The 57,671-nt window shown below is 29.4% G+C and carries 50 protein-coding genes (2 of these 50 running past the window's edge); 32 read left to right on the forward strand and 18 right to left on the reverse strand.

The features are described from left to right. Nucleotides 1-1,758, forward strand: the 3' portion of a protein-coding gene (locus Q0958_RS07250; RefSeq protein WP_299121654.1) for an ABC transporter ATP-binding protein. 72 nt of this gene lie to the left of the window's left edge; only the last 1,758 of its 1,830 coding nucleotides appear in the window; its start codon lies beyond the left edge, outside the window; the stop codon is at nt 1,756-1,758. A 35-nt stretch (nt 1,759-1,793) separates the two neighbouring features. On the opposite strand, the gene Q0958_RS07255 is transcribed toward Q0958_RS07250, so the two are convergent. Both Q0958_RS07255 and Q0958_RS07260 read right to left on the reverse strand, forming a co-directional pair. Then, nucleotides 1,794-3,218 carry an HD domain-containing protein gene (locus tag Q0958_RS07255; RefSeq protein ID WP_299121656.1) on the reverse strand — a complete coding sequence of 475 codons (1,425 nt, stop codon included), beginning with the start codon at nt 3,216-3,218 and terminating at the stop codon, nt 1,794-1,796. A gap of 4 nt (nt 3,219-3,222) precedes the next feature. After that, the gene (locus Q0958_RS07260; protein ID WP_299121658.1) at nt 3,223-3,780 is read right to left on the reverse strand and encodes an L-threonylcarbamoyladenylate synthase; all 558 of its coding nucleotides are present in this window, start codon (nt 3,778-3,780) and stop codon (nt 3,223-3,225) included. 93 nt (nt 3,781-3,873) lie between these two features. Between Q0958_RS07260 and Q0958_RS07265 the strand changes: the two genes are divergently transcribed. Both Q0958_RS07265 and Q0958_RS07270 read left to right on the forward strand, forming a co-directional pair. Next, nucleotides 3,874-4,677, forward strand: a complete 804-nt coding sequence (locus tag Q0958_RS07265) for an alpha-1,2-fucosyltransferase (protein ID WP_299121659.1) — start codon at nt 3,874-3,876, stop codon at nt 4,675-4,677. After that, entirely contained in the window at nt 4,674-5,417 is a 744-nt protein-coding gene (locus tag Q0958_RS07270) for a glycosyltransferase family 25 protein (RefSeq protein WP_299121660.1), read from the forward strand. Before Q0958_RS07265 ends, Q0958_RS07270 begins: the two co-directional genes overlap by 4 nt. A 72-nt stretch (nt 5,418-5,489) precedes the next feature. Here Q0958_RS07270 and Q0958_RS07275 read toward each other — a convergent pair whose 3' ends face one another. Continuing rightward, on the reverse strand, nt 5,490-6,305 hold the full coding sequence (locus tag Q0958_RS07275; protein ID WP_150898534.1) for a 2,3,4,5-tetrahydropyridine-2,6-dicarboxylate N-succinyltransferase: 816 nt from the start codon (nt 6,303-6,305) through the stop codon (nt 5,490-5,492). A gap of 116 nt (nt 6,306-6,421) precedes the next feature. On the opposite strand from Q0958_RS07275, the gene ruvX reads away from it, so the two are divergent. The 9 genes from ruvX to Q0958_RS07320 all read left to right on the forward strand — a co-directional run bounded on the left by ruvX (nt 6,422) and on the right by Q0958_RS07320 (nt 13,058). Beyond that, entirely contained in the window at nt 6,422-6,832 is a 411-nt protein-coding gene (gene ruvX, locus Q0958_RS07280; RefSeq protein WP_299121661.1) for a Holliday junction resolvase RuvX, read from the forward strand. A gap of 54 nt (nt 6,833-6,886) precedes the next feature. Beyond that, complete coding sequence (def, locus tag Q0958_RS07285; protein ID WP_299121662.1) at nt 6,887-7,474, forward strand: peptide deformylase; 588 nt, start codon at nt 6,887-6,889, stop codon at nt 7,472-7,474. Nucleotides 7,475-7,500: 26 nt separating this feature from the next. Then, nucleotides 7,501-7,923 (forward strand): DUF5606 domain-containing protein, encoded by a 423-nt coding sequence (locus Q0958_RS07290; RefSeq protein WP_299121663.1) that lies wholly within the window; start codon nt 7,501-7,503, stop codon nt 7,921-7,923. Between the two features lie 3 nt (nt 7,924-7,926). Further along, nucleotides 7,927-8,706: a nucleoside triphosphate pyrophosphohydrolase gene (mazG, locus tag Q0958_RS07295; RefSeq protein ID WP_299121664.1), complete on the forward strand. Its 780-nt coding sequence runs from the start codon at nt 7,927-7,929 to the stop codon at nt 8,704-8,706. Between the two features lie 135 nt (nt 8,707-8,841). Further along, complete coding sequence (locus tag Q0958_RS07300) at nt 8,842-9,672, forward strand: M57 family metalloprotease (protein WP_299121665.1); 831 nt, start codon at nt 8,842-8,844, stop codon at nt 9,670-9,672. Nucleotides 9,673-9,764: 92 nt separating this feature from the next. Further along, complete coding sequence (locus tag Q0958_RS07305) at nt 9,765-10,490, forward strand: (S)-benzoin forming benzil reductase (RefSeq protein ID WP_299121667.1); 726 nt, start codon at nt 9,765-9,767, stop codon at nt 10,488-10,490. A 2-nt stretch (nt 10,491-10,492) separates the two neighbouring features. Next, nucleotides 10,493-10,915 carry a hypothetical protein gene (locus Q0958_RS07310; RefSeq protein ID WP_299121668.1) on the forward strand — a complete coding sequence of 141 codons (423 nt, stop codon included), beginning with the start codon at nt 10,493-10,495 and terminating at the stop codon, nt 10,913-10,915. 48 nt (nt 10,916-10,963) lie between these two features. Beyond that, a complete protein-coding gene (locus Q0958_RS07315) occupies nt 10,964-11,806 on the forward strand; it encodes an AraC family transcriptional regulator (RefSeq protein ID WP_299121669.1) in 843 nt (280 codons plus the stop codon). A 64-nt stretch (nt 11,807-11,870) separates the two neighbouring features. Further along, nucleotides 11,871-13,058: an alpha/beta hydrolase-fold protein gene (locus Q0958_RS07320; RefSeq protein WP_299121671.1), complete on the forward strand. Its 1,188-nt coding sequence runs from the start codon at nt 11,871-11,873 to the stop codon at nt 13,056-13,058. 71 nt (nt 13,059-13,129) lie between these two features. On the opposite strand, the gene Q0958_RS07325 is transcribed toward Q0958_RS07320, so the two are convergent. Together Q0958_RS07325 and Q0958_RS07330 are read right to left on the reverse strand one after the other, a co-directional pair. Then, nucleotides 13,130-15,646, reverse strand: a complete 2,517-nt coding sequence (locus Q0958_RS07325; protein ID WP_299121673.1) for a PIG-L family deacetylase — start codon at nt 15,644-15,646, stop codon at nt 13,130-13,132. Between the two features lie 78 nt (nt 15,647-15,724). Then, the gene (locus tag Q0958_RS07330) at nt 15,725-17,152 is read right to left on the reverse strand and encodes an AAA family ATPase (RefSeq protein ID WP_299121674.1); all 1,428 of its coding nucleotides are present in this window, start codon (nt 17,150-17,152) and stop codon (nt 15,725-15,727) included. Nucleotides 17,153-17,254: 102 nt separating this feature from the next. Here Q0958_RS07330 and Q0958_RS07335 point away from each other — a divergent pair, with 102 nt between their 5' ends. From Q0958_RS07335 to Q0958_RS07350, 4 genes are all read left to right on the forward strand, one after another. Beyond that, nucleotides 17,255-17,989 carry a hypothetical protein gene (locus tag Q0958_RS07335; protein ID WP_299121676.1) on the forward strand — a complete coding sequence of 245 codons (735 nt, stop codon included), beginning with the start codon at nt 17,255-17,257 and terminating at the stop codon, nt 17,987-17,989. Beyond that, on the forward strand, nt 17,973-18,794 hold the full coding sequence (locus Q0958_RS07340; RefSeq protein ID WP_299121678.1) for a DUF3822 family protein: 822 nt from the start codon (nt 17,973-17,975) through the stop codon (nt 18,792-18,794). The genes Q0958_RS07335 and Q0958_RS07340 overlap by 17 nt, the downstream gene beginning before the upstream one ends. Continuing rightward, complete coding sequence (locus Q0958_RS07345; protein ID WP_299121680.1) at nt 18,794-19,330, forward strand: RsmD family RNA methyltransferase; 537 nt, start codon at nt 18,794-18,796, stop codon at nt 19,328-19,330. The genes Q0958_RS07340 and Q0958_RS07345 overlap by 1 nt, the downstream gene beginning before the upstream one ends. 121 nt (nt 19,331-19,451) lie before the next feature. After that, on the forward strand, nt 19,452-19,730 hold the full coding sequence (locus tag Q0958_RS07350; protein WP_299121682.1) for an STAS domain-containing protein: 279 nt from the start codon (nt 19,452-19,454) through the stop codon (nt 19,728-19,730). 36 nt (nt 19,731-19,766) lie between these two features. On the opposite strand, the gene Q0958_RS07355 is transcribed toward Q0958_RS07350, so the two are convergent. Next, nucleotides 19,767-21,386 carry an ATP-binding cassette domain-containing protein gene (locus Q0958_RS07355; RefSeq protein ID WP_299121684.1) on the reverse strand — a complete coding sequence of 540 codons (1,620 nt, stop codon included), beginning with the start codon at nt 21,384-21,386 and terminating at the stop codon, nt 19,767-19,769. Nucleotides 21,387-21,568: 182 nt separating this feature from the next. Between Q0958_RS07355 and Q0958_RS07360 the strand changes: the two genes are divergently transcribed. After that, entirely contained in the window at nt 21,569-22,924 is a 1,356-nt protein-coding gene (locus Q0958_RS07360) for a hypothetical protein (protein WP_299121686.1), read from the forward strand. A gap of 119 nt (nt 22,925-23,043) precedes the next feature. Next, entirely contained in the window at nt 23,044-24,849 is a 1,806-nt protein-coding gene (locus Q0958_RS07365; protein WP_299121688.1) for a DEAD/DEAH box helicase, read from the forward strand. 86 nt (nt 24,850-24,935) lie between these two features. Here the strand turns inward: Q0958_RS07365 and Q0958_RS07370 are convergent, their stop codons facing one another. The 6 genes from Q0958_RS07370 to Q0958_RS07395 form a co-directional block, all read right to left on the reverse strand. Next, nucleotides 24,936-25,769, reverse strand: coding sequence for a prohibitin family protein (locus Q0958_RS07370; RefSeq protein WP_272149362.1), 834 nt, complete (start codon nt 25,767-25,769; stop codon nt 24,936-24,938). Between the two features lie 32 nt (nt 25,770-25,801). Then, nucleotides 25,802-27,769 carry a heavy metal translocating P-type ATPase gene (locus Q0958_RS07375; protein ID WP_299121690.1) on the reverse strand — a complete coding sequence of 656 codons (1,968 nt, stop codon included), beginning with the start codon at nt 27,767-27,769 and terminating at the stop codon, nt 25,802-25,804. A 92-nt stretch (nt 27,770-27,861) separates the two neighbouring features. Then, entirely contained in the window at nt 27,862-29,049 is a 1,188-nt protein-coding gene (locus Q0958_RS07380) for an efflux RND transporter periplasmic adaptor subunit (protein ID WP_299121692.1), read from the reverse strand. A 50-nt stretch (nt 29,050-29,099) separates the two neighbouring features. Further along, a complete protein-coding gene (locus Q0958_RS07385; RefSeq protein ID WP_299121694.1) occupies nt 29,100-33,413 on the reverse strand; it encodes a CusA/CzcA family heavy metal efflux RND transporter in 4,314 nt (1,437 codons plus the stop codon). Between the two features lie 122 nt (nt 33,414-33,535). Then, nucleotides 33,536-33,856: a hypothetical protein gene (locus Q0958_RS07390; protein WP_299121696.1), complete on the reverse strand. Its 321-nt coding sequence runs from the start codon at nt 33,854-33,856 to the stop codon at nt 33,536-33,538. Between the two features lie 156 nt (nt 33,857-34,012). Beyond that, nucleotides 34,013-36,403: a TonB-dependent receptor gene (locus Q0958_RS07395; RefSeq protein WP_299121698.1), complete on the reverse strand. Its 2,391-nt coding sequence runs from the start codon at nt 36,401-36,403 to the stop codon at nt 34,013-34,015. 141 nt (nt 36,404-36,544) lie between these two features. On the opposite strand from Q0958_RS07395, the gene Q0958_RS07400 reads away from it, so the two are divergent. Both Q0958_RS07400 and Q0958_RS07405 read left to right on the forward strand, forming a co-directional pair. Next, entirely contained in the window at nt 36,545-38,245 is a 1,701-nt protein-coding gene (locus tag Q0958_RS07400; protein WP_299121700.1) for a sensor histidine kinase, read from the forward strand. Between the two features lie 3 nt (nt 38,246-38,248). Beyond that, nucleotides 38,249-38,947 (forward strand): response regulator transcription factor, encoded by a 699-nt coding sequence (locus tag Q0958_RS07405; RefSeq protein WP_299121702.1) that lies wholly within the window; start codon nt 38,249-38,251, stop codon nt 38,945-38,947. Nucleotides 38,948-38,962: 15 nt separating this feature from the next. Here Q0958_RS07405 and Q0958_RS07410 read toward each other — a convergent pair whose 3' ends face one another. Together Q0958_RS07410 and Q0958_RS07415 are read right to left on the reverse strand one after the other, a co-directional pair. After that, nucleotides 38,963-39,352, reverse strand: a complete 390-nt coding sequence (locus tag Q0958_RS07410) for a hotdog domain-containing protein (protein ID WP_150898508.1) — start codon at nt 39,350-39,352, stop codon at nt 38,963-38,965. A gap of 65 nt (nt 39,353-39,417) precedes the next feature. After that, nucleotides 39,418-41,346, reverse strand: coding sequence for a VWA domain-containing protein (locus Q0958_RS07415; protein ID WP_299121705.1), 1,929 nt, complete (start codon nt 41,344-41,346; stop codon nt 39,418-39,420). Nucleotides 41,347-41,566: 220 nt separating this feature from the next. Between Q0958_RS07415 and Q0958_RS07420 the strand changes: the two genes are divergently transcribed. Continuing rightward, nucleotides 41,567-41,911 carry a hypothetical protein gene (locus tag Q0958_RS07420; RefSeq protein ID WP_299121707.1) on the forward strand — a complete coding sequence of 115 codons (345 nt, stop codon included), beginning with the start codon at nt 41,567-41,569 and terminating at the stop codon, nt 41,909-41,911. Here the strand turns inward: Q0958_RS07420 and Q0958_RS07425 are convergent. Further along, on the reverse strand, nt 41,883-42,293 hold the full coding sequence (locus Q0958_RS07425) for a group III truncated hemoglobin (protein WP_150898506.1): 411 nt from the start codon (nt 42,291-42,293) through the stop codon (nt 41,883-41,885). The genes Q0958_RS07420 and Q0958_RS07425 overlap by 29 nt on opposite strands. 69 nt (nt 42,294-42,362) lie before the next feature. On the opposite strand from Q0958_RS07425, the gene Q0958_RS07430 reads away from it, so the two are divergent. The 8 genes from Q0958_RS07430 to Q0958_RS07465 all read left to right on the forward strand — a co-directional run bounded on the left by Q0958_RS07430 (nt 42,363) and on the right by Q0958_RS07465 (nt 49,637). Next, nucleotides 42,363-42,959, forward strand: coding sequence for a Crp/Fnr family transcriptional regulator (locus Q0958_RS07430; RefSeq protein ID WP_150898505.1), 597 nt, complete (start codon nt 42,363-42,365; stop codon nt 42,957-42,959). 72 nt (nt 42,960-43,031) lie between these two features. Further along, nucleotides 43,032-44,375, forward strand: a complete 1,344-nt coding sequence (gene purB, locus Q0958_RS07435) for an adenylosuccinate lyase (RefSeq protein WP_235275227.1) — start codon at nt 43,032-43,034, stop codon at nt 44,373-44,375. A gap of 4 nt (nt 44,376-44,379) precedes the next feature. Then, nucleotides 44,380-44,952, forward strand: a complete 573-nt coding sequence (locus Q0958_RS07440) for an adenylate kinase (protein ID WP_299121712.1) — start codon at nt 44,380-44,382, stop codon at nt 44,950-44,952. 2 nt (nt 44,953-44,954) lie between these two features. Continuing rightward, nucleotides 44,955-45,410 carry a hypothetical protein gene (locus tag Q0958_RS07445; RefSeq protein ID WP_235275225.1) on the forward strand — a complete coding sequence of 152 codons (456 nt, stop codon included), beginning with the start codon at nt 44,955-44,957 and terminating at the stop codon, nt 45,408-45,410. Nucleotides 45,411-45,413: 3 nt separating this feature from the next. Continuing rightward, entirely contained in the window at nt 45,414-46,190 is a 777-nt protein-coding gene (locus tag Q0958_RS07450) for a TerC family protein (protein WP_235275224.1), read from the forward strand. Nucleotides 46,191-46,327: 137 nt separating this feature from the next. Next, entirely contained in the window at nt 46,328-46,612 is a 285-nt protein-coding gene (locus Q0958_RS07455; RefSeq protein WP_299121717.1) for a hypothetical protein, read from the forward strand. 35 nt (nt 46,613-46,647) lie between these two features. After that, nucleotides 46,648-49,059, forward strand: coding sequence for a TonB-dependent receptor (locus Q0958_RS07460; protein WP_299121718.1), 2,412 nt, complete (start codon nt 46,648-46,650; stop codon nt 49,057-49,059). Nucleotides 49,060-49,070: 11 nt separating this feature from the next. Continuing rightward, nucleotides 49,071-49,637 carry a type 1 periplasmic binding fold superfamily protein gene (locus Q0958_RS07465; RefSeq protein WP_299121720.1) on the forward strand — a complete coding sequence of 189 codons (567 nt, stop codon included), beginning with the start codon at nt 49,071-49,073 and terminating at the stop codon, nt 49,635-49,637. A 139-nt stretch (nt 49,638-49,776) separates the two neighbouring features. Here Q0958_RS07465 and msrA read toward each other — a convergent pair whose 3' ends face one another. After that, entirely contained in the window at nt 49,777-50,433 is a 657-nt protein-coding gene (gene msrA, locus Q0958_RS07470; RefSeq protein ID WP_299121723.1) for a peptide-methionine (S)-S-oxide reductase MsrA, read from the reverse strand. Nucleotides 50,434-50,576: 143 nt separating this feature from the next. Between msrA and dnaX the strand changes: the two genes are divergently transcribed. Then, a complete protein-coding gene (gene dnaX, locus Q0958_RS07475) occupies nt 50,577-52,277 on the forward strand; it encodes a DNA polymerase III subunit gamma/tau (RefSeq protein ID WP_150898497.1) in 1,701 nt (566 codons plus the stop codon). On the opposite strand, the gene Q0958_RS07480 is transcribed toward dnaX, so the two are convergent. Continuing rightward, complete coding sequence (locus Q0958_RS07480; protein WP_299121728.1) at nt 52,266-54,083, reverse strand: sodium:proton antiporter; 1,818 nt, start codon at nt 54,081-54,083, stop codon at nt 52,266-52,268. The genes dnaX and Q0958_RS07480 overlap by 12 nt on opposite strands. A gap of 80 nt (nt 54,084-54,163) precedes the next feature. On the opposite strand from Q0958_RS07480, the gene Q0958_RS07485 reads away from it, so the two are divergent. Both Q0958_RS07485 and Q0958_RS07490 read left to right on the forward strand, forming a co-directional pair. Then, nucleotides 54,164-54,991 (forward strand): universal stress protein, encoded by an 828-nt coding sequence (locus tag Q0958_RS07485; protein WP_299121729.1) that lies wholly within the window; start codon nt 54,164-54,166, stop codon nt 54,989-54,991. Beyond that, nucleotides 54,992-57,220: a SulP family inorganic anion transporter gene (locus Q0958_RS07490; protein WP_299121730.1), complete on the forward strand. Its 2,229-nt coding sequence runs from the start codon at nt 54,992-54,994 to the stop codon at nt 57,218-57,220. It begins immediately after the preceding gene. On the opposite strand, the gene pbpC is transcribed toward Q0958_RS07490, so the two are convergent. Then, nucleotides 57,204-57,671 carry the end of a penicillin-binding protein 1C gene (gene pbpC / locus Q0958_RS07495; protein WP_299121732.1) on the reverse strand. 1,881 nt of this gene lie beyond the right edge of the window, so 468 of the gene's 2,349 nt are visible here — the last part of the coding sequence; its start codon lies beyond the right edge, outside the window; it ends in the stop codon at nt 57,204-57,206. The two genes, Q0958_RS07490 and pbpC, sit on opposite strands and share 17 nt — an antisense overlap.

Here is a 57,671-nt window from a genome sequence, read left to right on the forward strand (position 1 = left end):
AATATTTTTTACGCGCTTTTTAATGTACTTTCTGTGTTAGCATTTATTCCTGTATTGAATATTCTTTTTGGCAAAGAAGAAAAGGTTAATATAAAACCTGAATATGAAGGAATAACTCATCTTGGTAGTTATGCTGAAAGTAGTTTTAATTACTTTATTTCTCAAAAAATAATTAATGATGGTGAGATTAATGTTTTATTTTTTATATGCATGTTATCACTCTCGCTTTTCTTTCTAAAAAACTTTTTTAGGTATTTAGCATCCTATTCGATAACATTTTTAAGAACCGGTGTAGTTAAAGATTTACGAGATAAATTATATAATAAACTTGTAGAGCTTCCTATATCATATTTTACAGAGAAAAGAAAAGGTGATATTATTGCCAGAATGACTTCTGATGTTCAAGAAATAGAAATTTCAATGCTTACATCTATTGAAGCAATTGTAAGAGAACCTCTTACTGTTATCATTGCTATTTCAATAATGATTTCAATGAGTGTTAAATTAACTTTATTTGTTTTTATTTTACTTCCAGTTTCTGGATTTATAATCTCTTCTATTAGTAAAAAACTAAAAGCTAGTTCTTTAAAAGCTCAAAAAGAAACAGGTACGTTTTTATCATTTATAGAAGAAACATTAACAGGGTTAAGGGTTATTAAAGGTTTTAATGCAGAAAATGTAATTCGAAATAAGTTCTTTGATTCTACTCAGAGATTTAGAAAATTAATGACTAGTGTTTTTCATAGACAAACATTAGCTTCACCAATGAGTGAATTTTTAGGTTCTGCAACTATTATAGCCATTTTGTGGTATGGAGGAAGTGAAGTTATAAACAAAACTAGCGATTTAGAACCTAGTAAGTTTTTAGCTTATATCCTTTTATTTTATACTGTTTTAAATCCTATAAAATTGATTACAACGGCATATTACAACATCCAAAAAGGAGAAGCTTCAGCGGAGAGAATTATGCATATTTTAAATACAGAAAACAATATAAAAGATAAAAAGAATGCTATTATAAAGGAAAACTTCGAAAATGAAATTTCATTTAATAACATTTCTTTTAAGTATAAAGACGAATATGTTTTAAGAGACTTTTCGCTAACAATTCCTAAAGGAGAAACAGTTGCCTTAGTTGGACAATCTGGAAGTGGAAAATCTACATTAGCAAACTTAATTACTCGTTTTTATGATGTAAACAAAGGAGATATTACTATTGATGGAGAGAACATCAAGGATATTTCTAAAAAATCTTTAAGAGATTTAATGGGTATTGTAACGCAAGATTCTATTCTTTTTAACGATACTATTGCTAATAACTTAAAATTAGGAAACGAAAATGCCTCTGAAAAAGAAATTAGAGAAGCTTCTGATATTGCCAATGCTTATGAGTTTATAAAAGATTTACCTGAGCAATTTGAAACCAATATTGGTGATAGCGGTAATATGCTTTCAGGTGGTCAAAAACAACGTTTATCTATAGCTAGGGCGGTTTTAAAGAACCCACCTATCATGGTATTAGATGAAGCTACATCTGCTTTAGATACAGAATCCGAACAATTAGTTCAAGCTGCTTTAGAAAAGATGATGGAAAACAGAACTTCTTTAGTTATTGCCCATAGATTATCAACTATACAAAAAGCCGATAACATTGTCGTTTTAAGAAAAGGACAAATTGTTGAACAAGGAAAACATGAAGAATTACTAAACAAAAAAGGTGAATACTTTAAACTTGTTTCAATGCAATCATTATCATAAATAAAAAAAGAGAAGTTTTAAAACTTCTCTTTTTTTTATATCTTTAATTCTAATCCTAACTTCTTACCTTTTTCTATCATAAATTCATATGACGCTTCATGTTCATTAGGGATTTTACCATCTAAAATAGCTTCTTTTATAGCTTCTTTTATTTGTCCTATTTCTCTACATGGAGTTAAATCGAAAGCTTTCATTATTTCTTCTCCAGTAATAGGTGGTTGGAAATTACGAATTCTATCACGTTCTTCAACTTCTTTTATTTTGATACGAACTAATTCAAAATTCTTATGATAACGTTTAAACTTCTTAGGGTTTTTAGTAGTAATATCTGCCTCACATAAAGTCATTAACGAATCTACGTCGTCACCTGCATCAAAAACTAAACGACGCACAGCAGAATCTGTTACTTCACTAGCTAAAACAATAGGTCGAGAACTTAATAACACCATCTTTTGAACAAACTTCATTTTGTTATTCAATGGCATTTTTAAACGTTTAAAAAGTTTATAAACCATTTTAGAACCTACAAATTCATGCGCATGAAATGTCCATCCTTGTTTTTTGTGGTAACGTTTAGTTGGAGCTTTTCCTATATCGTGCAACAAAGCTGCCCAACGTAACCAAACATCATCTGTATTCTCAGAAATATTATCAACAACCTCTAATGAATGATAAAAATTATCTTTATGCTTTTGACCTTCAATCTCCTCTACTCCTTTTAAAGCAACCAATTCAGGCATTATTTTCTGCAATAAATTTGTTTTTTCTAAAAGCAAGAAACCAATAGAAGGTTTTGGTGATTCTAATATTTTGTTTAACTCTACAACTATTCGTTCTCTTGTAATAATATCAATTCGAGAAGCATTTTTTGTTATGGCATCCAATGATCTTTTTTCAATCGTAAAATTTAATTGCGTTGCAAAACGAATTGCTCGCATCATACGTAAAGGATCGTCAGAATATGTAATATCTGGATCTAAAGGAGTTCTTATAATTTTTGATTCTAAATCAGTAATACCTGCAAAAGGGTCTAATAATAAACCAAAAGAATCTTTATTTAAACTTAAAGCTAATGCATTTATGGTAAAGTCTCTTCTATTTTGATCATCTTGAAGCGTTCCTGCTTCAACTTCAGGATTTCTACTATCTTCTTTGTAAGATTCTTTCCTAGCTCCAACAAATTCTATTTCAGTGTCTTTATAACGTAACATTGCTGTTCCATACGTTTTAAAAACTTGTACTTTAGGCGTATTAGGTAATAAAGAAGCTACTTTTTTTGCTAACTCAATTCCGCTTCCTACAGTAACAACATCTATATCTTTAGCATCTCCTCTTTTTAAAATAAAATCGCGAACAAAACCTCCAATTACATAACTTTTTAATTGTAGTTCTTCAGTTGCTTTTGATATATATTGAAATATTTCAGCAGTAATTGCTTCTTTATAATATTGCTGTTGCATGTATTTACTCTCTTATCACAATCACAGAACCATTATCAATTCTTAAGATTGTTGATGATTTTTGGGTTATTTTTTCTCTGTGCAAATCTACCACATAATCTACACTATTTAAAATAGCATTGCTTATTTCTGAAAATGATTTAGCTGTTGGTTCACCACTAATATTAGCAGAAGTTGATACAATTGGCTTCCCAAACTTTTTAATTAACTGCTTACAAAATTCATCATCTGGTATACGAATTGCAACAGTATTATCAGAAGCGATTGTATTCTTTGCTAACCCTTTAGGATTGTTATATATGATTGTAGTTGGTTTTTTATTTTCCTTTAAAATCTTTAAAGCATCATCAGGAATTTCATCAATATATTGCTGCAGCATTTCAATAGAGTCTACTAAAATGATTAAACTTTTTGATTCTTCTCTATTTTTAATTTCAAAAATTCGTTTTACTGATTCTGTATCTGTTGCATCACAACCTATTCCCCAAACAGTATCTGTAGGGTATAAAATGATTCCGCTTTTTTTTAAAAAACTTTCTGTTCTGTTTATTTCTTCCAACATCTTTCTGTTATCTTTTGACTCTGTTTTTATAACAATTTAAGTACATTTGTTCGAGAATACAAAATTACAATTCTCTTTACATAAAAACTAAATATGGTAATTATAAGAATAGTTGGTGGTCTTGGAAACCAAATGTTTCAATATGCATATGCAAAGGCCCTTCAACTCTCAGGCTATGATGTAAAAATTGATATTACAAAATTCAAAAAATATAAACTCCATGGAGGATATCAATTAGATAAATATAAAATTGATTTAGACTCTGCTAGTTCATTTGCTATCAACTTAGGAAAATTAGGCTTAAAAAAATCTTTAAAAGAAAAAAGTCTTCTTTTTAATCAAGATTTTAAATCGATAAAGGGAAATGAGTATGTTAAAGGATATTTTCAAACTGAAAAATATTTTTCAGAAATTAGAGATACTTTACTAGAACAATTCACTATTAATATTGATTTAGCTACTTCTACCAAAGATTATAGTAAGCAAATAAAAGAGGCTAAAATTAGCTGTTCTTTACATATAAGAAGAGGTGATTATATTTCTGACCAAAAAGCTAATAGCGTTCATGGTACCTGTAGTTTAGAGTATTACAAAGAAGCTATTGAACTATTAAATAAAAAATATGGTGAGGTGAAATTCTTTATTTTCTCTGACGATATTGAATGGGTAAAAAGTAATTTACCTGTTGAAAATGCCGTATATGTAGATCATAAAACAATACCTCATGAAGACATTTATTTAATGAGTTTATGCAATCATAATATTACTGCTAATAGTACTTTTTCTTGGTGGGGAGCTTGGCTTAACAAAAACGAAAATAAAACAGTCATAGCTCCTAAACAGTGGTATATAGACAAAGAAAATGAAATAGTACCTCAAAACTGGGTTAGAATATGAAATCATACAAAGTATACTATATAAATTTAGATAAGAGCGTTCAGAGAAGGGACTTTATGGAAGATCAGTTTAAAAAACTGAATGTTCCATTAGAAAGAATGCCAGCTGTATACGGAAAAGAATTACCAAGTGATTTTTTAAGAAAGTCTAAAAAACAACATAACATACTTACACATTACCCTTATTTAAACGATGGGGAAATTGGTTTAACAATGACCTATTTCAAACTTTGGGAAATTATTCAAAATCAAGAAGAAGATTATGCGATTGTTTTAGAAGATGACGCATTACTTACGGATGATTTTTTTACTGATCTACCTAATATACTAAATGATATCACTACAGAAGATTTTGTTGATATTTCAGGAAGAAAAGGTTTTTATACCTTAAGTCAAACAGATTATACTACAAAGTTCTTAGTTCCACCATTGCAAACTACAGGGCAAATAATAGGTAAAGAAGCCGCTAAAAAACTGTCTACTAATTTAGGAGTCTATTATTCTCCTATTGATGTTATTAAACAAGATGTTTTCAAACATAAGACACCTGTTCTAGTAACTCGAAAAGAGTATGTAAAAAGTAATGATTTTAATATTGGAGGTACAACAATACAGCAAAAAAAGATGCCTTTATATAAAAAAGTGATTAGAGAAGTTCTTAGACCTTTATGGCAACTTATAGCATTACTTACCTATAAAACATACAGATTTATTAGAAATTATAGTTTTTATAAAAAATAAATCTAAAGCTTATAAAATAAAAAAACACCAAATTTCATTTGGTGTTTTTTTATACTAAATATATTGTTCGCTCTATACGGCTACATCATATTCTCTTAAAGCATCATTTAAAGAGGTCTTCTTATTGGTACTCTCTTTACGCTTTCCAATAATTAAAGCACAAGGAACTTGGTATTCACCAGCAGCAAATTTCTTAGTATAACTACCTGGAATCACAACGGAACGAGCAGGTACTACCCCTTTCATTTCTACTGGTTCATCACCTGTTACATCTATAATTTTAGTACTCATAGTTAATACTACATTAGCACCTAAAACAGCTTCCTTCTCTACTCTAACACCTTCAACAACAATACAACGAGACCCAATAAAGGCACCATCTTCAATAATTACAGGAGCAGCTTGTAAAGGCTCTAATACACCTCCAATACCAACACCTCCTGATAAATGAACATTTTTACCTATTTGAGCACATGAACCAACAGTAGCCCAAGTATCAACCATAGTTCCTTCATCTACATAAGCACCAATATTTACATAACTAGGCATTAAAATAGTTCCTGCCGAAATATAAGCTCCATGACGTGCTACAGCATTTGGTACAACACGAATTCCTTTTGCTTCGTAATTTCTTTTTAATGGAATTTTATCGTGATATTCAAAAATACCAGCCTCTAAAGTTTCCATTTTTTGAATTGGGAAATATAACACTACTGCCTTTTTTACCCATTCATTAACCTGCCAACCATTTTCAGTAGGCTCAGCAACTCGCAACTCACCAGCATCTAATAAATCAACTACTTTTCTAATTGCGTTAATCGTGTTTTCTTCTTTTAATAAATCACGATTATCCCATGCTTTTTCTATAATAGATTGTAATTCTGTCATTTTTAAAATTTTCTACAAATATAAAATCTCCGTTTCAATGTAACGCGAATATACATTTTTTAAACAGATGTTTACGCATTGTTTAAAATGCGTATTTTTGCCAAAAACAAATATATTTGGGACGAATTTTAGCCATAGATTTCGGTAAAAAAAGAACAGGAATTGCTGTTACCGATGAACTACAAATTATCGCTTCTGGTTTAACCACTGTTAACACCAATGAATTAATTACTTTCTTAATTGACTATACTAAAAAAGAAAATGTAGAATTGTTTGTTATTGGTAAGCCTAAGCAGATGAATAATACAGATAGTCAAAGTGAAGAATTAATTCTTCCTTTCTTGGAAAAACTAAAAAAATCAATCCCAACAATCCCTTTAAAAAGAGTTGATGAGCGTTTTACTTCTAAAATGGCTTTTCAAACTATGATTGATAGCGGTTTAAAAAAGAAACAACGTCAAAATAAGGCCTTAGTAGACGAAATAAGTGCTACAATCATTTTACAATCGTATTTATACAACAAATAGTTTTCTACCCAAACCATTCTTTGTATTTTTGCACTCTTAAAAATTAAAAAATACATGATTTTACCCATTGTTGCTTACGGAGATCCCGTATTACGTAAAGTAGGAAAAGAAATCGATAAAGATTATCCTCAATTAGAAAAATTGATTTCTGATATGAGAGAAACTATGTATAATGCACAAGGTGTAGGTCTTGCTGCTCCTCAAATAGGAAAAGCAATTCGTCTTTTTTTAATCGATGCATCTCCTTTTGCGGAAGATGAGGAATTAGAAGAAGAAGATAGAAATGTATTAAAAGACTTTAATCGTGTTTTTATTAATGCTAAAATCATCAAAGAAGAAGGTGATGAATGGGCATTTAATGAAGGTTGTTTAAGTATTCCTGATGTTAGAGAAGATGTTTTTCGTCAAGAAACCATTACTATTGAATATCAAGATGAAAACTTTGAAAAGCATACTGAAACTTTAAGTGGTTTAGCTGCACGTGTTTTTCAACATGAATACGATCATATTGAAGGAGTTTTATTTACCGATAAACTTTCTTCATTGAAAAAACGATTAATTAAAAAGAAATTAGAAAATATATCAAAAGGAAAGATTAACGCTGGATATAGAATGCGTTTTCCTAATGCGAAAAGAAGATAGTCTTATAAGACTTAAAATATTTTAATATGGAATTTAACAAAATTATTGCCGTTACTGGTAAACCAGGATTATTTGAAATTTTATCACAAACTAAAACAGGAGTTATCGTAAAATCTATCGTTGATGGTAAGCGTTTTCCTATTACAGCTACACATAATGTAAGCTTATTAGAGAATATTGCTATTTACACATACGAAGAGGAAGTTCCTTTAGCTAAAATTTTCAAGAATATTGCTGATAAAGAAGATAACAAAGAAGCTATTTCTCATAAAGAAAGCGCTGCTAAGTTAACAGCTTACTTTTCTGAAATTTTACCTGATTTTGATGAGGAACGTGTATATGCTTCTAACATTAAAAAAGTAATTCAATGGTACAACACTTTAGCTAAAGCTAACTTTGACTTTAGTACTTTAGCTATTGAGGCTGTAACTACAGAGGAAGAAGAATAAATCATGAATAATCGTAAGGCTCAATTAGACGCATTCAATCGTTTGTTAGATATTATGGATGATCTTCGAGAGAAGTGTCCATGGGATAAAAAACAAACCTTAGAAAGTTTACGTCACTTAACAATTGAAGAAACTTACGAATTGGCTGATGCCATTTTAGACAATGATTTAAACGAAATAAAAAAAGAATTAGGCGATGTGCTTCTGCACATCGTCTTTTATGCTAAAATAGGAAGCGAAAAACAAGCTTTCGACATCGCTGATGTTGCCAACTCTATCTCTGATAAATTAATTAGTCGTCACCCTCATATATATGGTGATACTAAAGTTGAAAACGAAGAAGATGTAAAAAAGAACTGGGAAGCATTAAAACTTAAAGAAGGTAAAAACTCCGTTTTAGAAGGTGTCCCTAAAAGTTTACCTGCTGTTGTAAAAGCCAACAGAATTCAAGAAAAAGTTGCTGGGGTAGGTTTCGATTGGGAAGAACCACATCAAGTATGGGAAAAAGTTCAAGAGGAAATTTCTGAGCTTAACGATGAAATTAAAAATGGTAACCAAGAGAACATAGAAAAAGAGTTTGGAGATGTACTCTTCTCTATGATTAACTACGCAAGATTTATTAATGTAAACCCTGAAAACGCTTTAGAAAAAACAAATAAGAAGTTTATCAATCGTTTTCAATATTTAGAAAAAGCAGCAAAAAAAGAAGGAAAGAAAATTTCCGAAATGACTTTAGCTGAAATGGATGTTTTTTGGAATGCTTCAAAAAAACATTTCAAATAACACTTTAAAACTCTCGAATATTTTATTGTAAGAATTTCGTAGGAAAATCACCTTTTTTGAACAAGGGTTGTAAATCCAATTATTATATTTAGTATATTTATTATCAAGCGATTACAAAAACTTAATATAATAATTATGAGAAAAATGCCCCCCGGCCTTCTATCATTAATTGCCGCTATGGTATTAATGGTAAGTTGTAACGAAAACGAGTTACAAAACGTACAAGAAACACAGACCATTTCAGAAGAAGTACTTCAAAAATTAAAAGACTTTAACATCAATACTCACGATGTTCAACTAGTTAAACGACATTTACCAGATGGAACAACAGTAGACAGTTACCTTGTTGAAGGAGATATTCATTTGAGTTACGAACAAATTATGAAATTTGATAAAATAACTAACCTTTTAGGTAGGAATTATCGCACCAATAATTTAGTAACACCTGGTACTACCATTGATATAATGGGATATACGGCTAATAACAGCTTAGGATTATCTAGTAGTGAACAAACCGCACTAACTATGGCTGTTCAAAACTATAATGAACTCAATTTAAGTATTACTTTCAATTTAACCTTTGGAACAAATTTCAGTAACAAAGACATGGTCGTATATGTAGATCCTTTTGTTAGTGGTTCTGGTGGTTCTGCAGGATTTCCTTCAAATGGCAATCCAAATAAATGGATAGAAATACATGGATTATCAAATTTAAATTTAGACATTATAGAACATGTTATTACTCATGAAATAGGACATTCTATCGGGTTTAGACATACAGATTGGCAAACAAGACAAAGTTGTGGACAAAACATCAATGAAGGCGATGGTGGCGTAGGTGCTATCCCTATACCAGGAACAACCCCAGGTTATGATCCAACTTCTTTAATGTTAGCCTGCTTTAATTCTGGTGTAACAGGAGAATTTAACAGTAATGATATTATAGCATTAAACTACTTGTATTAGTTTAAATTCATAACATCAAACAATAAAAGCTTTCAAATATTTGAAAGCTTTTATTGTTTTGAATTGGTATTATAATCCTGTATTTTTACTTTATGGATATAATTATTATTACGGGAGGAAGTAAAGGCATTGGTAAAGCCTTAGTTGAGAAATACGCTTCTAAAAACTATAAAGTATATACACTTTCTAGAAGTATAAATAACTTAAAAAATTGCACTGAAATCTCTGTTGATTTATCAAATAATAAGGCCGCACAAGAGGCTTTTTCAACATTATTAGAAGAATTAAAGAATATCAATATTACATCTATTACACTTATTAATAATGCAGGAAGATTAGGTGTGATTTCAAATTTAGAAAATATTGCTGTAGATGATATTTCTAAAAGCATTCAACTAAACACCACTACTCCACTCATTTTGTCAAGTTTATTTATTAAAAATCTTGAAAACTTAAATTGCAAAAAACAAATTATTAACATTTCATCTGGAGCAGCTATGAAACCTTATGAAGGCTGGAGTGTATACTGTACATCAAAAGCAGCAATTGATATGATGACAAAAGCAATTGCTGCTGAACAAAATGAGTTAGAAAATGGAGTAAAATGCGTTGCTATATATCCTGGTGTAGTTGACACCAATATGCAAACTACTATTAGAAGCACCGATAAAAAAGACTTTAAAAACCTACAGCGTTTTATTGATTTAAAAGAAAATAACGAGCTTTATACTCCAGAATATGTTGCCGAGTCTATTTATTCTATAGACACCTTAAATAAGCTTAAAAATGGTGATATTATAGATATTAGGAATTTTTAATGATGAATATTTTTTTTTATAAAAAGCTATTCATTAAATCTATCAAAGTTTTCATCGTTTTATTTAGCTTGATACTATGTTTCTTTTTTATTTCAAATAGCTACGTATTCCCATGGGAAAAGCAAAACATCATTGAAACAACACTTGAATGGGGTGGTTTAAATAAATTACCTAATGAAATTAAAAATCTAACAATAGAAAAAAGAGGAAATCCATTTACTCGTCAATTTATAATTGAGTTTGAAGTTAATAATCCTAATGTAATAGATTTATGGATAAAACAATCTAAAAGACTTAAGGATAATTTTCCTAAGGTAAAAAGTAATATAAAAATCTATGAAGTTTATCCAGGAGAGCAAAAATCTTCTGGTGGTACTGTAGAAATTCAAGGAAAGAAAGTCAGAATTAACATGAGTTGGAGCTAACACCTTCCCTTTTTATTTTTTAAAGGCTACAATTATTAAAATTGCAATATGGAAAAAGAAAGTTTTATCACTCAAAAACCCAAGAATTCTCTTTTACATTCAACTATTTCCTATTATTATTTCCACAACTCATTAGTTGATACTCTTCATAAAAAGTTTATTTATTATCCAAATACCAAAAATGCGCTTACTATTTATAAAAACTCAAAAGTTTCGTATAGTAAAAACAACTCTATAAGCACTCCAAAAAACAATTTTTATAGTATTCTATACTCTGGCATACAAAAACAATTTAGAACAGCAGAAATCATTGCTCCTTTTAATAAAATTGGTATTGTATTTCAAGAGTTAGGTATTAATCATTTTATAAATATCCCTCTTTCAGAAATTACAAATAATCCTATAGACAAATCATTTAACTATTTTGGTGATGAATTTATTCAACTATGCAATTCTATTTATTCTGAGAAAAATATAAATCAAAAAGTAAATTTATTAGATGCTTTTTTTATTAAAAAACATCATCCTTTTACTGAAGAAAAGCTAGAGCATTCTATAAACTTAATAACTAATTCAGAAAAAAAAGTTACAATTAAAGAGCATGCTAAAAAGTGTGGAGTAAGTGAGAAGACTCTTTCAAGACTTTATAAAAAACATCTGTGCTGTACTCCTAAAGAATACACTAATATTGTTCAGTTTAGGAAAGCCTTAAATGACTATCTTTTGTTAAATAAAAAATCTTCGCTAACAGAGCTAGCTATTGACAATAAATATTATGATCAGTCACAATTTATTAATCATTTTAAAAAATTAACCGGATTAAACCCTAAAACATTTTTTAAAAACATACAACACTTAGGTTATGAAGACACTTTTTGGAACTTCAAATAGCTTGTGTCCATTTTCGCCAATTTTACTTTTCTATAATTACTTTTTTTTGTTGAAAAAATAAAACATGAAGTACATTATATCGTTCATTTTCTGCTCTGCAATGAACTTTTTAGTTTATTCTCAATCACCTATGAATACTGTTTTTAGCATCCAATCTGAAGCATTCAAAGAAATTCGTGAATTCAAAGTTCACCTTCCCAAAAAAATGAAAACCAACGAACATCTTCCCGTTATTTTTATTTTTGATGCACAATGGAATCCATACTACAAGTTACTTACTTCTACTATAGATTATTTAACTGAAATTAAAGAGTTCCCTAGAAGTATTATTGTTGGAATTAAAAATAAAAAAAGACAATATGAATTAACACCAGCTCCTGTTAATGAAGATTGGAAAATTCCTAGTTTAGGAGGAGCTAAATTTCTTGAAAAGCATCTTACTAACGAGGTTATACCTTTTTTGAAAACAAAATACAATATTGCAGATTTTAGAATAGGAATAGGGCACTCGCTTGGAGGCACTTTTGTTTTAAATAGTTTAACTGACAATCCTAAGTTATTTAACGCTTATATAGCAATTAGTCCTAACCTTCAATTAGATGATGAAGAAGTTGTTTTAAAACTTCAACGTAATATTACTAAAATTAAAAAACTGAATAGCTATTTTTATGTTACTATGGGAACTTCAGGAAATACTGATATTCAATTTTTACCTCCAGTAAAAAAATTAGATTCTGTATTAAAATTTCATAAAAGCAAAAACTTAGATTGGAATTTTAAAATTTTAAAAAACTACAATCACGCTACTACTCCTTTGGAAAGTACTCATTTAGCTTTACAAGATTTATCTAAGAGATGGAAAATATCTCCTAAACAAAGAGAAGAGATTATAAACAGTAAAAACGTGTTACAAAATTTTATGCTTTTTTATGAGAAACTTTCTAATTGGACTGGATATACTGTTATTCCACAAAAACATGATTATTATAATTTTATTGCCGCTTTAGAAAAAAATAAAAAGCATAAGGACATTATAAAACTAGCTAAAAATGCTATAGAAAATTATCCAACTGAATCGAGATACTACAATATTATTGCTGAAAACTTAATTTTAATAAATAAGAAAGCAACGGCAAGAAAGTACTTAGAGCAAGCTATTAAAGTTTTAGAAGATGAATATTTTGAATATAATAACGATAAAGAATACTTTAAAAAACTATATGCAAAAAACCTACATAAACTTAATAACTAAACTTTTGTTAATCATATTAAATAAAAAAGCTTGCCTAAGGCAAGCTTTTTTATTTAAACGAATAATATAATTTACATTTTTATAGTTTCTTTTTTACTTTCTTCTTTACCAACCGATAACATATTTGCAAATAATTTATAAGCCCCAGAAACTCCTGCTGGTAGCTCTCTAAAGAAACTTAAACCAGTGTACATATAATTTCCTTTACCATATTTAGCTATTAATAAACTTCCTGTTTTGGTTGATTCTCCTTTATCACTCATAGATAATATAGGTGTAAATTCTTTACCCCATTGGTTTGGAAAATACAAACCTCTTTCTTGTACCCAACCATTAAAGTCTGATTCAGAAACTTTATTTGGATAATTTAATATTGAATGATTTTTAGCTAACATCGTAACTTTAGCATGCTCATCAGTAACTCTATCTCTCGATAATTTTAGTTCAAAAGGAGCTTTTACATCTACTCTCCTACTAGTATTATACTGAACAATCATGTTACCACCATTCTTAACATAATCAAGTAAATACTTTTGTTTGAATTGTAATTCAGGTAATACATTATAAGCACGTATTCCTACTACTACAGCATCAAATTCTTCTAAATTCTTATCGTTAATATCTTTTGGATTAATCTCTATAACATCATAACCAATTTGACGTAAGCTTTCAGGAACAGCATCACCAGAACCTTGAATATAAGCAATCCTCTTTCCTTGTTTTTTAATATTTAAACGCACCATTTTTGCTTCTGAAGGCAATAAAACTGATTGTTTTGGTATATGCTCATAATTAATTTCAACCAATTCCTTATCAAAAGATTCTCCATCTACTTTCGCAACTGCTTTTAAAACTACTTCCGATTGTGCATTTGGCGGTGTTACTTTAAAATCAACTACTTGCACATCTCCTTTTTGCTCTATATCAAAAGGAATTTCATTAGGCGACACTTTCCATCCATTTGGTACTTGTAAAGAAACAGTTCCTTTTACATTCTTAGCTCCAGAACGCACTTCTAATGATACTTTTTGTGAATGTTCTTCTGAAAAGATTACTACTTTGTTTTTTAACTTAGTAGTTACTTTAGGAAGTATCTCAAATGGTTCATAAATTTCACCTTTATCTCTTTGAGAATATCTGTGTACAACTGGAATTGTAAATGATATTTCCTTATCCTCAATTAATAAATTATATTGTACTTGAATTGGTCTCTTTGTTTCAGGATTTCCTATAACTTTTTTATTAGCAACTTTGTACATTCCTAAATCCCAAGGAGTACTTAACCAATAAGGAGATGAATAATCTAAAGCTCCAATAGTAATGTTTTCCTTGAAGTTTTTCTTTGAATTAGGAGCTAAGTCTAATCCTTTTTTAATTTCATTACCACCTGGTAAAACTTTTATTGATGCTAATTCCATAGAAATTTCACTTCTATTTAGTACTTCAAAATTTACGTTTACCACACTATTAGGAGTTGTACTAGAACTATTTGCTGAAGCTTCTAAATATAATCCTGCACAAGCTTTGATTATATCTTTAAGCTCTTTACTTTTTATTTTTTTCCAATGTTCATCTTTTAAGTTTTGAACTAACCCATATGCTTTTAATAAAGCTGGTAGATGTTTAGAAGGATTAACAAAATCAAAATTTTCTTCAACCTTATATAAAATGTCTCCAATATCTCCTCCTCCTTCTACTCTATTCCAAGTAGTATTGATTCCTGAGAAAATATCTTTTTTATCTTTAGGAAAATCCCCTTTTAAAAATTCAACATATTCAGTTTGAGAACCACGAGTTGTTAAACGTCCAAATCCTTGACATAAATGCTGACTACTAGCGATAGAAGCTAACTCATTATTAGATAAACCTTTTAAAGGATAATAAGTTCCTATATCAAAGCTTAACATTTTACTTTTATCAGCTTTTGCAAATTTCTCTCTACTTCCATAAAACCACCAAGAAGTATTGAAAAATAATCGCTTAGGTTGCCAAACACTTGTGTTTTTTAATTGGTTGGGATATTTCGTTTTATCATTAGCTAAATCAAATGCTTCTACACTTAGCATCGCTGAAGATGTATGATGACCATGTGTTGTACCTGGAGTTCTATGATTGAAACGATTGATAATTACATCTGGTTTAAATGTACGAATAGCCCAAACTACATCGGCTAAAACTTTGTCTTTATCCCAAATTTCTAAGGTTTCATCTGGATGTTTAGAATATCCAAAATCGTTAGCTCTTGAAAAGCGTTGTTCTCCTCCATCTACACTTCTTGCTGCTAATAATTCCTGAGTTCTTATTACACCTAACAACTCTCTTATTTCAGGGCCTATTAAGTTTTGACCTCCATCTCCTCGTGTTAACGATAAATACGCCGTTCTGGCTTTTTCATGATTTGCTAAATAAGCTATTAAACGAGTATTCTCATCATCAGGATGTGCTGCTACATATAATGCAGAACCTAAAAAATTAAGTTTCTGTATTTTTTCATAAATCTGATTTGATGATAGTTTTTGAGGTTTTTGTGCTAATATTGACAGGGATATCAATAAAAAAGAAAAACAAAAAAGTGTTTTTTTGTACATTTTTAACGTTTTGATTGGCTAACAAATGTAACTTTTTTAGTTTGAGATTCTATCAAATTAACAAAACGCTAACATTTTTTAACTCAAAAAATACTCATCCTTAAAACCTATCAGGTATAATTTTTTTTGAGCTCTCGTAACTGCTGTATATAACCACCTTAAGTATTCGACACTTGGTCCATCTGGTAAATAAGGTTGTTCAATAAAAACAGTATTCCATTGCCCTCCTTGTGATTTATGACAAGTCATAGCGTATGAAAACTTAACTTGTAAAGCATTAAAATACTTGTTCTTTTTTACTCCCATGAACTGCTTGTATTTTGATTTTTCATGAGCAAAATCCTCTTTTACAGCTTCATATAATTTATTAGACTCTTCATATGTTAATGAAGGACTCTCACTCGAAAGTGTATCTAAAAGTAATACTGTATCAAAAGGTTTCATATCAGGATAATCAATCATACGAATCTCAACTTCAGCAAATTTAAACCCGTATAATTCCTTTATAGAATTTATACGCATTACTTCACAAATATCTCCATTGGCTATAAATCCAGCAGCAGAAGAATCTTTTAACCAGTAATAATTATTCTTTACTACCATGACATAATCTCCAGTAGAAATTTCATTCTCTTGTCCTCTAATTCTGGTTCTTATTTGTTCATTATACTGATTAGCTCTTTTATTAGATCGAACTATAATGGCGGTATCTTCAACCCCTAAATCACCATCGTAGGCCATAGTTATAGCATCTTGGATATCATAACTATCTTCTAAACGAATAATATCAGCGAAGTTTAAATCAAACTTAAAATGAGTTGCATCGTTTTGTACTAACAAACGTAAATCAGTAGCATTTGCTAAAATCCCAGAATCCTCTTGTTGCCTAACTACTTCATCTAATTCAATCTCCGTTACGTCTTTACTATATTGAAACGAAAGATTATCTGCTTCTAAAGCCGGGCTCATTGTTAATTTTACAGGAGGCAACTGTGCGGTATCTCCTATAAAAACTATTTTACAGTTTTTGCCCGAATATACATATGATATTAAATCATCCAATAAAGAACCATTTTCAAACAACTTAGCATTTTGTCTATCGTCAGAAATCATAGAAGCTTCATCTATTATGAATATAGTATTAGAATGCTTATTGGGTTGCATAACAAAACTTACACCTCCATTACTCTGCTTTTTTGGAAAATATATTTTTTTATGAATTGTAAACGCCTGTCTTTTAGAATAACCAGCAATTACTTTTGCAGCACGTCCAGTTGGTGCCAATAGCACTGCTTTTTTTCCTGCTTTCCACAAATTATGAACTACAGTACTAATAATTGTTGTTTTTCCTGTTCCTGCATATCCTTTTAGTAAAAAAAGGGCGCGATTATTGTTGTCAAAAATAAAATGCGTTAACGTATCTAATAATTCCGTTTGTTTTTGAGTAGGCTCGTACGGAAATTTTTGTAATATTTCTTTATAAAAATTGGGTGCTGATTCTATCATATTTCAAATAATCGTCAAAGATAAATGTATTTATAGATAATTATTTTCATGATTGAAAAAAAATTGTAGATTTGCGTATATCATATATTAAAAACAAAAAAAATGAATTTATTATTAATGATTTTGGCAGCTGTTGTGGTTGCAATTCTTTTAGCTTTTCTTGTTGTTAAGTTTGTACCACTGAAAATGAGATGGTTAGTTTCTATATTACTATCAGCTGCTGCTGGTTTTTTAGTATATTTAATTTATGGAGGTATTATGGAACCTATTAATTTTGCGAAAGACAAAAAGGTGAAATATGCTAAAGTTATTGAGAATTTAAAGTTAATTCGTGACGCAGAAGTAAAATATAAAGAAGTTCACAAAGTTTATACTGATAGTAAAGATTCTTTAATCAACTTTATAGAAAACGGAAAATTAGCTTTAACTGAAACTAAAAATGTTGAAGAAAAAGTAGACCGTGGAGGAGGAATTTTTATTACTATTTCAAAAAAGCAAATTGATACTATTGGTTACGAACCTGTAGCAAAATACTTTGAAGGTAAAGATTACAAAGGAATGTTTAAAGTTCCTGGTACTGATAAAGAATTTCAGATAGCTATTGGTAAAGTAGAAAAAGTAGCTGGTTTATTAGTTCCTGTATTTGAGGCTAAAGCAGACAAAGCTTCTATCTTAAAAGGAATGAGTCCTTCATTAGTAAAGCAAGAATTAGAAGCTATAGAAACTGACCAAATTAAAGGTGAATTTGTTTCTGTTGGATCTTTAGATGAAGTAACTACTGGTGGTAACTGGCCTCCTTACTACGATAAAGCTGAAGCACTTGCAAAAAAAGAGTAAAAAAATAAGCGCCTTAGCGCAGTATAAAAATCTATCCATCCAATTTAGTTTGGATGGATTTTCTTTTTGTATCTCTAATTCAGAGACAAAAGACCCTATTGTTTTTACACAATATATCTTTGACTCCCCATTAGCTTCTCCTGAAGTTTTATTGAATGAAGTCATAAACATATTTGCTACTGATAAAGATTTACAGCAAGATTTCACCTCTATCTTTGCTATACATCAAAATAATTTATCTACACTTGTGCCTGATAAATATTTCAATAAAAACAATTTAGATTCTTATCTGAAATACACTGTAAAAACACTTTCTACAGATTTAATCACATATGATTCTTTAGACAAAATGGATGCTCATACTGTCTATATTCCTTATGTGAATATTAATAATTATCTATTTCAAAATTTTGGAGAGTTTGAATTCAAGCATCACTCTACTGTATTAATTAATAAACTTTTAAAACAAGTAGATAATAATTTAAAAGATTCTTTTTACGTGCACGTATCAGTTAATCAATTAGATATTGTAGTTTTTGAAAAGAATTCTTTGAAGCTTTATAATTCATTTTCTTTTCAAACAAAAGAAGACTTTATCTATTATATATTGTTTACTGCTGAACAATTAGGAATGGATTCTAATGTATTTGAATTAAGTTTTATAGGTGATATTGAAAAAGAATCAGAATTATATGATATTACTTATAATTATGTTCGTAATATTAAATTTATTAGTTCAAAATCAGGATTTTTTACCAGCAGTACCGATTTTTTAACACACACTAATTTTATTCTAGTATCCTAATGCGAATTATTTCAGGAAAATATAAAAGCAAGCGAATTTCTGCTCCTAAAAACTTACCTGTTCGTCCTACGACCGACATGGCTAAAGAATCTTTATTTAACATCTTAAATAATTTATATTATTTTGAAAATATTTCTGTAATAGACCTATTTGCTGGTACTGGAAATATTAGTTATGAATTTGCTTCTCGAGGAACTGAAACAATTTATGCTGTAGATGCTAACTATGGATGTATAAAATTTATAAATCAAACTTCTAAAGAACTTGATTTAAACATAAACACCTATAAAAGCGATGTTTATAAATTCTTAGAAAAAACACCTTTAAAGTCAGATGTAATTTTTGCAGATCCTCCATACGACTTTGAAGCTTCTCAGTTTTTAAAAATAGCTGATTTAGTTTTCGAAAAAGAGCTTTTAAATGAAGATGGAATTTTAATTATTGAACATTCTAAGCATACAGATTTAACAGAACATCCAAAACATAGTTATGACAAGCGTTATGGAGGAAATGTTTTTAGCTTTTTTGAGCTATAAAAGTTTGTTTAACTGTAAAAACTTACCAATTAACTTAGGATAACTTCCTTTTATCGAAAAAGATAAGAATTAAAGTATTAATAACCTTAACTTAAATCTCACATAACATTAAACTTATAATATGGGATTTAAAATTACACATTCTGACGGGCATTTGCATTTAAACGGGGAGTTAAATCTAAATAATCTCTCTTTTGTTAAGGAAAATGTGAATTCTTATTTTAAAAAAAATGAATCGATTGTTTTAGACATCGACAATGTAACAGCAATTGACCCTCACGGTATAGATTACATTATTAAATTATATCAAAGAGCTAAGGCTTTAGAAAAGAAATTTCTTTTTTACGGAAAAGGTTCTAGAGATATTATCGACGAATTACAATATAGAAACATTGAATAAAAATAAAAAAGAGAGCTAAAAAGCTCTCTTTTATCTTTATGAATACATTTTGTTTCTTAATTCTTTCACTTTAGGATCTTCTAAATAATCATCGAAAGTAGAATATTTATCAATAACTCCTTTAGGTGTAATTTCAATAATTCTATTAGCTACTGTTTGAGCAAACTCGTGGTCATGTGTTGAAAACAAGACAGTTCCTTTAAAGTTGATTAATGAATTATTTAATGCTTGAATCGACTCTAAATCTAAGTGGTTTGTAGGCTCATCTAACATTACAATATTAGCACGAGTCATCATCATACGAGATAACATACAACGTACTTTTTCTCCTCCTGATAACACATTACTCTTTTTTAACGCTTCTTCTCCAGAGAAAATCATTTTCCCTAAGAAACCTCTTAAAAACACTTCTTCTCTCTCCTCTTCTGTTTTGGCATATTGACGTAACCAATCTACTAAATTCAATTCTCCATTTTGAAAGAAGCTAGAATTATCTGCTGGTAAATATGATTGCGTTGTAGTAACACCCCAAGAATATTTTCCTGAATCCGCTTCTTCATTTCCAGAAATAATTTGATAAAAAGCTGTTACCGCTTTTGAATTTCTAGAAATAATAGCAACTTTATCACCTCTATTTAGGTTGATATCTACATTTGCAAATAAATCTTCTCCTTCAAAAGACTTAGATAGTCCTTCAATATTTAAAATTTGATCTCCTGCTTCTCTATCTCTATCAAAGATAATTGCTGGATAACGACGTGAAGAAGGTTTAATTTCATCTACATTTAACTTCTCTATCATTTTTTTACGAGAAGTTGCCTGTTTAGATTTAGCTACATTGGCAGAAAAACGACGAATAAATTCTTCTAATTCTTTCTTTTTATCTTCTGCTTTTTTGTTTTGTTGTGCTCTTTGTTTAGCTGCTAACTGAGAAGATTCATACCAGAATGTATAATTTCCAGAAAAGTGATTAATCTTTCCAAAATCTATATCAGAAATATGTGTACATACTGCATCTAAGAAGTGACGGTCGTGCGATACAACAATTACAGTATTTTCATAATTTGCTAAGAAGTTTTCTAACCAAGCAATAGTTTCGAAATCTAAATCATTGGTAGGCTCATCCATAATTAGTACATCAGGATTTCCAAACAATGCTTGCGCTAATAGCACACGTACTTTTTTCTTAGAATCTAAATCTGCTAATAGTGTATAATGATCTTCTTCTTTTATACCTAAGTTAGATAGCATTGTTGCTGCTGAAGAATCTGCATTCCATCCATCCATTTCTTCAAAACGAACTTGTAATTCTCCAATTTTCTCTGCATTTTCATCAGAATAATCAGCATATAAAGCATCTATTTCAGACTTAATCTTATATAATTCCTTATTTCCTTTTAAAACAGCTTCTAAAGCAGTAAACTCATCAAAAGCATAATGGTCTTGAGTTAAAACTGACATTCTTTTCCCTGGCTCTAAATGAACATTACCAGAAGTTGCTTCTTGTTTTCCTGATAAAATCTTTAAAAAAGTAGACTTTCCTGCTCCATTTGCTCCGATAATTCCGTAGCAATTTCCTTGAGTAAATTTAGTATTTACTTCATCAAATAAAACACGTTTACCAAACTGAACTGATAAATTAGAAACTGTTAACATTTATATTTTTTTAAATTTCCGTGCAAAAGTAAAAAATATACCAACCAAAAAAGAATTTGCAAGGAAATATTTAACATCTTACTTTTGATGCTTTTAATTCTTTTAACAACGAATTAACAGCTTGATTATATAGAGATGTCTATTTTTGAACACTGTATCTTTATCAAGATTATAACAAAAACATGACTAGAAATTTTATATACATAATATTAATCATATTTATAGGATGTAAAGATTCAAAAACCCCTAAATCAACATATTTTGGTGGTAAAATCATTAATCCTAAGTGTAGTTATGTTACCCTTTCTGATAATTACAACTTTAACGATACTATCTATTTAAAGAAAGATAATAGTTTTATTGGTGCTTATAAAAACTTAAAAGAGGGCTTATATATATTCAATCATGGACCAGAACACCAATACATTTATTTAGAACCAAAAGATAGTTTACTTTTCCGATTAAATACATGGGATTTTGATGAATCATTAGTTTTCAGTGGTGAAAATGCTGAACGTAATAATATACTTATTGAGTCTTTTTTACAAACAGAACAAGAAGACAAATATATTTCTAAGTATTATAAACTACCACAAGAAGAATTTTTAAGGAAAATCGATTCTCTTAAAGAGATTAGACAAAGAATTATTGATGATTATAAAAGTAAAAACAATAACATCTCTGAAAAGTTTATAGAAATATTGAATATTGCTTTACTATATCCTATATATAACTATAAAGAAAAATACGCTATTCATAATTTTGCAAAAGAAGCTCCTGAGAAATTAGTTGATTCTTATTTTAATCATCGTAATAATATAAGTACTAAAAAAGATTCTTTAATTTTTTATGGACCATATTACAGGTTTATAAAAGATAAGTTATACAATGATGTTCATCTTAAAAAGTTAAATTCTAATCCTGAGAATTTTACTAGCGATTTATTAAAAAATATTGATTCCGAGATTTCTTCCGAAGAAATAAAAAACAAACTATTATACAATACAATGGTTCGTCATTTCTTCAAAGATCCTAAAAATAAGAATGAAGCCTTTTTTACTTTCTTTAAGTTAAATACAGATATTGACCAGAAAAAGAATATTCAACGCTTAAAAAACGATCTTAAAGTATTAAAAAATGGGGAAAATATTCCTTCATTTGATTTAATAGATGCTAAAGGAGAAATGAAAAGTTTTTCAAAAATAATAAAAGGAAAAAGTACAGTTTTATTATTTAAAAACTATAAATATGCTTCTGATGAGTGGGTATCTTCTCGTATTAATTATTTAATTAAAAACAATCCTGATGTAAACTTTGTAGTTGTTAATCTATGTAGTGACTTTAAAAGATATACTAAAAATGTAGATTTTAAATACCAATATACTTTACCAGCTAAGAGCTCTGTTTGTAATTTTTCTTCAAGTAAATTCCCTCGTATGTTACTAATTGATAAGAATGGTATCATCGTAAATGGATATACAAGTTTATCTGCAAAAGATATCAACCTACAAGTCAACAACTTACAAAAAACAAAATAACGCTCTATAATTCATTTATTTAGTGTACTTTTGCGCCGTCCAAAATCTCACTAAGAGATATTTTATATTAATATTAGAATTCGCGGAGGGGCATCTGTGAGTTCTCTAAAAACCACAGTATGTCAAAATTTTTAGATTTAGGTTTGAAAGAACCTATCAATAAAGCTTTAATGGATTTAGGTTACGAAAATCCAACCGTAATTCAAGAAAAAGCAATTCCGCAAATCATTTCTTCAAAAGAAGATTTAAAAGCATTTGCACAAACAGGTACAGGAAAAACTGCTGCTTTTAGCTTACCTATTATAGAGCTAGCTGATCAAACAAGTTTAAATACTCAGGCAATTATTCTGTCTCCTACTCGTGAATTAGCTGTTCAAATAGGTAGAAACATTGAAGAATTCTCAAAATACTTACCTAACTTAAAAGTAGCTACTGTTTATGGTGGTGCTAACATTGAGGAACAAATAAGAAAACTTAAGCGAGGAGTTCAAATTGTAGTTGGAACTCCAGGAAGAACTGTTGACCTTATTAAAAGAAGAGCTTTAAAGCTTGGAAACGTTCAGTGGCTAGTATTAGATGAGGCAGACGAAATGTTAAACATGGGTTTCAAAGATGAGTTAGATCAAATCCTTGAAGCTACACCTGAAACTAAACAAACATTATTATTTTCTGCTACTTTTCCAAGAGAAGTAGAAGCAATAGCTCGTAATTATATGTCAAACCCTGCTGAAATTACTTCAGGGCAAAAGAATCAAGGTTCTGACAATGTAAGTCACGAATACTATTTAGTAAATGAAAGAACACGTTACCCTGCTTTAAAGAGAGTAGCTGATTTAAATCCTAATATTTACGCAATTGTATTTTGTAGAACTCGTAGAGAAACACAAGAAGTTGCAAACAATTTAATACGCGATGGTTATAATGCCGATGCTTTGCATGGTGATTTATCACAAGGACAGCGTGATGGAGTAATGGATAAATTCCGTAAAAAGACTATTCAAATATTAGTTGCTACTGATGTTGCTGCTCGTGGTTTAGATGTAAATAACTTAACACACGTTATCAATCACAAATTACCAGATCAGATAGAAAATTATAATCACCGTAGTGGTAGAACTGGTAGAGCTGGTAATAAAGGAGTTTCTATTGCTTTAGTTACAAGAAAAGAACAAGGTAGGTTACGTCCTATTGAGCGTATTCTTAAAAAGAAGTTTGTTCATACACCTGTTCCTTCTGGAAAAGAAATATGTCAAAACCAATTATTTCATTTAATTGATAAGGTTCATAATACTGAAGTAAATACTGAACAAATCAATAACTTTTTACCTAGTATTTATGAGAAGTTAGAAGATTTATCTCGTGAAGAGCTAATTCAGAAATTTGTTTCTTTAGAGTTTAATACCTTCTTATCATACTACGAAAATGCTCCGGATTTAAATGATTTATCTTCAAGAGATAACTCTAGAGGAAGATCTACTAATGAGAACATGACTCGTTTCTTTATTAATTTAGGTAGAAAAGACAAATTAAATCCAGCTAAATTAATAGGTTTAATCAATGATCAGAATATTACTGATAAAATTGAAATTGGGGCTATTGATATTCTAGATACCTTCTCTTTCTTCGAAATTGATAAGAACTTTGAAAAGGAAACTTTAGATACTTTTAGTACTAATAATCCTGATTTTAACGGTAGAACTGTTAATATTGAAATTACTAAATCTGATCGTGGTGGAGGTAGAAAACCTCGTAGAAACGGAGGTGGTAAATTTAGCGGAAAAAGAAGAAGTAGTGACAACAGAGACAGAGATAACAACAAAGGGGGATTTGGTAGAAGACGTAATAACGATAGTTCTAACAATTCTTCTAGAAGAAGTAATAATAAAGCTTCTGCTGGATTTGGAAGAAAGCGTAGAAGAGATTAATTCCATATCATATATACATAAAAAAAACAGCTCAAATGAGCTGTTTTTTTTATGTATAATTATAGTTTTTTTAGTTCCAAAAACTACTATTGATTACCCAATATTATAGGCATTCCGCTTTTACCAGATCCTATTAATACCACTTTACTATTAGGTGATTCTGATAATTTTAAAGTAGCTTCTATTCCTTTTTCTTGTAATATTTTATCTGTTAACGAAGCACTTAAAATTTTGTTCGCAATTGCTTTACCTTCTGCATCAATCTTTTGTCTTTCAGCTTCTTTCTTTGCCTTTGCTAATCTAAATTCATATTCTAAAGATTCTTGCTCTTGCTTTAACTTTGTCTCAATTGCTGTTCTAATTGTAGTTGGTAATTTTACATCTTCAACTAAAACTCTTTTTACGATTAAGAACTGATCTTTTAAAACTGTTTTTACTTCATCTAAAATTTCTTGTTCAATTACATCTCTTTTACTTGAATATAATTGTTCAGGAGTATAACGCCCAACAACACTTCTTGCTGCTGCATTAATTGCTGGGTCTAACAATTCACGCTCGTAATCTTCTCCCTTTGTTTTAATTAACATTCCTAAGTTATTAAACTCTGGTTCATACCATATTGTTCCATTAACTTTTACTTCTAATCCATTTACAGAAAGCACATTCATTTCGTCTGATACTGATTGTTGACGTACTTTTCTTATAATCATCTTATTCCAAGGAGCTACAATATGAAATCCTTCTCCATATGTTTTCTCTGTATTAATACCATCTCCTAATGTTTCAAATATAACTCCTCCCTCTCCAGGTCCTATTGTTACTGTTGATTTAGAAAATATAATAATTACTACAACGGCTATTATACCCAGTAAAAAAAGCCCTTTAGGTAATTGTAAATCTAATTGTTGTCTATTATTCATGTCTGTTTTTTATTTATATCAAAAATACTGAATTAATTTTCTTTATATCGTAACAATCGTAATGCATTAAATACAACCAATAAAGTTGATCCTTCATGAATTAGTACAGCTGGACCAATTTTAGCAAATCCAAATAAGGTAGCAGGTATTAATACAGCAACAATACTCAAGCTAATCCATAAATTTTGTTTAATTATTGCTTTTGATTTTCTACTTAAACCTATTACAAATGGCAAATTTTCTATTTTATCGCTCATTAAAGCTACATCTGCTGTTTCTAAAGCAACATCACTACCTGCAGCCCCCATAGCTATTCCTACAGTACTATTCGCCATTGCAGGAGCATCATTAACACCATCGCCAACCATTGCTACTTTACTATCTATTAATTTTAATTCTTCAATTGCTTTTACTTTATCTTCTGGTAATAGATTTCCTTTTGCTTCTGTTAAACCAATCTGATTAGCTATTGAATCTCCTACATTTTGATGATCTCCTGTTAACATCACCATTTTTTTTATTCCTATTTCTTTTAAACGTTTTAATGTATTACTTGCTAAGCCTCTAGGTACATCCATAACACTCAATAATCCTATTAACTTAGTATTAAACGCAACTAACATTACCGTTTGTCCATTTCCTAGTAAATCATTCATTTGTTTATTTACTTTTTCTGAAATAGCAATATTTTTATCAATCATTAACTTTTCATTACCTATAAACACCTTTTTCTCTTTATAGTTTGCTGAAATTCCTTTTCCTTGTATTGCTTTTATCTTAGATGCTTCATTTGAATTTTTAATAAAAAACTGCTCTTCTATATCTTTTGAAATTGCTTTTGCTAATGGATGATTACTCAAACTCTCAACAGATAAAACAATATCTAAAAATTCTTTTTCATCAAAATTATTTAAAGGAATAGCATTGGTTAATTTTGGTTTCCCTTCAGTTAAGGTTCCAGTTTTATCAAACGCTATTGTTGTTAAACTTCCTAAATCCTCTAACGCTCTTCCTCCTTTAATTAAAACTCCTTTTTTGGCTGCTCTAGCAACGCCACTTAATACTGCACTTGGTGTAGAAATTGCTAATGCACATGGACTTGCAGCAACTAACACTGTAATTGCTCTATAAATACTTTCATCAAACGTTTCATCTAGTATTAGATATGCAAAACACAAAGAAATAACTAAAACTACTACTAATGGTACAAACCATTTTTCAAATTTTTTAGTAAGTAATTGTGTAGGTGACTTTTGAGTTTCCACCTCACTTACCATTTTTACTAATCGAGATATAGTACTATCTACACTTAATTTTAGTACTTTAACCTCTAGTATGCTATCTCCATTTATTGTTCCTGTATAAACTATATTTTTAGCATCTAAATTATTAAATTCTATAATTGAATTAGAATCTAAAATTGCTTCTTTATCTACAGGCATACTTTCTCCTGTTATAGAAGCTTGGTTTATACTACTACTTCCTTTTACAATAACTCCATCTGCTGCTATTTTAGAATTAGGTTTAACTACAATTATATCGTTAACTTTTAACTCTTCAACTCCTATTTCGATAATTGAATTGTTTCTTTTTACTAAGGCTAGTTTAGGTGATAATTCACCCAATGCTTCTATAGATTTTTTAGCTTTATTCATTGCATAATTTTCTAATGCGTGTCCTATACTAAATAGAAATAGTAATAAAGCTCCTTCTTCCCATTTACCTATGTAAGCTGCTCCAACAGCAGCTATAAGCATTAAAAAATCAATTTCAAATCGGCCTTTTTTAATTTTTTCTATTGCTTCTTTAGTTGTAAACCAACCTCCTAAAACAAAAGCACTTATAAAACTACCTAAAGCGTAATGTACTGGTAAATTAATTGCATTTTCAATAACTAAACCTGTAAAAAAGAATACACCGCTTAAAATTGCAAAATAAAGTTCTGTTTTTTCTCCAAATATACCACTGTGTTTATGGTCATGATTATGATTTTCAGACATATTTTATATTTTCTTAATTGACCTCTTTTTTAATAAAAAGATGCATTATGAGGTATCTTAAATTTTTAAACCTAAGTTACCTCATTTTTTATTTAGTGTGCATGTCCATCCATTCCTCCTGCTTGTTGCAACAGTTTCCCTTTTAAGAAATGAGCTCCTTTCGTGACTACTTTTATATTATAATTGTTATTCTGAATCATTTTTATCTCTGTAAAACCGTTATCTGTATTACCTAGCGTAACTTCTAATGGTACAAATTCCTCATTACTTTTAGCCATGAAAATAAAACTTTCTCCTTCATTATCTATAATAGCTTTTTCTGGAACTGCAAATACTTCATTACCATCCAATAAAACTTGTGCATTGATAAACATTCCAGATTTTAAACGGTTTTGTTCGTCTTCAAAATGCCCATGAACATTTACTGTTTTAGTCTTATCATCTACTTTTTGGCTTATTAACTTTATATATCCTTCATATGAAACATCTAATCCTGAAGGTGTAAAAATAAAAGTGTCTCCTTTTTTTACTTTTATAATATCAGTTCCAAAAACATTCAATTCAGCGTGCATATGATCGTTATCTATAATCTCCATCATTTCACTATTCGCTGCTAAAAACATTCCTTTATTTAAATTATTTTCAACAATATACCCCTCTATTGGAGCCTTTACATAAACATATTGTTGAATTCCATTTTTTGCTACAGTTTGCGGCAATAATCCAGCCATTTTTAATTGAGAAGCATAACTACTAGCTAAACTCTTTGCCGAACGGTAAATTCCTTCTGTTATTTGAAATGATTTCTTAGAAGTTATATCGTTTTCTAATAACATTTTTTTACGCTCATAATCAGCTTTGGCTACATTTAATTTATTAATTGCTTCTAAGTATGCATATTGTAAATTGATAAAATTTGGATGCTGTAATACTGCTATCGTTTGCCCTTTATGGACTCTATCTCCAGGCAACAAATCTGTTTTAAATACAAAAGCTTCCATAGGTGCATATACAGTTGCTTTACTTTGAGGAGGCACTTCTATTGTCCCCGTTACTTCTATGCGATCTCTAATTTGCTTTTTACCAATACTTTCAACCTTAATTTTTGCTGTTTCAAATTGCGCTTTTGTTAAATGTATCTCGTTTTCATTATGATTGTCCTTCACTGAAGAAGATTTTGTTTCTTTATTTTTATCTTCTTTAGCATGATCATGTCCTGAATGATCTTCTTTACAACTAATGGTTATTATTGTAATTAATATTAAAATGATTTTTTTCATATTATAATGTCTTTTAACTCTATAATTCTTAAGAGTTTATATATTATTTCTTATTCTTTAATGTAAAACTCGTATGCTATTACGGTTTGATTGTAATTATTTATAAGTAATAAATAATTCTGCATTACTTGAAAATAGGCATTAAAACTCTGGTTATATTGATAAGCATCAATTTCTCCAGACTTGTATGCTATTTCTAATTTTTCAATAAATTTTTCTGCTTGTTTTTTTGTTTCTTCAATACTTAAAAGTTCGCTTTCTAAATACTTTATTTGTTTTTGTAAACTTTTAAAATTGTTTTTAATTGCTATTTTTTTCGATTCATTTTCAAAAGCTATCTCTTCTTTAAGAATCTTTTGCTTTTTAATTTTTGCTTTATTTGACCAAAATGACAATGGAATATTAACTCCTACATTAAAACCTGTATACCCATTATTATTTCCAGTTTTTCTATTGATAACTCCCGCTTTTAACTCTGGAAAATAAATAGCTTTTGCTGTAGAAATACTTCTCTCTGCTACTTTGTTACTTTTTTCTAACGCCTGTAAAAATGTATCTGAAAGTGTATCTTTCTGAATTGAAATCTCTTTTTTCTTTGGAAATTTAGTCGCTGGAACTATTGCTGATGTCAATTGTAATAATTCTTTTAACTGATTCTCTACCAATAAAAAATCTTTATAAACTTTATTCTTTTGAGATTGTACTCCTAAAGATTGAATTGTTGTTAAATCATTTTCTAAACCACCTATTTCTCCTGATTTATGTAACTTTTTGGCTATACTCTTTATTTGGTTAGTATTGTCTTGTTGATTCTCCATTAGAGAAATCAATCCAAATAAATAATGCCATTCTTGGTATAGCTTTTTTACCCTTGTTATCGTTTCTTTTTTAGAAACTTCTCTTAAAGATTTTGCTAAATCAAGTTTTGATTTAGCTAATTTTCTTTTTTGAATATGTGATAATATTGAGCCGAAATTTTGATTTATAGCCCACTCCTGCTCTGTTAAACCTGGTGCTATTCCTACGTCTTGATATTGTACAGATGTTGGGTTTAAAGCAATAGCTCCAGAAATTGCTGCTTTATTTTTATCTACATTTAAATTTGCTTTCTTCAATAAAACATCTTTTTTCAAAACCATGTTTATAGCTTCATTCTCTGTTAACTTTTGAGGAATTTCTTGAGCTGTTATTATCGATACACTAAATAATAAAATAAGAACTGTAACTGCTTTATTTAATACTACCTTTTTAACTTTTACTGTTTCAAATATCATATATAAAACAGGTAATATTAATAGGGTTAATAAAGTTGCTGATATTAAGCCACCAATTACAACAGTAGCTAATGGTTTTTGAACTTCTGCTCCTGCCGATGAAGAAATTGCCATTGGTAAAAAACCAAGAGAGGCTACTGCTGCTGTCATTATTACTGGCCTTAACCGAATAGAGGTTCCCTTTTTAACTATTTCTTTTAAATCGGTTAGACCATCTTTCTTTAAACGATTAAACTCAGCTATTAACACAATACCATTTAATACGGCTACACCAAATAAAGCGATAAAACCTATCCCTGCTGATATTGAAAATGGCATATCTCGTAACCATAAAGCAAAAATTCCTCCAATTGCCGACATAGGAATTGCCGTATAAATTAAAATACTTTGTTTAATTGATTTAAATGTTATGTATAATAATAGAAATATTAGTAATAAGGCTACTGGTACTGCTATTCCTAAACGAGCACGAGCCTCTTCTAAATTTTTAAAAGTACCCCCATACGTAATATAATAACCTGGATCAAACTGAATTTTACTATTTACTTTCTGTTTTAACTCTGCAACAATACTTGCTACATCACGTCCCCTAACGTTAAATCCTACTGTTATTCTACGTTTTGCATCATCTCGTTGTATCTGATTTGGACCTGTTTCAAAATTAATTGTTGCTACATTGGATAATGGTATTTGAACTCCATTAGGTGTAGTTATATACAATTTTCGAATATCTTCGATATTATCTCTATTCTCTTTTGCTAATCGAACTACCAAGTCAAAACGTTTCTCCCCTTCATATACATACCCTGCATTTTGCCCAGCAAATGCTGCATTAATAGCCGTATTTACATCAGAGATATTCAAACCATAATAAGCTAATTGACTACGATTATAATCTATAACTATTTGTTTTAAACCAGTTACTTTTTCAACATACAAATCTTCTGCTCCTGCTACTTCAGGAATAATACTATTTAGTTTATTGGCATATTTTACTAACTTATTTAAATCTTCACCATAAATCTTTAATACTACATCTTGTCTTGCCCCAGTCATTAACTCATTAAAACGCATTTGTATAGGTTGCTGGAATCCATAGGAAACTCCTAACATATTATCTTCTAATACCTTTTGCATTTTATTAGTTAATTCATTTTTTGTATTAGCCTTTGTCCACTTATCTTTATCTTTTAAAATAATTATGATATCGGAAGCTTCAATAGGCATAGGATCAGTAGGAATTTCTGATGAACCAATTCTACTTACAATTTGTTCTATTTCATCCGGAAATTCTTTTAATAACAGCTCTGATGATTTATTAGACACATCAATAGTATAAGACAATGAACTTCCTGTAGATACTACTGTTTGCACCGCTAAATCTCCTTCATCTAATGAAGGGATAAATTCAGACCCCATTCTTGAAAATGTAAACAAACTCAATCCGAAAATAGCTACTGCTATAATGATTACTTTTTTCTGATTATTTAGTACTAACTCTAACAAAGGTGAATATGCTCTTTGTATTGACTCTATTATTTTATCAGAAATATTTTTCTTGTTATTAATTGTCTTTTTTAAGATCAATGCACTCATCATAGGTACATAGGTTAAAGACAAAATAAAAGCTCCTAGTATTGCAAAACTTACTGTCATAGCCATTGGCTTAAACATCTTACCTTCAATACCAACCAATGCTAAAATTGGCAAATACACTATTAAAATAATAATTTCTCCAAAGGCTGCACTAGTTCTAATTTTTGAAGCAGAATTATATACTTCTTCATCCATTTGCTCTTGCGAAAGCTTTTCTCCTGACTTTTTTAATCCTAAATAGTGCAAAGTAGCTTCTACAATAATTACAGAGCCATCTACAATAATTCCAAAATCAATAGCACCTAAACTCATTAAGTTTCCTGAAACTCCAAAAACATTCATTAAGCTAATTGCAAACAACATTGCCAATGGTATTACTGAGGCTACAATAAGCCCTGCACGCAAATTCCCTAATAATAACACAAGGATAAATATGACTATCAATGCTCCTTCAATAAGATTTGTTGCAACAGTACTAATTGCTTTATCAACTAGTTTTGTTCTATCTAAAAATGGTTTAATTGCTACACCTTCTGGCAAACTGTTTTCTATCTGAACAATTCGTTCTTTTACATCTTTGATTACTTTTGAGGAGTTTGCTCCTTTTAACATCATTACTATTGCCCCTACGACTTCTCCATCTGCATTTCTAGTCATTGCTCCATAGCGTACCGCATGCCCTAACTGTACTTTACCTATATCTTTTATTAAAATAGGTGTTCCATTTTCAGCATTTTTTACAACTATACTTTTTATATCTTCTGGTTTATTAATTAAACCTTCACTCCTAATAAAATATGCTTTCGGGTTTTTATCTATATAAGCTCCTCCTGTATTTTGATTGTTTTTCGCTAATGCTTCATAAACTTCACTAATACTTACATTCAAGGCTTGTAATCGTTCTGGTTGAATTGCAACTTCATATTGCTTTAAAAAGCCTCCAAAACTACTCACGTCTGCTACGCCTTCTATTCCTAGTAATTGACGTCGAACTATCCAATCCTGAATAGAACGCAGTTCCATTGCTGAATACTGCTTTTCGAATCCTTTTTTGGCATATAATGTATATTGATATATTTCTCCTAAACCTGTAGTTACTGGTGCCATTTCTGGAGTTCCTACTCCATCTGGTATTTGATTTTTTGCTTCAACAAGTCGTTCACTTATTTGTTGACGTGCCCAATAGATATCTACGTTATCTTTGAATACTACAGTTACTACACTTAGACCAAATCGAGAAAAAGACCTTACTTCTTCTATATTTGGAATACTCGACATGGTTAACTCTATTGGAAAAGTTACTAAACGCTCTATATCTTGAGCCGATTGTGATGGTGCTGAAGTAATTATTTGCACCTGATTATTAGTAATGTCTGGTACTGCATCTATTGGTAATTGTTTTAATGAATATATTCCCCAACCAATTAATGCAAATACCAAAGCGCCAATAATCAATTTATTTTTAATTGAAAATTTTATGATATTATCTAACATTTTTCATTTGTTTAATTCTATTTTAATACGATATGTTCCCGATTTATCTATAAATCCGGTATAGCAGATTTTAACTCTTGTAAATACAAGAATTATAAACTGTTAAACTTTAAAATGTTGAATTAAACCCTAGGAGGTTGGAAAAGTTCATCTAAATAATTAGATGCTTTTAAATGTTTGCTAAAAAGTATTTTCTTTTTTGCTTGAAGTGGTTTTACAAATAAATAATTAAATTCTTTTGTAATAATAGCATTAGATATTCCTAATAAAATACAGTGATGATGATGTTCTTTATTTCTTTCTTCTTCTGTGTCGTTTTCATGGTGAGAATCGTGATGTGCACTATCCATAGCTCCAATATGACTTTCTGTAACATCTTCATCAAAAATAATAGCATCTGTATGTGCTTGTACTGATGGTACAAACAATATTAAGATTAACATTATGATACTAATATTTTTCAAGCTGAATCTTTTAGACTAAAAACAAAATTATAAAAAAATATAATAATTCCTTTCTAAAAAGCTATTTAAGTTCTTTTCTAACTAATAGAAAAACCTGCTTTCTTTAAAAAGAATGTAGGTTTTTCACTAATAATATTAATATCTATTACTTCTTTTAGCACTTCTATTTCTATCAGAAGGTTTTTGATTGAATTTATACACAAAACTCAATGAAAATCGTTGAGCATTCCTACTTCTATCTTGGTAAATTGAAAAATTATTACCTATGATTTCTTCTCTAGACCTTCTTGTATCTAAAGCATTATAAACATTAAAAATTAAACTTCCTTTATTATTGAATATACTTTTTTGTAAACCAAAATTTAAATTTGTTATAGGTTTTGATTTAGTTTGTGCGTTACGTTCTTCTCCTTGATGAAAAACTCGTGTTTGTAACCTTAATGTTTTAAATGGTCTTAAATTCATTGTCAAATTGGTAAACCATGTATTACTAGAAAAATCAGCTACTTGATTATTTAATATACCTTTTTGTTGAAATCTATAAGCATTAAAATCTCCTGAAAAGCGTAACCATTTTAATGGATTATAAGAAGCTGACAACTCTACTCCATAACGTTTTTCATTATCTAAATTTACTGGTGACTGAATAAAAACACCTTCATTATTTTGTACTGTTTCGTATTGAAATGCATTATTGGTATCTGAATAATAAACAGAAGGATTCAACTGGAATTTATTTCCTCTATACATTATCGAAAGTTCTATTGCATCTGTAAATGATGGCCTTAACGCTGGATTTCCTGTAAACCTAGAAGTAAAATCTTTTAATTGAAAAAATGGATTTAATTGCCATAATGATGGACGTCCAATTCTTTTACTATAATTGATTTGTCCACTTAAGTTTTCTTTAAATTCATAACCTAAAGTAGCTGATGGAAATAAGTTTGTATATGTATCTTTTAAATTTAACGTAACATCTGAGGCGTCAATATCAATTTTAGTGTTTTCTATTCTCAACCCTAACTGATAATTTATTTTTCCTTTTTTTGAATTTATTTGCGCGTAGCTAGACAATATTTTTTCTTTATAATCTAATTGATTATTAATGTTATCTATTATTTCAAATTGACCATTGATTAATTCTTCAGCTAAAAACTCATTTGTAATAGTTCTATTCTCAAACTTCGCTCCTATTTCTAAATTTGTTTGCTCACTTAATGGTGTTGTAAAATCTGATTGAATTACAATATCATCTGTACTTCCCTTTCCTTTAGTTTGTATTGTTGTTTGAGCAATAGTAGTTGTAGGAAATTTTTCATCTGTTTGTAAATGCCAATCTTTTTCACTATTCCAAAAATCATATTGAAAATCGATTGTTAGTTTTTGTCCTTTTTTAGCAAAGTTTTTTGTGTAATTTGCTTCTAATTGATTGTAATCTCTTTCTTCTACAGAGTTACCAATAGTTTGTAAGGATTGTGCTAAAACTCCAGAGTTAGAAAAATCAAAGAATAAGTTAGTTACATCAGTATCTTTAGTTTCGTTTCTATAATAAGCTATGGTAACTGTATTTTTATCATTTATATAATAGTCGGTACCAAAATAAAACAACTGTCCATCATCATGCCTATCTTCATCTTCACTTTGATTTAAAAAAGTAGTTACATTATTATCTGTAGTAGTTTGTTTCTTAAAATACTCTCCTTCATAATCAGTATATCTAATTCCTAAATTTGTAAAAAAATTGAATTTATCCGCTTTATAATTTAAATTCCCTATTGCTCTATAATCATCTGGAATCCCAGCAACTAAACGTACTTGACCATTTAATCCTGATTTTCTATTCTTTTTAAGTATAATATTAATAATTCCTGCTGAACCTGATGCATCATATTTTGCTGATGGATTGGTAATTACTTCTATACTTTCTATAACATCTGCTGACAATTGCTCCAATGCTTGCGATTGCGATAAAGCTGAACGTCTTCCATTAATCATTACCTGTACATTCGCATTTCCTCTTAAACTTACTGTTCCAGTTGGACTTACATTTACTGAAGGTACATTACTTAATACATCAGAGGCAGACCCACTTTGCGAGGTAATATCTTTTCCTACTCTAAATACTTTTTTACCTAATTTTAACGACACTTCTGATGTTTCCGCTTTAACTACTACTTCATCAAGTGTTTTAGTATCTTCTTTAATTGTAATACTTCCTAAGTTAACTATACTTTGCTCTTTTGTTATTTTTACTTTTCTCTCAACAGTTACAAAACCTATGTATTCAATTTCTAAATTATAATCACCAACCTTTACTTTAGAGAACGTAAATTCCCCTTTATCATTGGTTACAACTCCTTCTATTAAATTATTAGTAGCATCTTTAAGTACAACTGTTGCATACGGTAACGTTTCATTTGAAGCATCTATAACTTTTCCTAAAATTTTTCTATTGCTAGATTGTTTTTGAGCTACTACTGAAATACTAAAAAGTAAACAGAAGAATAGATTCATAAGTGGTTTCATATTTTGTGAGTTTTAATTTTCATCAAAAATGAATAGAAAATTCTCCCTTTTCATTTAAAACTATGTGAACTGCTCTAACAATTTGCAAACTGCTCTAAAAACACTTTTATTTCGTTTACTTTTACCTTACAATTAATATTCATGAAAAAACTATTCTATCTCATCCTTTTGTTATCTAGTATCTCTTGTAAATATGAATTCAAAAGATATAAGCATAGAGACAAGATGTATAAAATTCAAAGAAGTTTTTTATTCAAAACTGGAGACAATCCGTTATGGGCTACAAAAGATTTTGATGATAGTAATTGGAATATTGAAAATAAAGTTCCTGAAGGAGATGATATTTTTTGGACTAGAAAAATAATTAATATAACAGAAGTTCCTGATTCTCTACAATTAATAGGTATAAATATCAATGCTTTTGGAGCATATGAAGTGTTTTGGGATGGTGTTTTAATAGGTAGAAATGGAGAACCTGGAAATGAATTAAACAATGAAAAAACAGGAAGAACGACAGATAAATATCTAATTCCAAACAACTTACTTGAATTAGGAAACCACACTTTAGCCTTACGAATGTCGCAACTTTACGAAAAAGGAGCTCCTCGTGGAATTTATATATACATAAAAGATTATAACGAACTAGTTACCGATAAGTTAAAAGATACTATTTATATCAATATTTTGGCTGGAGCATTTTTACTGGCCACTATTTACTATTTCTTTTTATACATAAGTGATAGGAAGCAATACACAATGTTGTTATTTAGTATTTCTAGCTTTTTATTTTTCTTACTAATTATACTAGAATATATTAAGTTTTACATTCCAATACACTATTCACATTTTGTTTTACGTTTAGAAGCTATTGGTTATTTAACTTTATTCATATCCTTTATAGTTCCTTATTATTTTTCTGTACAGTTCACTTTTCCTTTCCGAAAATGGTTTTTCTTAGCATATAGTATTTTTCTAATATGGATTCATCAGTATTACTCACATTCATATGATCATACAGCTTTATTTTTAGCTCAGATGATGTGGCTCTCTTCTACTCTAATTATCTGTTACGCTATATACAAAAAACAGAAAGCCGCTATTGTTGTTTTGTTTGGTTTATTATTGAGTTTTACTGTATATAAAATATCCATTTTCGATGTAAGCTTATTTGTAAGTTTTGCTATTATTTCTTTATGTATGTTTTATATATTATCAATAAAACTAAAAGAGCAAAGACTCGCTTTTGAACATACAATAGCAGAATCTACCAGATTAAAATATGAATTATTAAAAAAGAAAATACAGCCTCATTTTTTAATGAATACCTTAACTTCTTTAATCGATTGGGTTGAAGAAGCTCCTGATAAAGGCGTTGAATTTATTGAAGCTTTAGCAGGCGAGTTTGATTTATTAAATCAAGTAGAAAATGAAACTTTAATTCCAATTTCTCAAGAAATAAAGCTATGTAAAAGTCATTTGAATATTATGAGGTATAGGAAAGAAATAGAATACCTTTGGGAAGATGAAGGTGTTTTAAATGATGATTCTCAAACCATTCCTCCTGCTATTATTCATACTTTACTTGAAAATAGTATTACACATTGCTTACCTCTTAAAAACAACTCAATGCGTTTTAAATTGGTCGTAGAAACAAGTGATAATAAACAAAAATATACCTTTCTAACCTATGCTAAAGTTAGAAGCTCTCAAAAAGATAGATCAGACGGAACTGGTTTTAAATATATCAAAGCACGTTTAACCGAAAGTTATAAAAATAATTGGAGCTTTAGTTCTGAGCCTACTGAAAATGGATGGAAAAATGTAATAACGATTATAAAATAGCTTATGAAAATTTTAATTATTGAAGATGAAGCTCGTATTGCTAAAAGAGTGGAACGTATGACCAAAGAGTTCTTTTTAAATACACTTCAAGAATTAACTTGTATACATTCCTTAACAGAAGGCATAGAACATATTCAAAACAATCAATTAGACTTATTATTACTTGATTTAAACCTGAACGGTGAAAGTGGTTTTGACGTACTAAAAAATAGTGTTTCAGAATCTTTTCATACCATTATTATTTCAGCCAATAAACATCAGGCACTAACCGCTTTTGAATATGGGGTTTTAGATTTTGTTCCTAAACCTTTTAATAAAGCAAGGTTAGAACAAGCTTTTAATAGAATTATACGAAAAGAAGAAGTAACTACAGAAAATCTTCAATATTTAGCTATTAAAAAACGTACTGGAGTGCAATTAATAGATATTAAAAATGTACGATATATCAAAGGTGCAGGCGTGTATACCGAAGTGTTTTTATCAAACAATCAGAAAGAATTACACGACAAATCTTTAGAAAAACTTTCTCAATTATTACCAGAATCTTTTCAACGTATTCATAAATCATATCTAGTAAAAATTACTGAAATCAAAGAAATTATTGTACAAACTGGTAGTAAATATTCTGTTGAATTAAATAACGGCGAAATTCTCCCCGTTGGTAGAACTAAGTATAAAGAATTGAAAAAACTATTTTTATAAAAAAAGGTTGAAAATTTATTTTTTCAACCTGTCTTTAGTGTATTCTATTTTTGTTTTTCCGTGGGCTATTGGACTTCCATCTTCATCTAAACTAACCATAACTATTTTATCAATAGCAATAATAGTTTTATGAGTAATCTTATTACGTACTTCACAATTTAAAGTAATTGATGATCTTCCAAATTTTACAACTTCAATACCAATTTCTATTATATCTCCTTTTTTAGCTGAGCTTACAAAATCTATTTCAGACATAAACTTTGTTACTGTTTTAGGAATTTCTAATTGAATAATAGCATATAAAGCTACTTCCTCGTCAATCCATTGTAACAATCGCCCTCCAAATAAAGTTCCATTTGGATTTAAATCTTCTGGTTTTACCCATTTTCTAGTGTGAAATCTCATATATTTTATTTTACTACAAATTTCAATATTTAGGTCTTGTTAACCTATCAAACATCATTTGTTTTTTATATTTTACCATAGTATTTTCTAATAAACCACTCTATAGATAAGAGTCCAATAATTAAAAACAACGTCCATTTCCAATTAATTAAATTTTCTTTATTACTAATTGATTTTTGGGTTGTATAATAAGATTTATTAAGGGATAAATCTTCTAGTAAATTATCAACTGAGTTTGTATAAAACAACTTTCCTTTTGTTTTTAAAGCTAATGAATTAAGCTTTTTATAATTAGCATTTGTAAACTGTTCTTCTATTTGATAATCGGTTATTTTAAATTTTCCATAACTATTTATATTTTGATTTTTTACCGACACTCTATAACTATAATCACCAGAAGTTAAGCCTTCAACCGATACCTGAAATGAATTATTTACAAGTGAAAATGGTAAAGTTTTTTTCTCTTTACTCTCTGTATTTGTAATTGTTAGCTGTAGTTCTGCTCTATTATCAAATTGGTAATTTTTATCTACATAAAAAGCTGTGATGCTAATTGGTACATTGGCCGCATATAAACGTTCTGCACTAACTTCTAATCTTTTTCTTTTTTTATTAGACGCTAAATATTGAGTTAAGCTACCTATAAATGTATCGAACGTTTCAAAAGATTGTTCTTTTAAAAAACTTGCTGCTCTCCATTTCCAAATTCCTTCTCCAAATAAAACTGCATACTTTTTTTCATTATTCTCAATGGTAGTTAACAAAGGCTGTTGCGTTTCTACTCCAGCAAATTTTTGATACAATAAACTTTGCGATTTGCTATCTAAGGTAACTTCACCAAACTTGTCTCTAAGCGGAGGAAACTCGTTAAAACCAATGTCTTTTTGTAAAAAAGTTAAAAAACCATCATTATAAATAGCTGCATATTCTTCTACTTGATTGATCGCTTGCTTTCGAACACCTAATTTTAAAGAATTTAGAAAGTTCCAATCTGTCTTAGTTCCTGAGATTACTAAATAATTTGAAGAAACTTTTTCAAAAAACTTTTTAAAATAACTATTGGGCTGATACAATACATAAAACTGATATTCTGAAAAATTAATATTCCTATCGTTAATTAAAGCTATATCTGCCTTACGTTGTTTATTACTTTCTATTGACTTTTTAAGAGCTCCTAAATCAGGATGTAAAAAAGAGCTTACTATCAACACCTTTGTTTGTTCATCAAGTACTTCTACCGAAAAGTTTTTATAGTTATTCTTTGTATTTTTTTCATTCTCAATTTTACTAATCGAAGCTGAGTAGTATTGTAAACCTTTTTCTCCTGATAACAAATTAATCGAAACTGTTTGCGATGGATTTGATGGAGAAAACTGTAGTTTTTTTGAAAAAATTCTTTTCCCTTTATGCGATATTGTAAAAGTAGAGTTTACTTGCTCTTTTCCTTGATAATACAAAAGAGTTTCTACAGGAAATTTATTTTTTATATAACTGTATTTATTTACATTCAATTGTGAAATTTGTATATCTTGATATGTAGTAGTATCACCAACAACTATAGGATATACACTTTTGTTTATATTTAAATATTCATAATCATTTCCTTTTGTTTGATTACCATCACTAATTAAAATAGTAGCGCTATTTGCTTCTTTATTTAATTCACTAATTGATATTATTGCTTGTGAAATGTCTGTTTGAGTTTCTGAAAAAGATAAACTATCTAATGCTTTTATATTTTTTCCATAAGTAAACAATTGTACATCAAACTTATCTTGTATTTTTTTATTGTTTTCAATTTCTTGTACAATGCCTGCTATCTCTTTTTCCTGCTTAAAATGTTTAACAGACAAAGAATTATCAACTAAAACAGCTAAAACTGGTTTGTTATTTTCAGTTTCAACCATTTCAATTTTAGGATTGATTAATAGTAGTAACAGTAAAAACAAACTCAATGCTTTTAAAAAGAATAAAAAAACATGGATTTTAGGCATTTTTTTAGCTTTATAAAAATATTGAAAGAAAGCAATTGCAACGCTTACTAAAACTGCTAATACTATATAAAAAAGAGTCAATGATTCCACAAAAGATATTTTAATCTGTGAATATAAAAATATCTATTCAATTAAATTAATCTAATAAGTTTTCATTTATGATTTCGGTCATAAATTAATTAGTCTATGGGTAATAATTTTGTAGTAAATATTATTAGGCATGAGTACAACAAAACAATTAACTGTAAGTAATTTAAATACTAAGACTTTAAATTTCAACCCAATAAAAACAATAAATCAAAAGATAGCAGAAGAAAAAAAGAATGCTATTGGTATATCTGTTATTTTAATAATGATAGGTACTATGATTGCTTCTTTTTCTGCGGCCTTGGCTGTGCATGGAGAAGTAAATCTGTTCCCATTAATATTTACCTGTGTGTCGGCTATGGGAGCAAATGCCTTAGCTATAAGTCAACGACCATTTAAAGTTGTTGCTTGGGGATTTATAATTAATATTTTAGGAAATATTTTATTAATTATTTACCAGCTTGCGCTTTTGGCTTAGCATCAAACATTTTAAAAAAGAGCATGGAAGCTATATTTCGTGCTCTTTCTTTAGCTTCATGAGCTTTTTTTCCAATAAAAAGATTATCAATAGTTTCAAACCATAATTGAAGCCATCTTCCAAAATGTTCTTGAGAAATGCTATGATCAAAGTTTTTATCTAAATCTTTATGTGCTTTCATAGGATTTCCTTTAAACTTACGAACAAAGAAAAGATTGGTTTCCCAAAAATCGGTAAGTTTTTGCAAATGACTTTCCCAAGTTTCATCTGGAATGGTTTTTATAAAAATCGGACCAATAAAGTCATCTTCTTTAATTTTATCATAAAAAGTAGATACTAATAAATATACATCTTCTCTATTCTCTATTTCTTTTCTATTCATCAAAAACTATTTATTAATAAGCAACAAAAGTATATCTTTATACTGTTGCAATTTATGACTTAAATCATAATGATACCTAAAGAACTTTTACTAAGCTATAACGCTCAATATAAAACCTATAAAAAAGGAGAAATTATTTTTTCTGAAAATCAAACTGCTCATAACTATTTTCAAATTAGTAATGGAGCTATTAAAATGAATAATTATAATGAAGATGGAAAAGAGTTTATTCAAGGTATTTTTTATAAAGAACAGAGTTTTGGTGAACCTCCTTTATTTATCGATGTAAAATATCCTGCCAATGCAGAAGCTATTTCTGATTCAGAAGTTATAGTAATTTCAAAAGAACAACTATTTAATTTACTCCAAGAAAACCCAGAAATTCATTTAAAAATAACACAAAGTCTAGCCAAACGTTTATATTATAAAGCAATTATAGCTTCCGAAATTTCTAGTCAAGAACCAGCTCATAGAGTTCTTCGATTTTTTGATTATTTAAAAAATGATGTCTATAAAATTAAGGGAGACTTTACTTTTAAAATAGAATATACAAGACAGCAAATTGCCGATATTCTAGGCTTACGTGTAGAAACAGTAATACGTGTAATAAAATTATTGGAAAAGAAAGGTGATCTTAAAATCTTAAAACGAAAAGTTTATCGTTAAATTCCTTTCAGATATCCTTTAACATAATATAAGTATTTTCTATTTTTGTTGCTTACAACACAACAACAAAAAATGAACTTAACACAATTAAATGCCATCTCTCCTATTGATGGTAGATACCGCAATAAAGTTGCGGATTTAGCTAATTATTTTTCAGAAGAAGCCTTAATTAAGTACAGAGTAAAAGTAGAAATAGAGTATTTTATTGCTTTATGTGAAATTCCTTTACCTCAGTTAGTTGATTTCAACAAAGATTTATATTCAAACCTTCGTGAAATTTACACTTCTTTTTCGTCTGATGATGCTCAGAAAATTAAAGATATCGAAGCAATTACCAATCATGATGTAAAAGCTGTTGAATACTTTATTAAAGAAAAATTTGATGCTTTAAATTTACAAGCTTATAAAGAGTTTATCCATTTCGGATTAACTTCTCAAGATATTAATAATACTGCCATTCCTTTATCTATTAAAGATGCAATGAATGACGTTTATTATCCTACTTTAGATACTTTAGTATGCAAATTAGCTGATTTATCTGAAGAATGGGAAAACATTCCAATGCTAGCTCGTACACATGGCCAGCCAGCCTCTCCTACTCGTTTAGGAAAAGAATTTTTTGTATTTGTAGAGCGTATTAATAATCAAGCAATACACATACAGCACACGCCACATGCAGCAAAATTTGGAGGTGCTACAGGAAATTTCAATGCACATAAAGTAGCATATCCAGACATTGATTGGAAAAATTTTGGAACCCATTTTGTTGAAGAAATTTTAGGGTTACATCATTCATTTCCAACTACTCAAATTGAGCACTATGATCATATGGCAGCTTTATACGATGGCTTAAAACGTATAAACACTGTTTTAATCGATTTAGACCGTGATGTTTGGACCTATGTTTCTAACGATTATTTTAAGCAAAAAATAAAGAAAGGTGAAGTAGGTTCTTCGGCAATGCCGCATAAAGTTAATCCAATTGATTTTGAAAATTCTGAAGGTAATTTAGGAATTGCAAACGCTATTTTTGAGCACTTATCGGCTAAATTACCTGTATCTAGATTGCAACGTGATTTAACTGACAGTACTGTTTTACGTAATATAGGAGTTCCTTTTGGACATACCTTAATTGGTTTTGCTTCAACTTTAAAAGGTTTAAATAAGTTATTATTAAACGAAGAAAAATTTGAAGAAGATTTAGAAAACAATTGGGCTGTAGTTGCAGAAGCTATTCAAACAATTTTACGTCGAGAAGCATATCCAAATCCATACGAAGCTTTAAAAGGTTTAACACGTACAAACGAAAAAATAACACAACAGTCTATTGCTAATTTCATTGATACTTTAGAAGTTTCTTCTGAAATAAAAAATGAGTTAAAAGCAATTACACCATCTAATTATACAGGAATTTAATTTTATGAATATCATCATTTTTGGACCTCCTCTTGCTGGAAAAGGGACGCAATCTAAGAACATAATCACTAATTTTGGTTTAACACATCTTTCTACTGGAGATGTCTTAAGAGCAGAAAAGTCTCAAGAAACCGATTTAGGTTTAAAAGCTTCCGAATACAGCAATAAAGGTTTATTAGTTCCTGATGAATTGGTAATGAAAATTCTTGAAAAAGTTTACACTCAAAGTGACAACAAAAAAAACTTTTTATTTGATGGATATCCTAGAAATGTTATTCAAGCAGAACACTTAATTAATATTTTAGAAAAGGATAATAATACTATAGACTTTGTTATTTATTTAAAAGTACCTAAAGAAGTATTGTTAGAAAGAGCCAAAAGAAGAGCTAAAGAAGAAAATAGAAAAGATGATGCAGATCAAAATACGGTATTAACTAGAATTGTCGAGTTTATTACCCAAACGGTACCTGCAATAGATTATATTAAAGGAAAAAACATTCCTACTCTAGAAATTGATGGAAATCAATCTATTGAAATTATTAGTCAAACTATTTACCAAAATTTAAAGTCTTTATAAACATGATTAAAGTTGTTAACTTTTCATTTTCTTTAAAAAATAGCCTTAAAGTTGCTTTTTGTCTTTTTGCTATTTCATTTATCTCTTGTTCTCCAGAAAAGAAAGGAGATCCAACTCGTTTTAAATATGGAACTTTTGAAATTCCAGCTGGAGAGGGCTATGGAAAAACTATTATTGTAAGGAAAGATAGCTTACAAATTGAAGAATACACTAAAAAAGTAAGTATTTCTACAGATAGTTTAACCACTGTTAAGGAAGAAAAACATATTGATACACTTTACATTAAGTGGAAAAATAATTTTGCCTATAACTTAAAAATGAAAAATCCAAAAACAGATTTGGATAAAGACCCTATATTTGTTCAAATTACAAAAGTAACCGATAGCTCTTATAGTTTTACAGCTAGAATTGGTTACTCTAATTTTAAACAAAAAGGAACTGTATATAAAGTAAAATAAACTATGGAAATTTTCTTACAACCCGACACTTGGGGTGCATTAGTAACCTTAACTTTTTTAGAAATTGTTTTAGGTATTGATAACATTATTTTTATATCAATAGCAGCAAATAAATTACCTGAAAACTTACAAAAAAAAGCCACTAATATAGGTTTGGTTTTAGCAATGGTATTACGTATCGTTTTACTATTTGGTATTTCTTTACTTATAGCCATGAATGCTCCATTATTTCATGTAGACTTTTCTTGGTTTAAAGCAGGAGTTACAGGACAAGCTTTAATCCTATTTGCTGGAGGTATATTTCTACTATATAAAAGTACCAAGGAAATTCATCATAAAGTAGAAGGTCATGAAGAAGATACCGAAGATGGAAAACCTCAAAAAGGATATACATTAACACAAGCTATTATTCAAATTACATTAATTAACATTGTATTCTCTTTTGATTCAATTTTAACGGCAGTTGGTATGACAAACGGTGTTGAGGGAGCTATGATTATTATGATTGCTTCGGTTGTTTTATCAATGGTTATTATGATGTTATTTGCTAACCCTGTAGGTAAGTTCGTAAACAAGCATCCAACAATTCAAATGTTAGGGTTATCATTCTTAATATTAATTGGATTTATGCTTATTGCTGAAAGTGCTCATTTATCGCATGCAAAACTATTTGGTGAAGCAATAGGTACAATTCCAAAAGGATATTTATATTTCGCTATTACTTTTTCATTATTAGTTGAAATGCTAAACATGAAAATGCGTGGAAATTCAAAAAAATAACGCTAATTAGTTAAAATTATACTATTTTTTAATAAGACCTGTTTTATAATTATAAATAGGTCTTATTTTTTTATACATTTGCGAACTGAGTTATGTTCAGCTTTAAAAGACATATTGCCCTTTTACTTATCTTTTCGTTGCTAACACCAACATTAGTTAGGGCTTCTCATGACCTTTTTGAAGATCATGAACATATTGCTTGTACTTCTAAAACAGAGCAACATTTACATGAACTAGAAAGTGATTGTGGTGATTTACACTTACAATTAAAAGTTACTTATTTTGATTTAGGTAATAATTATGAATTATTTCCTGAAGATATTCATGTAGAAAAAACTCTTAGAAGTCCAAAGCAACTAAGCTCAAATTTCACTTCACTTAAATCATCACGCGCACCGCCTAGTTATACAATAATTACGTAATCTTTTTATTCTATTATTTATAACTAAAAAATTTAATGAACTTAAAAAATATTGTTCTGATGCTTTTGTTATGGAGTTTTTCTTCTATAATAATAGCACAAGAAGAATGTACATATACATTCTCAGGTTTAGTAGATGATTTTCATGATAAATCGCCCATAATTGGGGCAACGGTTTTAATTAAAAATCAAAACAAATATGCCACTACAGATATAGATGGAAAATTTACCATCAATAATATATGTAAAGGTACTATCACAGTTGAAATTTCTCACGTTGCTTGTGAACCTAAAACTTTAACTTTTACGATAGATAAAAACCTTTATAAAATTATTGATTTAGAGCACCACATTGAAGAATTAAACGAAGTAAGCGTTAAAGCTAAGACGGGGTTAAAAACTAAAACTTCTCAAGAAACTTTAATAAAAACAAAAACTTTAGAAAAATTCAGTAGTGCAAGTCTTGGTGATGCTTTGAAAGATATATCTGGTGTGTCTTCTATTAATACTGGGAACTCTATTGTTAAACCTGTAATCAACGGTTTACACAGTAGTAGAGTGCTTATTTCTTTTAATAATGTGCGTTTACAAGATCAAGAATGGGGAATAGAACACGCTCCTAATATTGATTTAAACGCTGCAGAATCTGTTTCAGTTATAAAAGGAGCTAATGCATTACAATATGGTGGAGATGCTATAGGAGGAGTTGTTATTGTTAATCCCTCAAAAGTTCTTATTAATAAAGATACTTTATATGGAAAAACAATTCTTTCTCAGCAATCTAATGGAAGACTTTTTAATATTACTAGTAGTTTGCAAAAAAATTATGCAAAGGGCTGGTATATAAATGGACAAGCTTCATACAAAAGAGCTGGTGATTTTAGAGCACCTGATTACTATTTGACAAACACAGGAATAGATTCTAAAGCATTTACAATTGCTACAGGATTTAAAAAGTTCGATAAAGGTTTTGAACTTTTTTATAGTCACATAGCCAATAAAATAGGAATTCTAAGCGCCTCTCATGTAGGTAGTGCTTCTGACTTAAGAAATGCTATTAATAGCCCTACTCCATTAAAAATAAGTGATTTTAGTTATACAATAGACAACCCAAAACAAGATGTTACTCACCAATTACTTAAAGCTAGTTATTATAAACGTTTTAAAGGAATTGGTAAATTATCTTTACAATATGACTTCCAAAGCAACAATAGATTAGAGTTTGATTTAAGAAGAGGTGACAATAAAAATTTAGCAGCCACTGATTTATTATTAAACACTCATTCTTTTAGAGCCGATTTAAAAATGGATGCAAATCCTGATCGAATTTATAAATTTGGAATTATTGGAAGTTACCAAAATAATTTCCCTGACCCAGCAACTAAAGTAAGAAGAATCATACCTGATTATGATAAATATACTTTTGGAGCTTATGGAATTGGAAATTATAGGTTTGAAGACATCTTACTAACTGCAGGTATTAGATACGATTTTGAACATATAGATGCTAAAAAGTTTTATCAAATTTCAAGATGGAATAGTTTAGGTTATCAAAATGATTTTAGTCATATTATAATTGATCCAAATGTACAAGGCACTCAATTATTGGCAAATCCTGTATTTACTTACCATAATATTTCGGCATCATTAGGTATTTCTTATGATATTAATGAAAAAAGTTCTTTAATTGCTAACTATGGTTTAGCAAATAGAGCGCCTAATGCTTCTGAATTATTCAGTGCTGGGTTACATCATTCTGCTGCCAGAATAGAATTAGGAGATTTACGTATACAACCAGAAACGTCTAATAGATTTTCTGCTACTTATAATTTTAACCACAAAAAACTTGATTTTTCTGTTGAAGGGTTTTACAACTTTATAAATGATTTTATATACATAGAACCATCAGGAGCTGAATTAACACAACGTGGTACTTTTGTTACTTGGGATTATAAACAAGTAAACGCACATTTATTTGGTATCGATACTAATATAAGTTATCAAATAAATAAAAATTTAAGTATCGGAAATAAAACTTCGTTTCTTAGAGGAAAAGATACAAGTAACAAACGTGATCTTATAGATATTCCTCCATTTAAGACGGTAACGCAACTTACTTTTAACAAAGCTGAATGGTATAATTTCAATGCTTCTGTTCAAAGTGAATTTAATGCTAGACAAAACAATTTCCCTAACAACAATTTTGACATTTTTATCCCTCAAACTAATAGTTATGAACTTGTTGATATTAGTACACCTCCCAATGCTTACCATTTATTAAATTTTTCGTCAGGTATAGAGTTTAATCTATTTAAAACCAATATGGGATTAACATTTTCTGTAGACAATATACTTAATACCAGTTATCGAAATTATTTAAACAAACTACGCTACTTTGCTGATGATTTAGGGAGAAACTTTAAAATTCAATTAAAAATTAATTATTAAAAAAACACATTATGAAACTTATTAAATTATTTTCAATACTTACTATTTTTTCTTTAGTATTCGCTTCTTGTTCTGATAGTACTCCTACTGTTGTAAATGAAGAGGAGGTTATAACAACAATGAAAATTGTATTAACTCCTAATGGAGGAGGTAATGCTGTAACTATCCAAAGTAGAGATTTAGATGGTGATGGTCCTAATCCACCTGTAATTACTCCAAGTCCAATTTCACTTGCTGCAAATACAACTTATAGTGCGGTTATTACTTTATTAAATGAAACTGAAAATCCTGCTGGAAATGTAACAGACGAAGTAGCTAAAGAAGCTGATGAGCACCAATTCTTCTATAGTGCTAGTGGAATTGCTGGTACTTTTACTTATGCAGGAGCTAACGATTCTAATGGAAACCCAGTTGGAATTCAATTTACAGTTGCTACTGGAGCTGCTGGAAATGGAACTTATACAGTTACTTTAAGACATGAGCCTAACAAATCGGCTACTGGTGTTAAAGGTGGAGATATTACTAATGCTGGTGGTTCTACTGATATCGAAGTTAGCTTCCCTATTATATTACAATAATAAACTATTTATATTGTAAAAAACCTCAGGTTAATCCTGAGGTTTTTTATTTACTCTTTTAGATAGTATTAAGAATCAAAAACTCCCCAAAATTGGGGAGTTTTCTTCTTATATAAACAAACTTTAACTTAATAAAGTTTTAGTGCTTTTCCTTTTTAAGCAATTCCGGAAATTTCTGCTTAAAACGATTTAACCTAGGAATAGAAACCTTTTGTACATAAGGATTTTCTGGATGTAATCTCTCATAATTTTGATGGTACTCTTCCGCTGGATAAAACTTGGTAAATTTTGTTACTTCTGTTACTATTTTACCTTTATAAATTTCTTTATTTAACTTTTTAATTGTGTTTTCAATTATTTGTTTCTCTTTATTATTACTATAAAATGCAATAGACCTATATTGACTTCCATAATCTGGATGCTGTCCATTTTTTGTTGTAGGATTATGTGACCCAAAATAAACATCTACCAAAGTTTGAAAGCTCACTACTTTAGGATTATAATAAACAGCTACCGTTTCTGAATGCCCAGTTCTTCCAGTTCCTATTTTTCTATAAGTAGGATTTTTTGTGTGTCCACCTGCATAACCAGAAACTGCTTCCTCTACTCCTTTCACACTTTCAAAAATAGCTTCTACGCACCAAAAACATCCGCTTGCAAAATAAGCTACTTTGGTATCTTTTGAGTAAGATATGACTTTATCATTCTCTTTAATTTCTTCTTTTTTTGTAAAATTTGTAAAAATAATAGCTGATAAAAACACTGCTGAAAGTGCTATTGATTTTAGTATCTTCATAAATTATAATCTTTTATATCTATTCAGTCGTGTAAAAAAACAAGTTTTTACAATTGTTTACAACTTTAGGTTTTCCTTAAGAAAATTGTTTGTGAGTTGCCATCGGGTTTTTTACTTTTGTTTACGTAAATAGTAGCAATTAAATGGAACATTTTATAGTATCAGCACGTAAGTATCGTCCTCAAAATTTTGAAGATGTTGTTGGCCAACAAGCCATCACCAATACTTTAGAGAATGCTATAAAAAACAATCATTTAGCACAAGCATTACTTTTTACAGGACCTCGTGGAGTTGGTAAAACTTCTTGTGCTCGTATTCTAGCAAAAAGAATAAATCAAGAAGACGCTACTAATGAAGATGAAGATTTCGCTTTTAATATTTTTGAATTAGATGCCGCTTCAAACAACTCTGTAGACGATATTCGAAACCTAACGGACCAAGTTCGTATTCCACCTCAAACTGGAAAATATAAAGTTTATATTATTGACGAGGTTCATATGCTTTCCCAAGCAGCTTTTAATGCTTTTTTAAAAACATTAGAAGAGCCGCCAGCACATGCTATTTTTATTTTAGCAACAACCGAAAAGCATAAAATTATTCCAACAATATTATCACGTTGTCAAATTTTCGATTTTAAGCGTATAGGTGTCTTAGATGCTAAAGAGTATTTAAAAACGATTTGTGCCAAAGAAAATATTACAGCTGAAGATGATGCTTTACATGTAATAGCTCAAAAGGCTGATGGTGCCATGCGTGATGCTTTATCTATTTTTGATAGAGTTGTTAGTTTTTCTGGTAGTAACTTAACACGTGAAGCCGTTACTCAGAATTTAAATGTATTAGATTATGATGTTTATTTTAACATTACTGATTTATTACTTGAAAATAAAATCCCAGAAGTATTAATGGCTTTTAATGATGTTTTAGCCAAAGGCTTTGAAGGACATCATTTTATAAACGGTTTAGCATCTCACTTTAGAGATTTATTAGTTGCTAAAGATGAAGCTACCATACAATTACTAGAAGTTGGAGATAATACAAAGAAGAAATATTTAGATCAAGCTAGAAAAGCTAATATGCAATTTTTGCTTCCAGCTATTGACAAAGCCAACGATTGTGATTTAAAATATCGAGGAAGTAAAAACCAACGTTTACTGGTAGAACTTACCTTAATGCAAATAGCCTCTATCACTTTTGATGGAGCAAAAAAAAAATCTAGCAACTACATAATTCCGGCTACTTTTTTTACTTCTTTATCCCCTTCTGTAAAGAAGATTGCAATACAACCAATTGTAAAGGCTACAGAAATTCCTCAGGAAACAAAACAACCTGAAGTTAAAGAAACTCCACAAGCCCAATCTACAAAACCAATGTTGAAAAACATTAAACGTAGGGCTTCTGCTCTTTCTTTAAAAAGCGTACATAAGAAAAAGGTTGTTGTTACTAATGATGATGATGAAAACTTCGAAAATCACCCAAGAACTCCTTTTACTAATGAAGAATTAGCAGAAGCTTGGAAAAAATACTATTTTAAATTACAAGGATTAGGTGAACGAAGTATGGCTGCTATTTTAGCATCGGATACTCCATTATTAGGAGCTAATCATAAAATAAAGTTCTCAGTTCCTAACGAATTAATGAAGTCCCAATTAAGAAAAGGGAAACCAAAATTAATGCGTTATTTACGTGAAGCTTTAAATAACTATGGTATTGAAGTTGATATTGTAGTAAATGAAACTATAGAAAAAAAGTTTGCCTATACTCCTCATGAAAAATATGAGAAATTAAAAGAGAAAAATCCTTTAATTGAAAAGTTAAAGCAAACTTTTGGTTTAGATCTCTAATTTTTTACCTAAATAAACAATAGCGTTGTTTTCTTTAATATTTGCCGTATTAAATGTTGGTAATACTTCTAAGGTATCTCCTACTTTTACAAATAATGGTATTGATTTTATCTCTTCCTCAATTTTTTCAAGTTTAGTTACAAAATCTTCTTCTGATTTTACAATCAATTCATGTATCGTAGGATAATCTCTCGCGCTTTCATTCAAATTAAAGTAATCATCATTTTCTGTAAACAGATTCATTTCTTCTTCTGTTTCACTATCTTTAACTTCTTTTGAACTAGCTACTCTATAGGCGCCATGCTCACCATACAATTCAGATAATTGTGTTATTGCATATTTATTAACCACATCACTACCAGTCATTGCTATCAGGTAACCAACGTCACTTAATTCTACCTTATCATCGATACTATCATTATAAATATCAATATCAAAAGCTTCAATTTCATTATTACGAGCTTTTTCAATATAATCTTTGTTCTGATCTAATAGTATTACCCTTCTATCATTATCTTTTAAATATTTTGCAATCACTCTTGCTGCTTCAGAAGCTCCAATAATAACTATTGCTTCAGATTGTTTTAAGAATACTCCCACTAGTTTAGCAAACAAACGTGCTGTAGTTGCATTTAATAGTACTGTACCCAATACAATCATAAATACCAAAGGAGTTATATATTCTGCACCTACTACACCTTGTTTCATTAGTTTAGTTCCAAATAATGAAGCAATACCAGCTGCTACAATACCTCTGGGTCCAACCCAACTTATAAATAATTTTTCATTGAGTTTTAAAGTTGAACCTCGTGTACTTAGAAATACACCTAAAGGACGTATTACTAAAACTACAATAGCAAATAACAATAGTGCTTCCCAGTTAAAAATAAGTTGAAGCTGACTCATATCCATGTTTGCCGCCAACAAAATAAATAGGATGGAAATTAATAATACTGAAAGTGATTCTTTGAAATATAGTAATTCGTCAAAACTATGAATTTTACTATTCGCTATTACCATTCCCATTACTACTACCGATAATAAACCAGATTCGTGGGCAAATAAATCTGACAATACAAATACAAATAATACCATCGATAATGATACCACATTCAACAAGTAATGTGGAACTAACTTTCTATTTACTATAAATATTAAAGCATGGGCAAACGTAAAACCAAAAGTTGAACCAAATAATAAGATTTTACCAAACTCAAGTAAAGCTGTTTTTGTAAAACCACTTCCTCCTCCAACACTAATAAATTCAAAAACCAATACTGCTATTAATGCTCCAATTGGGTCAATTAAAATCCCTTCCCATTTTAGTACAGCTGCTACATCTTTTTTAAGAGGTACATTTCTTAGTATTGGTGAGATTACGGTAGGACCTGTAACTATAATCAATGCTGAAAACAACATTGAAATTTCCCACCCCAATCCAAAAATATGATGTGCGACAATACCTGAAACAATAAATGTTACTGCAGAACCTAAAGTAATCAGCTTTGTAATAACCGGACCAACATTAGATATTTCACTTTGTTTTAATGTTAAACCTCCTTCAAAAAGAATAATACTAATGGCTAAAGACACAAAATAGAATAGACCATCGCCAGGAAATAATCCTTTTTTCCCATTCCATATAGGTTCAATCCATTTACTTCCATCAGAACTAAAAAATTCAGCAGCAACAGGGCCTACTAATAGTCCTATTAAAATTAAAGGTAATATTGCTGGGATTTTAAATTTCCACGCTACCCATTGTGCTAAAATTCCTAAAATGATGATTCCTGCTAGTTCTACCATAGTCTTTATTATGTAAAAAATATTATTTCTCGGAATAAGAATAAAATTCTATCTTCGAAAACTTAAAAATAAACAATATTTTGATTAAAAAAATTTTAATTGGTATTGCTTTCTCTCCTAATTTAAAAGCGAATTTATTTGAAGCTTTACGATTGGGGAATATGCTTGGAGCTCAAGTAATTGGTGTACATGTTGGAGAAAAATCTGAAGAAAGAGAAAAACAATTACAGCAGCTTTTAAACGAAGCTCCGGCACTAGAACAACCTTTCAAAACGATCTGGCAAGAAGGTAAACCGGTCGATGTTATACTTCAAACGACAAAACAAGAGCAAATAGATTTATTAATATTGGGTGCTTTACAAAAAGAGAAACTATATAAATATTATGTAGGGTCTATAGCAAGAGAGCTTACACGTAAGGCTAAATGTTCTGTATTACTTTTGATAAAACCATCTATTGAAAGAATTCCTTGTAATCATGTTGTTGTAAGTGGTTTGGAAGATGATAAAACAAAAGAAACTATTAAAGCTGCTTTAACTATCTCTAAAAACTTAGATTGTAAAAGAGTTACCATTGTTGAAGAAATTAGTCAAACTGAACTAAATGTAAAAGTTAACGACGATGCTTCTTTACGTAAAGCTACTTTAGCAAAAGAACGTTTAAAGGAGCGTGAAGATTTCCGTGTACAATGTGTACTTGATGAAATTGATACCAAAGATATTATTATAAAAAAGCAAAGTATTTTCGGACGTAGAGGATATTCTATAGGTCACTACGCTAAAGTAAAAAGAGCTGATTTACTTGTAATGAGTGCTCCTAAAAAAATGGGAATCATCGATAGAATTTTCCCACATGATTTAGAATATATTTTAGCTGAATTACCAACCGATGTTTTAATCGTTAAATGAATGAGTAAGAAAAATCAATTTAAAACATTTTTAGGAGAATTACCTCAAAACATATTTTCAGGTTTTGTAGTTTCATTAATTGCACTACCCTTAGGTTTAGGATTAGCTTTAGCGTCTGGAGCTCCTCCTATTTCAGGAATTATTGCTGCAATTATTGGAGGTTCGATGGTTGCCATTTTAGGAGGTTCTAATGTTACTATTACAGGACCTGGTAACGGGTTAGTAGTTGTAATTTTAGCAGCTATTACTACTTTAGGTGCTGGCGATATGCATCAAGGTTTCCTATATACCTTAGCCGCCATTGTTGTTTCTGGAATTATCATGATCATCTTAGGTTTTTTACGCCTTGGATCTTTAGGAGACTTTTTCCCTTCATCAGCAATTCAAGGAATGTTAGCTGCCATTGGTATTGGGATTTTTGCGAAACAAATTCATGTAATGTTTGGTAATTTAAATGCCAAAGGGAGCATTGTTGACCTATTAATACAAGTTCCTCAAGGTCTTATTGATTTTGTTAATACCGACAATACAAGTACTTTTTATGCTGGTTTAGTAGGTATAGGTAGTTTACTTATTATGGTTTTTTATAGTAAAATAAGAAACAAATACTTTCAATTAATCCCTGCACCAATGTGGATTGTTGTTTTAAGCGTAGGTTTATACTATTACTATGATATGTTTTCTGCAGCTCCATATCCGATTGATAAAAGTATATTGATTAATTTACCTGATGATGTATTGTCTAACTTCGCCTTTCCTGATTTTAGTAAAATTTATCAATTCGACTTTATCAACGCTGTAATAGCTATTACTTTAATTGCTAGTATTGAAAGTTTATTAAGCATTAAAGCTGTTGATAAACTTGATCCTTTAAAACGTCGTTCTAATGTAAACAAAGACATTAGAGCCTTAGGTTTAGCTACAGTTATTAGTGGTTTATTAGGAGGTTTAAATGTGGTTACTGTAATTGCACGAAGTTCTGTAAATGTTAATAATAAAGGTAGTAATCGTTCTGCTAACTTTTTTCATGCAGCATTTTTAGTAGTTTTCATTCTATTATTTGCTACCGAATTACGTAAAATACCACTTCCAGCCTTAGCTGCCATTTTAGTATATACTGGATATAAATTAGCTTCACCTGAAAATATTCAAAAAGTATTTAAAATTGGTAAAGAGCAATTAGTTATTTTCTTAGCTACTTTAATTACTACAATTACAACAAGTTTAATTACAGGTATTTTAGCGGGAATTTTTATAACTTTTGTTATCCACGTTTTTATAAACAAAAACTTTATGTTTTTCCTTAAAAATCTATTAAAGCCTAATGTTTTAATGTTTAAAGAAGACGATAAATACTATGTTTCTGTTGAAAATTTTTCAAGCTTTTTAAACTATACAAAATTAAAAGCTAAACTAGATCAAATACCAGAAAATGAAGATGCTATAATTGACTTTACACTATGTGATTTTGTTGACCATTCTGTAATGGAAAATCTTCATAATTATGCTGAATCTTTTAAACGTAAAGGAGGACATTTTGAAGTAATTGGACTTGACGGTTATAAAACCGGTAGTGAGCATCCTTTTGCTTTACGTAAAAATATTCCTCTTCAAACAGAAGAAACTAGAAAACCTAATAGCTTAACTAAAAGGCAAAAGTCTCTACAAAGTATTGGTAATGAATTAGGTTGGAATTATGCCGTTTTACCTAAAGAACCAGTTACACGAATTCCTCATTTTGGTTATTTTAAAACTAGACAAATAAATAAAGTATCTAATATCTTATCTAATAAGAAATGTACCTTATTTGATGTAGAATTTCATGAAGGAGAACTTTTTGCTAAGCAAATTATAAAAGCTACCATGTTACATATTAATTTGGGTCAAGAAGTACCTGAATTTACCTTAGATAGAGAAGGAATTTTTGAATACATATATCACTTTGCTGGTTTTAAAGATATTGATATTGAAAACCATCCTGATTTTTCAAAAAGGTTTTATTTATCTGGAAAAGACGAGTTAGAAATCAAGTCTTTCTTTACTGATGAATTGGTCTTATTCTTTGAAAGTAATAAATACTATCATATCGAAGCGAGTAATAAAGGCTTATTAATTATTGGTAGAGAGCGTTTAGCTGGTATTAAGGAAATTAAATCTTTAGCAGATTTTGGTATGCGTTTAAAGAATGTAATTACTGAGAAAAAAATGGCTGTTATTGAATCTGTATAAAACGAGTTTTTTCGTTTCCTGAGTCATCAATAACAGTAATTTTATAAGTTCCTTCTTTAGGCTTTATAGATTGTTCATGATACTGCTGTGTTTTTCCTAGGTATTTATCATTAATATACCAATAAACATTAGCATCATCATTTGCATGCATTAACTTTAAAATGATTGGATTTAAAGCACCATTTTCATTTTTTGTTAAAGATAACTTAGAATAGTTTTTAGAAGGAAAAATAAAATCTATTGTATTATTTTCAAGTTGTATACAGTCTTCTCTAAAATTTGGTAATACTCTATAAGCAGCATTTTTTTGCTGATAATAATACGCCATTAGAGGAGGCAGCTCGAACCAAACAATATTTTTCATGTTACTAATAGATTCACATGATGAATTTACTCGGTATTTTTCTGAAGTATCTACAGTTATTTCCTTGTGATACGGACATGACTTAGC

Source organism: uncultured Tenacibaculum sp., assembly GCF_947499065.1.
GTDB lineage: Bacteria > Bacteroidota > Bacteroidia > Flavobacteriales > Flavobacteriaceae > Polaribacter.

Bases quoted from the DNA above. Each gene is read 5' to 3' on its own strand.
- Q0958_RS07255 (WP_299121656.1), bottom strand. From the start codon at position 3,218: ATGCAACAGCAATATTATAAAGAAGCAATTACTGCTGAAATATTTCAA.
- Q0958_RS07260 (WP_299121658.1), bottom strand. From the start codon at position 3,780: ATGTTGGAAGAAATAAACAGAACAGAAAGTTTTTTAAAAAAAAGCGGA.
- Q0958_RS07265 (WP_299121659.1), top strand. From the start codon at position 3,874: ATGGTAATTATAAGAATAGTTGGTGGTCTTGGAAACCAAATGTTTCAA.
- Q0958_RS07270 (WP_299121660.1), top strand. From the start codon at position 4,674: ATGAAATCATACAAAGTATACTATATAAATTTAGATAAGAGCGTTCAG.
- Q0958_RS07275 (WP_150898534.1), bottom strand. From the start codon at position 6,305: ATGACAGAATTACAATCTATTATAGAAAAAGCATGGGATAATCGTGAT.
- def (WP_299121662.1), top strand. From the start codon at position 6,887: ATGATTTTACCCATTGTTGCTTACGGAGATCCCGTATTACGTAAAGTA.
- Q0958_RS07290 (WP_299121663.1), top strand. From the start codon at position 7,501: ATGGAATTTAACAAAATTATTGCCGTTACTGGTAAACCAGGATTATTT.
- mazG (WP_299121664.1), top strand. From the start codon at position 7,927: ATGAATAATCGTAAGGCTCAATTAGACGCATTCAATCGTTTGTTAGAT.
- Q0958_RS07300 (WP_299121665.1), top strand. From the start codon at position 8,842: ATGAGAAAAATGCCCCCCGGCCTTCTATCATTAATTGCCGCTATGGTA.
- Q0958_RS07305 (WP_299121667.1), top strand. From the start codon at position 9,765: ATGGATATAATTATTATTACGGGAGGAAGTAAAGGCATTGGTAAAGCC.
- Q0958_RS07310 (WP_299121668.1), top strand. From the start codon at position 10,493: ATGAATATTTTTTTTTATAAAAAGCTATTCATTAAATCTATCAAAGTT.
- Q0958_RS07315 (WP_299121669.1), top strand. From the start codon at position 10,964: ATGGAAAAAGAAAGTTTTATCACTCAAAAACCCAAGAATTCTCTTTTA.
- Q0958_RS07320 (WP_299121671.1), top strand. From the start codon at position 11,871: ATGAAGTACATTATATCGTTCATTTTCTGCTCTGCAATGAACTTTTTA.
- Q0958_RS07325 (WP_299121673.1), bottom strand. From the start codon at position 15,646: ATGTACAAAAAAACACTTTTTTGTTTTTCTTTTTTATTGATATCCCTG.
- Q0958_RS07330 (WP_299121674.1), bottom strand. From the start codon at position 17,152: ATGATAGAATCAGCACCCAATTTTTATAAAGAAATATTACAAAAATTT.
- Q0958_RS07335 (WP_299121676.1), top strand. From the start codon at position 17,255: ATGAATTTATTATTAATGATTTTGGCAGCTGTTGTGGTTGCAATTCTT.
- Q0958_RS07345 (WP_299121680.1), top strand. From the start codon at position 18,794: ATGCGAATTATTTCAGGAAAATATAAAAGCAAGCGAATTTCTGCTCCT.
- Q0958_RS07350 (WP_299121682.1), top strand. From the start codon at position 19,452: ATGGGATTTAAAATTACACATTCTGACGGGCATTTGCATTTAAACGGG.
- Q0958_RS07355 (WP_299121684.1), bottom strand. From the start codon at position 21,386: ATGTTAACAGTTTCTAATTTATCAGTTCAGTTTGGTAAACGTGTTTTA.
- Q0958_RS07360 (WP_299121686.1), top strand. From the start codon at position 21,569: ATGACTAGAAATTTTATATACATAATATTAATCATATTTATAGGATGT.
- Q0958_RS07365 (WP_299121688.1), top strand. From the start codon at position 23,044: ATGTCAAAATTTTTAGATTTAGGTTTGAAAGAACCTATCAATAAAGCT.
- Q0958_RS07370 (WP_272149362.1), bottom strand. From the start codon at position 25,769: ATGAATAATAGACAACAATTAGATTTACAATTACCTAAAGGGCTTTTT.
- Q0958_RS07375 (WP_299121690.1), bottom strand. From the start codon at position 27,769: ATGTCTGAAAATCATAATCATGACCATAAACACAGTGGTATATTTGGA.
- Q0958_RS07380 (WP_299121692.1), bottom strand. From the start codon at position 29,049: ATGAAAAAAATCATTTTAATATTAATTACAATAATAACCATTAGTTGT.
- Q0958_RS07385 (WP_299121694.1), bottom strand. From the start codon at position 33,413: ATGTTAGATAATATCATAAAATTTTCAATTAAAAATAAATTGATTATT.
- Q0958_RS07390 (WP_299121696.1), bottom strand. From the start codon at position 33,856: ATGTTAATCTTAATATTGTTTGTACCATCAGTACAAGCACATACAGAT.
- Q0958_RS07395 (WP_299121698.1), bottom strand. From the start codon at position 36,403: ATGAAACCACTTATGAATCTATTCTTCTGTTTACTTTTTAGTATTTCA.
- Q0958_RS07400 (WP_299121700.1), top strand. From the start codon at position 36,545: ATGAAAAAACTATTCTATCTCATCCTTTTGTTATCTAGTATCTCTTGT.
- Q0958_RS07405 (WP_299121702.1), top strand. From the start codon at position 38,249: ATGAAAATTTTAATTATTGAAGATGAAGCTCGTATTGCTAAAAGAGTG.
- Q0958_RS07410 (WP_150898508.1), bottom strand. From the start codon at position 39,352: ATGAGATTTCACACTAGAAAATGGGTAAAACCAGAAGATTTAAATCCA.
- Q0958_RS07415 (WP_299121705.1), bottom strand. From the start codon at position 41,346: ATGCCTAAAATCCATGTTTTTTTATTCTTTTTAAAAGCATTGAGTTTG.
- Q0958_RS07420 (WP_299121707.1), top strand. From the start codon at position 41,567: ATGAGTACAACAAAACAATTAACTGTAAGTAATTTAAATACTAAGACT.
- Q0958_RS07425 (WP_150898506.1), bottom strand. From the start codon at position 42,293: ATGAATAGAAAAGAAATAGAGAATAGAGAAGATGTATATTTATTAGTA.
- Q0958_RS07430 (WP_150898505.1), top strand. From the start codon at position 42,363: ATGATACCTAAAGAACTTTTACTAAGCTATAACGCTCAATATAAAACC.
- purB (WP_235275227.1), top strand. From the start codon at position 43,032: ATGAACTTAACACAATTAAATGCCATCTCTCCTATTGATGGTAGATAC.
- Q0958_RS07440 (WP_299121712.1), top strand. From the start codon at position 44,380: ATGAATATCATCATTTTTGGACCTCCTCTTGCTGGAAAAGGGACGCAA.
- Q0958_RS07445 (WP_235275225.1), top strand. From the start codon at position 44,955: ATGATTAAAGTTGTTAACTTTTCATTTTCTTTAAAAAATAGCCTTAAA.
- Q0958_RS07450 (WP_235275224.1), top strand. From the start codon at position 45,414: ATGGAAATTTTCTTACAACCCGACACTTGGGGTGCATTAGTAACCTTA.
- Q0958_RS07460 (WP_299121718.1), top strand. From the start codon at position 46,648: ATGAACTTAAAAAATATTGTTCTGATGCTTTTGTTATGGAGTTTTTCT.
- Q0958_RS07465 (WP_299121720.1), top strand. From the start codon at position 49,071: ATGAAACTTATTAAATTATTTTCAATACTTACTATTTTTTCTTTAGTA.
- msrA (WP_299121723.1), bottom strand. From the start codon at position 50,433: ATGAAGATACTAAAATCAATAGCACTTTCAGCAGTGTTTTTATCAGCT.
- dnaX (WP_150898497.1), top strand. From the start codon at position 50,577: ATGGAACATTTTATAGTATCAGCACGTAAGTATCGTCCTCAAAATTTT.
- Q0958_RS07480 (WP_299121728.1), bottom strand. From the start codon at position 54,083: ATGGTAGAACTAGCAGGAATCATCATTTTAGGAATTTTAGCACAATGG.
- Q0958_RS07490 (WP_299121730.1), top strand. From the start codon at position 54,992: ATGAGTAAGAAAAATCAATTTAAAACATTTTTAGGAGAATTACCTCAA.